Annotated in this window: 50 protein-coding genes and 1 tRNA gene (2 of these 51 cut by a window edge); 20 read left to right on the top strand and 31 right to left on the bottom strand. The window is 63.6% G+C overall.

Annotation, left to right across the window (positions count from 1 at the left end):
• Positions 1-739, top strand: partial view of a dihydrodipicolinate synthase family protein gene (locus LB516_RS22120; RefSeq protein ID WP_224720366.1) — the 3' portion only. It extends 416 nt beyond the left edge of the window; 739 of the gene's 1,155 nt are visible here — the last part of the coding sequence; its start codon lies beyond the left edge, outside the window; the stop codon is at positions 737-739.
• Positions 740-830: 91 nt separating this feature from the next.
• Here the strand turns inward: LB516_RS22120 and LB516_RS22115 are convergent.
• Together LB516_RS22115 and cpdR are read right to left on the bottom strand one after the other, a co-directional pair.
• A tRNA-Val gene (locus LB516_RS22115) sits at positions 831-905 on the bottom strand.
• A 115-nt stretch (positions 906-1,020) separates the two neighbouring features.
• Positions 1,021-1,383, bottom strand: a complete 363-nt coding sequence (gene cpdR, locus LB516_RS22110; RefSeq protein ID WP_006199474.1) for a cell cycle two-component system response regulator CpdR — start codon at positions 1,381-1,383, stop codon at positions 1,021-1,023.
• Between the two features lie 162 nt (positions 1,384-1,545).
• Here cpdR and LB516_RS22105 point away from each other — a divergent pair, with 162 nt between their 5' ends.
• Positions 1,546-2,487 carry an N-formylglutamate amidohydrolase gene (locus LB516_RS22105; RefSeq protein WP_140721345.1) on the top strand — a complete coding sequence of 314 codons (942 nt, stop codon included), beginning with the start codon at positions 1,546-1,548 and terminating at the stop codon, positions 2,485-2,487.
• A gap of 371 nt (positions 2,488-2,858) precedes the next feature.
• Complete coding sequence (gene hisN / locus LB516_RS22100; RefSeq protein WP_224720365.1) at positions 2,859-3,632, top strand: histidinol-phosphatase; 774 nt, start codon at positions 2,859-2,861, stop codon at positions 3,630-3,632.
• A 108-nt stretch (positions 3,633-3,740) separates the two neighbouring features.
• Here hisN and LB516_RS22095 read toward each other — a convergent pair whose 3' ends face one another.
• Positions 3,741-4,718 carry an alpha/beta fold hydrolase gene (locus LB516_RS22095; RefSeq protein WP_224720364.1) on the bottom strand — a complete coding sequence of 326 codons (978 nt, stop codon included), beginning with the start codon at positions 4,716-4,718 and terminating at the stop codon, positions 3,741-3,743.
• A 479-nt stretch (positions 4,719-5,197) separates the two neighbouring features.
• Here LB516_RS22095 and LB516_RS22090 point away from each other — a divergent pair, with 479 nt between their 5' ends.
• The gene (locus LB516_RS22090) at positions 5,198-5,665 is read left to right on the top strand and encodes an Hsp20 family protein (protein ID WP_013893124.1); all 468 of its coding nucleotides are present in this window, start codon (positions 5,198-5,200) and stop codon (positions 5,663-5,665) included.
• Positions 5,666-5,745: 80 nt separating this feature from the next.
• On the opposite strand, the gene LB516_RS22085 is transcribed toward LB516_RS22090, so the two are convergent.
• On the bottom strand, positions 5,746-6,798 hold the full coding sequence (locus tag LB516_RS22085; protein ID WP_224720363.1) for a threonine aldolase family protein: 1,053 nt from the start codon (positions 6,796-6,798) through the stop codon (positions 5,746-5,748).
• Between the two features lie 473 nt (positions 6,799-7,271).
• On the opposite strand from LB516_RS22085, the gene gltB reads away from it, so the two are divergent.
• Entirely contained in the window at positions 7,272-12,005 is a 4,734-nt protein-coding gene (gltB, locus tag LB516_RS22080; RefSeq protein ID WP_224720362.1) for a glutamate synthase large subunit, read from the top strand.
• A 139-nt stretch (positions 12,006-12,144) separates the two neighbouring features.
• Positions 12,145-13,599, top strand: a complete 1,455-nt coding sequence (locus LB516_RS22075) for a glutamate synthase subunit beta (RefSeq protein WP_015315836.1) — start codon at positions 12,145-12,147, stop codon at positions 13,597-13,599.
• Here LB516_RS22075 and LB516_RS22070 read toward each other — a convergent pair.
• Together LB516_RS22070 and LB516_RS22065 are read right to left on the bottom strand one after the other, a co-directional pair.
• The gene (locus tag LB516_RS22070) at positions 13,596-14,786 is read right to left on the bottom strand and encodes a DUF459 domain-containing protein (RefSeq protein WP_083882972.1); all 1,191 of its coding nucleotides are present in this window, start codon (positions 14,784-14,786) and stop codon (positions 13,596-13,598) included. The two genes, LB516_RS22075 and LB516_RS22070, sit on opposite strands and share 4 nt — an antisense overlap.
• Positions 14,787-14,856: 70 nt before the next feature.
• The gene (locus LB516_RS22065; RefSeq protein ID WP_015315838.1) at positions 14,857-16,080 is read right to left on the bottom strand and encodes a lytic murein transglycosylase; all 1,224 of its coding nucleotides are present in this window, start codon (positions 16,078-16,080) and stop codon (positions 14,857-14,859) included.
• Positions 16,081-16,291: 211 nt separating this feature from the next.
• Here LB516_RS22065 and galU point away from each other — a divergent pair, with 211 nt between their 5' ends.
• Entirely contained in the window at positions 16,292-17,197 is a 906-nt protein-coding gene (gene galU, locus LB516_RS22060) for a UTP--glucose-1-phosphate uridylyltransferase GalU (protein WP_015315839.1), read from the top strand.
• A 181-nt stretch (positions 17,198-17,378) separates the two neighbouring features.
• On the opposite strand, the gene LB516_RS22055 is transcribed toward galU, so the two are convergent.
• Positions 17,379-19,154: an outer membrane beta-barrel protein gene (locus LB516_RS22055; protein ID WP_181172900.1), complete on the bottom strand. Its 1,776-nt coding sequence runs from the start codon at positions 19,152-19,154 to the stop codon at positions 17,379-17,381.
• Between the two features lie 249 nt (positions 19,155-19,403).
• On the opposite strand from LB516_RS22055, the gene LB516_RS22050 reads away from it, so the two are divergent.
• Entirely contained in the window at positions 19,404-20,405 is a 1,002-nt protein-coding gene (locus LB516_RS22050; RefSeq protein WP_140619376.1) for an SIS domain-containing protein, read from the top strand.
• 180 nt (positions 20,406-20,585) lie between these two features.
• Here LB516_RS22050 and LB516_RS22045 read toward each other — a convergent pair whose 3' ends face one another.
• From LB516_RS22045 to LB516_RS21990, 12 genes are all read right to left on the bottom strand, one after another.
• A complete protein-coding gene (locus LB516_RS22045) occupies positions 20,586-21,050 on the bottom strand; it encodes an NfeD family protein (RefSeq protein WP_015315842.1) in 465 nt (154 codons plus the stop codon).
• A gap of 14 nt (positions 21,051-21,064) precedes the next feature.
• Positions 21,065-22,015, bottom strand: a complete 951-nt coding sequence (locus LB516_RS22040; RefSeq protein ID WP_015315843.1) for an SPFH domain-containing protein — start codon at positions 22,013-22,015, stop codon at positions 21,065-21,067.
• A gap of 121 nt (positions 22,016-22,136) precedes the next feature.
• Complete coding sequence (locus LB516_RS22035; protein WP_224720361.1) at positions 22,137-23,345, bottom strand: NAD(P)/FAD-dependent oxidoreductase; 1,209 nt, start codon at positions 23,343-23,345, stop codon at positions 22,137-22,139.
• Positions 23,346-23,397: 52 nt separating this feature from the next.
• Positions 23,398-24,462: a ferrochelatase gene (gene hemH, locus LB516_RS22030; RefSeq protein WP_140661787.1), complete on the bottom strand. Its 1,065-nt coding sequence runs from the start codon at positions 24,460-24,462 to the stop codon at positions 23,398-23,400.
• Positions 24,463-24,673: 211 nt separating this feature from the next.
• Positions 24,674-26,743, bottom strand: a complete 2,070-nt coding sequence (locus LB516_RS22025; protein ID WP_140619384.1) for a bifunctional metallophosphatase/5'-nucleotidase — start codon at positions 26,741-26,743, stop codon at positions 24,674-24,676.
• Between the two features lie 211 nt (positions 26,744-26,954).
• Entirely contained in the window at positions 26,955-27,332 is a 378-nt protein-coding gene (locus LB516_RS22020; protein WP_224720360.1) for a hypothetical protein, read from the bottom strand.
• A gap of 174 nt (positions 27,333-27,506) precedes the next feature.
• The gene (locus LB516_RS22015) at positions 27,507-28,952 is read right to left on the bottom strand and encodes a homospermidine synthase (RefSeq protein ID WP_015315848.1); all 1,446 of its coding nucleotides are present in this window, start codon (positions 28,950-28,952) and stop codon (positions 27,507-27,509) included.
• Positions 28,953-29,104: 152 nt separating this feature from the next.
• A complete protein-coding gene (locus tag LB516_RS22010) occupies positions 29,105-30,034 on the bottom strand; it encodes a heme-dependent oxidative N-demethylase family protein (RefSeq protein WP_224720359.1) in 930 nt (309 codons plus the stop codon).
• Between the two features lie 19 nt (positions 30,035-30,053).
• On the bottom strand, positions 30,054-30,716 hold the full coding sequence (locus LB516_RS22005; protein WP_140875213.1) for an aminotransferase class IV family protein: 663 nt from the start codon (positions 30,714-30,716) through the stop codon (positions 30,054-30,056).
• Positions 30,665-31,819 (bottom strand): aminodeoxychorismate synthase component I, encoded by a 1,155-nt coding sequence (locus LB516_RS22000; RefSeq protein WP_411961379.1) that lies wholly within the window; start codon positions 31,817-31,819, stop codon positions 30,665-30,667. Before LB516_RS22000 ends, LB516_RS22005 begins: the two co-directional genes overlap by 52 nt.
• Positions 31,820-31,981: 162 nt before the next feature.
• Positions 31,982-32,761, bottom strand: a complete 780-nt coding sequence (locus LB516_RS21995) for a proton-conducting membrane transporter (RefSeq protein ID WP_140789040.1) — start codon at positions 32,759-32,761, stop codon at positions 31,982-31,984.
• 357 nt (positions 32,762-33,118) lie between these two features.
• A complete protein-coding gene (locus LB516_RS21990; RefSeq protein ID WP_224720358.1) occupies positions 33,119-34,957 on the bottom strand; it encodes a M3 family oligoendopeptidase in 1,839 nt (612 codons plus the stop codon).
• 191 nt (positions 34,958-35,148) lie between these two features.
• Here LB516_RS21990 and LB516_RS21985 point away from each other — a divergent pair, with 191 nt between their 5' ends.
• From LB516_RS21985 to LB516_RS21975, 3 genes are all read left to right on the top strand, one after another.
• Positions 35,149-36,690 carry a sigma-54-dependent transcriptional regulator gene (locus LB516_RS21985; RefSeq protein WP_140661793.1) on the top strand — a complete coding sequence of 514 codons (1,542 nt, stop codon included), beginning with the start codon at positions 35,149-35,151 and terminating at the stop codon, positions 36,688-36,690.
• Positions 36,691-37,056: 366 nt separating this feature from the next.
• Complete coding sequence (locus tag LB516_RS21980; protein ID WP_263485724.1) at positions 37,057-38,892, top strand: DUF882 domain-containing protein; 1,836 nt, start codon at positions 37,057-37,059, stop codon at positions 38,890-38,892.
• Between the two features lie 180 nt (positions 38,893-39,072).
• Positions 39,073-39,267, top strand: coding sequence for a hypothetical protein (locus LB516_RS21975; protein ID WP_140721389.1), 195 nt, complete (start codon positions 39,073-39,075; stop codon positions 39,265-39,267).
• Between the two features lie 77 nt (positions 39,268-39,344).
• Here the strand turns inward: LB516_RS21975 and LB516_RS21970 are convergent, their stop codons facing one another.
• Positions 39,345-39,983: a 2-dehydro-3-deoxy-phosphogluconate aldolase gene (locus LB516_RS21970; protein WP_140661795.1), complete on the bottom strand. Its 639-nt coding sequence runs from the start codon at positions 39,981-39,983 to the stop codon at positions 39,345-39,347.
• Between the two features lie 200 nt (positions 39,984-40,183).
• Between LB516_RS21970 and LB516_RS21965 the strand changes: the two genes are divergently transcribed.
• From LB516_RS21965 to LB516_RS21955, 3 genes are all read left to right on the top strand, one after another.
• Complete coding sequence (locus LB516_RS21965) at positions 40,184-41,116, top strand: rhodanese-related sulfurtransferase (protein WP_015315859.1); 933 nt, start codon at positions 40,184-40,186, stop codon at positions 41,114-41,116.
• A gap of 117 nt (positions 41,117-41,233) precedes the next feature.
• Entirely contained in the window at positions 41,234-41,971 is a 738-nt protein-coding gene (locus LB516_RS21960) for a tellurite resistance TerB family protein (RefSeq protein ID WP_140619403.1), read from the top strand.
• Positions 41,972-42,271: 300 nt separating this feature from the next.
• Positions 42,272-43,027 carry an SDR family oxidoreductase gene (locus tag LB516_RS21955; RefSeq protein WP_224720357.1) on the top strand — a complete coding sequence of 252 codons (756 nt, stop codon included), beginning with the start codon at positions 42,272-42,274 and terminating at the stop codon, positions 43,025-43,027.
• A 33-nt stretch (positions 43,028-43,060) separates the two neighbouring features.
• On the opposite strand, the gene LB516_RS21950 is transcribed toward LB516_RS21955, so the two are convergent.
• Together LB516_RS21950 and LB516_RS21945 are read right to left on the bottom strand one after the other, a co-directional pair.
• Positions 43,061-43,435, bottom strand: coding sequence for a YciI family protein (locus LB516_RS21950; protein WP_224720356.1), 375 nt, complete (start codon positions 43,433-43,435; stop codon positions 43,061-43,063).
• Positions 43,436-43,582: 147 nt separating this feature from the next.
• Positions 43,583-44,767 carry a pyridoxal phosphate-dependent aminotransferase gene (locus LB516_RS21945; protein ID WP_140661796.1) on the bottom strand — a complete coding sequence of 395 codons (1,185 nt, stop codon included), beginning with the start codon at positions 44,765-44,767 and terminating at the stop codon, positions 43,583-43,585.
• Between the two features lie 83 nt (positions 44,768-44,850).
• On the opposite strand from LB516_RS21945, the gene LB516_RS21940 reads away from it, so the two are divergent.
• The 4 genes from LB516_RS21940 (at position 44,851) to denD (ending at position 47,812) form a co-directional block, all read left to right on the top strand.
• A complete protein-coding gene (locus LB516_RS21940) occupies positions 44,851-45,537 on the top strand; it encodes a GNAT family N-acetyltransferase (protein ID WP_224720355.1) in 687 nt (228 codons plus the stop codon).
• Between the two features lie 14 nt (positions 45,538-45,551).
• The gene (locus tag LB516_RS21935; protein WP_140823131.1) at positions 45,552-46,520 is read left to right on the top strand and encodes a cation diffusion facilitator family transporter; all 969 of its coding nucleotides are present in this window, start codon (positions 45,552-45,554) and stop codon (positions 46,518-46,520) included.
• Positions 46,521-46,609: 89 nt separating this feature from the next.
• Entirely contained in the window at positions 46,610-46,819 is a 210-nt protein-coding gene (locus LB516_RS21930) for a hypothetical protein (RefSeq protein WP_140661799.1), read from the top strand.
• Positions 46,820-46,831: 12 nt separating this feature from the next.
• Positions 46,832-47,812, top strand: coding sequence for a D-erythronate dehydrogenase (gene denD / locus LB516_RS21925; protein WP_015315871.1), 981 nt, complete (start codon positions 46,832-46,834; stop codon positions 47,810-47,812).
• Positions 47,813-47,850: 38 nt separating this feature from the next.
• On the opposite strand, the gene LB516_RS21920 is transcribed toward denD, so the two are convergent.
• The 4 genes from LB516_RS21920 to LB516_RS21905 form a co-directional block, all read right to left on the bottom strand.
• Positions 47,851-48,945 carry a nickel/cobalt transporter gene (locus tag LB516_RS21920; protein ID WP_224720443.1) on the bottom strand — a complete coding sequence of 365 codons (1,095 nt, stop codon included), beginning with the start codon at positions 48,943-48,945 and terminating at the stop codon, positions 47,851-47,853.
• A gap of 77 nt (positions 48,946-49,022) precedes the next feature.
• Positions 49,023-49,691 (bottom strand): DUF1007 family protein, encoded by a 669-nt coding sequence (locus LB516_RS21915; protein ID WP_140619413.1) that lies wholly within the window; start codon positions 49,689-49,691, stop codon positions 49,023-49,025.
• A 167-nt stretch (positions 49,692-49,858) separates the two neighbouring features.
• Positions 49,859-50,758, bottom strand: coding sequence for a LysR family transcriptional regulator (locus tag LB516_RS21910; protein WP_127275856.1), 900 nt, complete (start codon positions 50,756-50,758; stop codon positions 49,859-49,861).
• A gap of 3 nt (positions 50,759-50,761) precedes the next feature.
• On the bottom strand, positions 50,762-51,958 hold the full coding sequence (locus LB516_RS21905; RefSeq protein ID WP_224720354.1) for an amidase: 1,197 nt from the start codon (positions 51,956-51,958) through the stop codon (positions 50,762-50,764).
• A gap of 541 nt (positions 51,959-52,499) precedes the next feature.
• Between LB516_RS21905 and odc2 the strand changes: the two genes are divergently transcribed.
• Positions 52,500-53,633, top strand: a complete 1,134-nt coding sequence (odc2, locus tag LB516_RS21900; protein WP_015315876.1) for an ornithine/lysine decarboxylase — start codon at positions 52,500-52,502, stop codon at positions 53,631-53,633.
• A gap of 98 nt (positions 53,634-53,731) precedes the next feature.
• The gene (locus tag LB516_RS21895) at positions 53,732-54,301 is read left to right on the top strand and encodes a GNAT family N-acetyltransferase (RefSeq protein WP_224583333.1); all 570 of its coding nucleotides are present in this window, start codon (positions 53,732-53,734) and stop codon (positions 54,299-54,301) included.
• 90 nt (positions 54,302-54,391) lie between these two features.
• On the opposite strand, the gene LB516_RS21890 is transcribed toward LB516_RS21895, so the two are convergent.
• From LB516_RS21890 to LB516_RS21870, 5 genes are all read right to left on the bottom strand, one after another.
• Positions 54,392-54,676, bottom strand: coding sequence for an SCP2 sterol-binding domain-containing protein (locus LB516_RS21890; protein ID WP_140661803.1), 285 nt, complete (start codon positions 54,674-54,676; stop codon positions 54,392-54,394).
• A gap of 174 nt (positions 54,677-54,850) precedes the next feature.
• Entirely contained in the window at positions 54,851-55,372 is a 522-nt protein-coding gene (locus tag LB516_RS21885; RefSeq protein WP_140789067.1) for a hypothetical protein, read from the bottom strand.
• 29 nt (positions 55,373-55,401) lie between these two features.
• On the bottom strand, positions 55,402-55,827 hold the full coding sequence (locus tag LB516_RS21880; protein WP_015315880.1) for a hypothetical protein: 426 nt from the start codon (positions 55,825-55,827) through the stop codon (positions 55,402-55,404).
• A gap of 13 nt (positions 55,828-55,840) precedes the next feature.
• A complete protein-coding gene (locus LB516_RS21875) occupies positions 55,841-56,413 on the bottom strand; it encodes a rod-binding protein (protein WP_181171161.1) in 573 nt (190 codons plus the stop codon).
• Between the two features lie 120 nt (positions 56,414-56,533).
• Positions 56,534-57,056, bottom strand: partial view of a BTAD domain-containing putative transcriptional regulator gene (locus LB516_RS21870; protein ID WP_224720353.1) — the final stretch only. The gene runs 1,457 nt beyond the window's last position; only the last 523 of its 1,980 coding nucleotides appear in the window; the start codon falls outside the window, past its right edge — the gene reads right to left on this strand; its stop codon occupies positions 56,534-56,536.

Here is a 57,056-nt window from a genome sequence, read left to right as displayed (position 1 = left end):
GTTCGCTTTCATCGAAGGCCAGGGCGGCAAGGCGATCATGATGGCCAGCCGCGCGCTGGCGGCCGTGGCGAAGGGGCCGGACGATTACGCCCTGGTTTACGACCGCATATTGGGCCAGGCCTCCGGCAAGGTCGTCCTGCACTGGCTGGGCGACATGTTCGATCCGACCTTGAAAGGCTACTGGGGCAGTGACGATTTCGAGACCGCGCTCGATACGGTGATCGCCATCATAGAGCGCAATGCCGGCAAGGTCGAAGGCATCAAGATATCGCTGCTCGACGCCGGCAAGGAAGTGGCGCTCAGGAACCGGCTGCCGGACGGCGTGATGATGTTCACCGGCGACGACTTCAATTATCCCGAGCTGATCGCCGGAGACGGCAAGCGGCACTCGCATGCGCTGCTCGGCATTTTCGACGCGATCGCACCGGTCGCCAATGCCGCGCTGGCGAAGCTGGCTGCCGGCGATCGTGCCGGCTACGACGCGCTGATGGCGCCGACCGTGCCGCTGTCACGAAAAATCTTCGAGGCGCCGACTGAATATTACAAGGCCGGCATTGTCTTCATGGCCTGGCTCAACGGCCACCAGGACCATTTCTCGATGGTCGGCGGCATGCAGTCGGCGCGCGGCATCCGCCATTATGCCGACGTCTTTCGCCTCGCCGACCAGGCAGGATTGCTGGCCGACCCCGACCTTGCCCTTTCGCGGATGAAAAGCCTGTGTGCTGTCGCGGGGGCCTAAAACGCGTTTCGCGATCGGATCACCCGTCGTCCATTCCGGTGAGCGCCAAGACGCTCGCGTATTGATGCAAGGTCCGAATATCTGGGTTGGATGGTGGGCGTGACAGGGATTGAACCTGTGACCCCTGCAATGTCAATGCAGTGCTCTCCCGCTGAGCTACACGCCCATCCGAAGCCGCGCATACACCATTTTTGGTCAGGCGCGTCAATAGCAGGAAAAGAGGAAAAACACGTCGTCCCGCCGCGGCTGTGGACCGACGCCGGCGGCTTGCGAAAGGCGGTTCAAGCCGCCTGCAGCATCTTCTCGACCTCGTTGACCAGATCGCGCAGGTGGAAGGGCTTGGACAGCACCTTGGCGTCTTTCGGCGCCTTGGAATCCGGGTTCAGCGCGACGGCGGCAAAACCGGTGATGAACATGACCTTGAGGTCGGGATCGATTTCGGTGGCGCGACGCGCCAGTTCGATGCCGTCCATCTCCGGCATGACGATGTCGGTCAGAAGCAGCGAGAACGGTTCCTCGCGCAGCCGCTCATAGGCGCTGGCGCCGTTGTCGAAATCGCTGACCTGATAGCCGGCGCGCTCCAGCGCCTTGACGAGGAACCGACGCATATCGTCGTCGTCTTCCGCCAGAAGAATGCGTGCCATGTTATCCCGTCCGAATCACCCGCCGGAGACTGCCGTGGGGCAGGCCCGTTAACCATCCTGTATATGAGGAGGTGAGAGTAAACATCAAGTGAACGCGGACGCGCCTGACCCACATTTGCCCAGCCGCACGACCGCCGAAATGCTGGACATGCGGCCAGCAAGGTGGCAGTTTCATGCCATGATGCACTGGTGTTTTCGGGTTCGTTCAAATTGAAGACGGCAGCCGAGGATTTTTCGGTCTTTCCACCCTTCGAAATCCGGTCGGGCGCCGAGCAGCGCGTCCCCTTCCTTTTCAACTCGCCGCATAGCGGCCGCTACTATCCCGAACGCTTCCTTGCCATGGCAAGGCTCGATCGCAATGCCATCCGCCGCTCGGAGGATTGCTATGTCGACGAGTTGTTCGGCGGCGCCGTGGCGCTCGGCGCGCCGCTGCTGGCGGCGAATTTCCCGCGCGCCTATCTCGACGTCAACCGCGAGCCATGGGAACTCGACCCGCGCATGTTCGCCGAGCCGGTGCCGTCCTTCTGCAACATCCGCTCCGCGCGCGTGGCCGGCGGGCTCGGCACCGTGCCGAAGCTGGTGGGCGAGGGGCTCGACATCTATTCGGGCCGCTTGCCGCTCGCCGAGGCGGTTGCCCGCATCGAGGCCGTCTACAAGCCCTATCACGAAACGCTGAAGCGGCTTTTGACCAGGACCCACGCCCGGTTCGGCTTTGCCGTGCTGATCGATTGCCATTCGATGCCGGCGAGCATCCGTGTCGGCGACAACGGGCTGCGGCCGGATTTCATCATCGGCGACCGTTTCGGCATCTCGGCCACCGCGGCCCTGACCGAAACCGCGATCGGCCTGTTGACCGCGATGGGCTATACGGTTGCCCACAACAAGCCTTACGCCGGCGGGTTCATCACCGAGCATTACGGCCGTCCGGCGCGTCATTTGCATGCGCTGCAGATCGAGGTCAATCGCGGGCTCTACATGAATGAGCGGACATTCGAGAAAGCCGCCGGCTTCGACGCGCTGGCCGACGATCTGACGCGGTTTTCAGCGGACCTGATGGCGATGCCGGACCATCATTTCATCGATCTGCCGCTGGCCGCGGAGTGAAGACCACGCCTTGTCTCATGCGTGCCACCGCCCAAGATTTTTGTGTGCTTCTTTGGACGGCCCGCTCCAGGAGCGGCCGTGAAAAAAAGACCGCATCGTTTGCACGATACGGTCGAAGTCTAGGGAGGAAACGCCCAAGGAGGGCATGGACAGGAAACCCTGTCCGAGATTGAGGGTATTGTGCAGCGCACAAATGTCAAGCGACGTTTAGGCTTTTTTAATTCAGAGTGATGTGGAAATTGCGTTTCGATGACGTTGGAGTGACATTCCGGCAACAATTGTCGCGGCGGATAAATCGATAGACAAGCTTGTCTTGGCGGGGAAGTCGCGGCAAGCCCCGGCTCGGGCGCGCTGCAAAGCGGGAGAATCAGTTGGACATCAGCATCGATTTCATGCGCCGTATCGCGCAAGCGGCGGCGGCGGAGACCTTGCCGCGCTTTCGCGCCCAGGGCGCGGTCGCCAACAAGGAAAAAGGCAGTTTCGATCCGGTCACGGAGGCCGATCGCGAGGCCGAGCGCGCCATCCGGGCGCTGATATCGGCCGAGTATCCCGACCACGGCATCCTGGGCGAAGAGCACGGCAGCGAGAACATCTCCAGCCGGCATGTCTGGGTGATCGATCCGATCGATGGCACGCGCGCCTTCATCTCCGGCCTGCCGGTGTGGGGGACGCTGGTCGGGCTGACGGTCGATGGTGACGCGGTCGCCGGCATGATGGCGCAGCCCTTCACCGGCGAGCTGTTCTACGCCAACGCCTCCGGATCTCATTATGAGGGGCCGGGAGGGGCCCGCAAGCTGACGACCCGCAAGACGACGAAGCTGGCCGAGGCCACGTTGTTCACCACAACGCCGGCCCTGTTCAAAGGCGAGGCACGCACGCGCTATGACGCGTTCGAGCGGCAAATCCAGCTCGCCCGTTATGGCGCCGATTGCTATGCCTTCGCCATGATCGCCTCGGGGAGCGTCGACATCGTCGCCGATCCTGGATTGAAGCCCTACGACATCGTGGCGCTGATCCCGATCATCGAGAAGGCAGGCGGGGTCGTCACCACTTTCGACGGCGGGCCGGCGGAGAATGGCGGCGACGTTCTAGCGGCCGCGACACCGGAGCTTCATGCCGCCGCCATGGCTGCCCTGCGCGGCTGAGATCACTGGAATTCCGCCGGCGTACTCCGTAGACCTGCTTGAACGCCGCCAGCGTCTTCCTTCCTGACGGGGGCCAGCTATGCCGGCCTTGGAGGAGCCGCGGGCCTGTCAGGCTGTCGGGTCGTCTGAGCCGGGGACGAAGGCGTCGAAGGCAGCGAGGAATTGTTCGCGGTAGAGATCGGCTTCCTGCAGGATTTCGTGCTTGGCGCCGTCGATCATCAACAGCGACCCCAGCCTCAGATTTCTCGCATATGCCTCCACCGCCCTGGTCGAGACGACCTGGTCGGCGCCTGCGGCGATGATCAGTAGCGGCACCTGAATGCGGGCCATGAAGTCGGGGTCGCTGACGGCTGCCGACGCCTTCGCCGCCGCCTGCAGCCAGCGGATCGTCGGGCCGCCGAGCGCCATTTGCGGATATTCTTCATAGATACGCGTGTTACGGCGATAGCGTTGCGGATCCGAGGTCACCTTGTTGGCTTCGAATGGCAGCGTATGTCTCGGCCTTGGACCCCAGGCGGCATAGAGCCAGCCGAGCCCCAGGGCGCAGAAAACCGAACAGATCCGGCGCACCGTCCCTATCGAGACCGGCAGGTCGGGCAATGTCAGGAACGGCGCGATCAGCACCATGCGCCGCACGCGGTTTACCATCGACGGCGCGGCAAGCAGCGCGATCACAGCGCCGGCCGAATGGGCGAGGATATAGTACGGTCCGCGGCAGTCCGGCAGCACGATCTCTTCGAAGAACTGCTCCAGGTCAGCCGTATAGTCGCGGAACGACCTGACATAGCCACGCTGGCGATCGCGGATCAGCCTGTCCGAACCGCCCTGGCCGCGCCAGTCTAGGATGGCGACACCAAAGCCGCGCGCGGCGAGGTCACGGATGGTCTCGAAATATTTCTCAATGCACTCGTTGCGGCCGCCGAGCAGCACCACGGTGCCCCGCATCGGCCGCGCCACCGCCGCGAACAGGCCATAACGTATTTTCTTGCCGTCGCGCGTGGTGAAAAAGCCGCCCGTGGCGTTTTCCGGTCGCGGATTGCCCTCGGTTTCGTGGAAGAGCGGAGTGTCGTGGAAAAGATCCGTCATTCGGCGCTTTGTACTCGGCGTCCTTGCGCGCCAGCCGGTCGCGGCTGGCCTCGTCACGGTGATAGACGCCAACACATCAAAAGCAAAGCAAATCCGGGTTATGGAGGACTGCGACGGGTAAGGCCGGAAGCGGCTTTGAGCGCGCTTCCGGCCCCTGTCGATCCGGGAGGAAGGGACGTTAACACCCGGTTCGGCCTCGTTGCGGCACCTTCGCAGATCCGGCGCCGCCAATCCTTGATCTTGAAAGCTACTTTAGCGCTGGCTGTCTGAACGGGCGCCGAAGCACCGGTTCATCTGCCGTTCATCAAAGGTTGGCTGCCTCGTTCTTTTTTGCCGTCAAACGAAACTTGAAATGCTTTCGAGCGCTCCCCAGATGTGGGTTGCGGTCGCCAATCGGGGCCGCTGGTCCTCCCGAAACGCCGCTCGCGGGTTTCGCACCGACCATACGCAAACCATGTTGCTCAACAGGAGAACACCTCATGCGCCACGTTGATTTTTCCCCGCTTTACCGTTCGACCGTCGGCTTCGACCGTCTCTTCACCATGTTGGATTCGCTTGCGCAGCCCGACGGCGCGCAGACCTACCCGCCCTATAACATCGAGCGCACCGGCGAGGATTCCTACCGGATTTCGATGGCCGTCGCCGGCTTCTCGGACGAGGAAATCTCGATCGAAGCTCACCGTAACGTGCTGACCGTGAAGGGCGAGCGCAAGGACGAGGGCACCGGCGAGGGTTCCGAACTGCTCTATCGCGGCATTGCCTCCAGGGCCTTCGAGCGCCGCTTCCAGCTTGCCGATCATGTTGAAGTCGTCGGCGCCGCGCTGAAGAACGGCCTGCTCTTCGTCGACCTCAAGCGCAACATTCCCGAAGAGCTGAAGCCGCGCAAGATCGCGATCACCTCGGCTCCGGCCAAGGCCAAGCAGATCGAGGCCAAGACGGCAGCCTGACGACCGCATAAAATCTAAAGTCTCCTCCCGAGACGGAAGCGGCGCCGCGCGGCCCCGCTTCTTTGTCCGAAGATTGACTGTTATCCGGCGATCAGCTGGCCAAAGCGGTCGACTTCCTCAGTCGTCGTGGCAAAGCTGGTGACGAAGCGATAGAGCAGTTCGTCCTCGCCGATATGGCCGTCAAAACCATGCGGCCTGTGCCAGTCATAGAAGGCCGCGCCTGCAGCCTGCAGCCTGTCGGCTTCGGTTTTCTTGATCACCGCGAACACCTCATTAGCCTGCGGCAGCCAAGCGAGCTTTGCCGTGGCCGAATCCTCGATCGCCGCCGCCAGGCGCGCGGCCATGGCATTGGCATGCCTGGCGGTGTCGAGCCAAAGCCCGTCCTTGAAATAGGCTTCGAACTGCGCAGCGACGAAACGCGACTTCGAAAGCAGCTGTGCGGCACGCTTGCGCAGGAAGGCCAATTCCTTGGCACGGTCGAGGTCGAACAGCACGATCGCCTCCGCGCACCAGCAACCGTTCTTGGTACCGCCGAAGGACAGGACATCGACCCCGCGTTTCCAGGTCATTTCGGCCGGCGTGGTGTCGAGCGCGGCCAGCGCATTGGCAAAGCGGGCGCCATCCATGTGCAGTGGCACGGAATGCTGTTTGGCTATGGCCGAGATCGCATCGATGTCGTCCAGACCATAGACGGTGCCGACCTCGGTCGACTGGGTGATCGAGACCGCCATCGGCCGGCCCCAATGGACGACCTCGCTTGCGAAACGGCCGATCGCCCTGTCCAGATTGGGCGGGTCGATCTTGCCCAGCGGACCGTCGACGGCGTGCAGCCGCGAGCCGCCGGAAAAATACTCCGGCGCGCCACATTCATCCTCGATGACATGCGATTCTCGGTGAGCGAAGGAAATGCCGCCCGGCTTGTTGAAAGCGGTCAACGACAGCGAATTGGCGGCGGTGCCGGTTGCCACGAAGAACACCGCGACCTCGCGTTCGAATATTTCACTGAAGCGCCGATAAACCGCCTCGTCGAGGGCGCTGTCACCATAAGCGGTGGCAAAGCCGCCGGCTGCGGCCGACAGGCCGGCAACGATATTGGGATGGGCGCCTGCCCAATTGTCGGAAGCGAAGAACATGCATCTGCCTGTGTTGGGGAAATCAGCCGGAGTTGACCGGTTTAACGCGCCGACCGCAAGGGCCAGGCGCCGGAAAACCGTTAAAGCCAGCCAACGTGGCGGCAAGCGTGGGCGACTTAAGCTTACGTTTTTCCTCAACTCCGCGTAATTTTATGTCGCCAAAGCTCCAAGTTTTTTGTGAATCGGTCTTGTGCGCGTTTAGGAATTCTGCCATAAAAATTTAGGACAGTAGTGCTGTCTTATTTTGTCGCACAAAACAGGCCGGATTGGCGTAACATATTGGCCTCTCCGGCTGTTGCCGCGAGCGACAGGTGGACGGCCGGACGCTGGCCTGTACGATACCAGATGCGAAGCATGCGAAAAGCCGCATGGTTCGAAAAAGGATTTCGCAAGACGTGCCGCAAGGATCAGGGTGAGCCAAGCGCTTGCCGAGGCAAACCAGCGCCTGAAGGGCTGGAATGGAGGACAGGACAATGACGGAATTGACGCTCTCTGCGACGAACGGCCAGGCCGCGCAGACGAAAGCGGCCGCCGTCAAAAATACCTCCACCAAAAATCGCGCGTCTGCCGGCGGCTTGACCGCCCAGGGCCTCTACGATCCGCGCAACGAGCATGACGCCTGCGGCGTCGGCTTCATCGTCAACATGAAGGGCGTGAAGTCGCATCAGATCGTCAAGGACGGGCTTGCCGTGCTCGAGAACCTGACGCATCGCGGCGCCGTCGGCGCCGATCCGCTGGTCGGCGATGGCGCCGGCGTGCTGGTACAGCTTCCGGATCTTTTCTTCCGTGAGGAGATGGCGGCCCAAGGTATCGAACTGCCACCGGTAGGCCAGTACGGCGTCGGACACTGGTTCATGCCGCAGGATGCTGCCCTTCGTGCACATATCGAAGAGATCATCGCCGAATCGGCGCAGTCCGAGGGGCTGCCACTGCTCGGTTTCCGTGACGTGCCGGTCGACAATTCGTCGCTATCGAAGGCGCCTGACATCGTCGCGTCCGAGCCGTTCCACCGCCAGGTCTTCATCGGCCGCACGGCCGACATTACCGACGACGAGGAATACGAGGCCAGGCTCTACCTGCTGCGCAAGGTCATATCGGGCCGCATCTACGCCGAGAACGACAACAAGGACATCGGCGCCTACTGTGTGTCGCTGTCGGCGCGCACCATCGTCTACAAGGGCATGTTCCTGGCTTATCAGGTCGGGGCCTACTACAAGGACCTCAAGGACCCGCGTTTTGAGACCGCGCTGATCCTCGTCCACCAGCGCTTCTCGACCAACACCTTCCCGTCGTGGAAGCTGGCGCATCCCTACCGCATGGTCGCGCATAATGGCGAGATCAACACGGTGCGCGGCAACAACAACTGGATGGCGGCGCGCCAGGCGTCGGTCGATTCCGAACTGTTCGGCAACAACATCTCGAAGCTCTGGCCGATCTCCTATGACGGCCAGTCCGATACCGCCTGTTTCGACAATGCGCTCGAGTTTCTGTTCCAGGGCGGCTACAGCCTCAGCCACGCCATGATGATGCTGATCCCGGAAGCCTGGGCCGGCAACAAGCTCATGGATGCCGATCGCAAGGCCTTCTACGAATACCACGCCGCGTTGATGGAGCCTTGGGACGGGCCGGCGGCGGTCGCCTTTACCGACGGACGCCAGATCGGCGCCACGCTGGACCGCAACGGCTTGCGCCCGGCACGCTACATCGTCACTGACGACGACCGCGTCATCATGGCTTCCGAGGCCGGCGTGCTGCCAGTGCCGGAGGAGAAGATCGTCCAGAAGTGGCGGCTGCAGCCCGGCCGCATGCTTCTGATCGACCTTGCCAAGGGCCGCATCGTCCCCGACGAGGAAATCAAGTCGGAGATCGCCACCAAACACCCCTACAAGACCTGGCTTGCCAATACGCAGCTCATCCTGGAAGATTTAAAGCCGGTCGAGCCGCGCGCGCTGCGCAAGGATGTCAGCCTGCTCGATCGCCAGCAGGCGTTCGGCTACACCCAGGAAGACACCAAGCTATTGATGTCGCCGATGGCGACCACCGGCCAGGAAGCCGTGGGCTCGATGGGCACCGACACGCCGATCTCGGCGATGTCGGACAGGTCGAAGCTGCTTTACACCTACTTCAAGCAGAATTTTGCCCAGGTCACCAACCCGCCGATCGACCCGATCCGCGAGGAACTGGTGATGAGCCTGGTGTCGTTCATCGGACCGCGGCCGAACATCTTCGACCTGGTCGGCAATTCGCGCCGCAAGCGGCTCGAAGTGCGCCAGCCGATCCTGACCAATGGCGATCTCGAGAAGATCCGCTCGATTGGCCATACCGAGGACCGTTTCGACACCAAGACGATCGACATCACCTATGGGTCGAGCGAGGGTGCTGCCGGCATGCAGGGGGCCATCGACCGGCTGTGCGAGCGGGCGGAGGCGGCAGTCGCCGGCGGCTACAACATCATCATCCTGTCCGATCGCCAGCTCGGACCGGACCGCATCGCCATTCCGGCGTTGCTGGCCACGGCCGCCGTGCACCACCATCTGATCCGCAAGGGGCTGCGCACCGCGGTCGGCCTGGTCGTCGAATCGGGCGAGCCGCGCGAGGTGCATCATTTCTGCTGCCTTGCAGGCTACGGCGCGGAAGCGATCAATCCCTATCTCGCCTTCGACACGTTGCTCGACATGCACAAGCGCGGCGAACTGCCCGAGGAGGTCGACGCCTACGAAGTGGTGTCGCGCTACATCAAGTCGATCGGCAAGGGCATCCTCAAGGTGATGTCCAAAATGGGCATCTCGACCTATCAGTCCTATTGCGGCGCGCAGATCTTCGATGCCATCGGGCTGAAGACCGATTTCGTGCAGCAATACTTCACCGGCACCGCGACACTGATCGAAGGCGTCGGACTGGATGAGGTCGCGGGCGAAACCGTCAGCCGCCACACGGACGGTTTCGGCAGCGATCCGGTGCTGCGCAACAGCCTGGAGGTCGGTGGCGAATACCTGTTCCGCATGCGCGGCGAGGCGCATATGTGGTCGCCCGACGCGGTCGCCACCTTGCAGCACGCCGTGCGCCAGGGATCGTGGGAGACGTTCAAGGACTATTCGGCGCAGATCGACAGCGAGACGGCCCGCGCCCAGACCATACGCGGCCTGTTCAAGATCAAGCTGGCGGATGAGACCGGCCGCACGAAGGTCGCACTCGACGACGTCATGCCGGCGGCCGACATCGTCAAGCGCTTCTCGACCGGGGCGATGTCGTTCGGCTCGATTTCCAGGGAAGCGCACACCACGCTGGCGCGTGCCATGAACCAGATCGGCGGCAAGTCGAACACCGGCGAGGGTGGCGAAGAGGCCGATCGCTATCTGCCGCTGCCAGGTGGCGGCAAGAACCCCGAACGTTCGGCGATCAAGCAGGTCGCGTCGGGGCGTTTCGGCGTGACGGCGGAATATCTCGTCAACTCCGACATGATGCAGATCAAGGTGGCGCAGGGCGCCAAGCCCGGCGAGGGCGGCCAGTTGCCCGGCCATAAGGTCGACGCAACCATCGCCAAGGTTCGGCATTCGACGCCGGGCGTCGGCCTGATCTCGCCGCCGCCGCACCACGACATCTATTCAATCGAGGATCTGGCGCAGCTGATCTACGATCTGAAGAACGTCAATCCGGCGGCCGACGTCTCGGTCAAGCTGGTGTCGGAGGTTGGTGTAGGCACGGTCGCGGCCGGCGTTGCAAAGGCGCGCGCCGACCACATCACCATCTCTGGCTATGATGGCGGCACCGGTGCGTCGCCGCTGACCTCGCTCAAGCATGCCGGCAGCCCGTGGGAAATGGGTCTTGCCGAAACGCACCAGACGCTGGTGCTGAACGGCCTGCGCTCGCGCGTGGCGCTGCAGGTCGATGGCGGCCTGCGCACCGGGCGCGACGTCATCATCGGCGCGCTACTCGGCGCCGACGAGTTCGGCTTCTCGACCGCGCCTTTGATCGCGGCCGGCTGCATCATGATGCGCAAATGCCATCTCAACACCTGCCCGGTCGGCGTCGCGACGCAGGATCCGGTGCTGCGCAAGCGCTTCAAGGGTACGCCCGAGCACGTCATCAACTTCTTCTTCTACGTGGCGGAAGAGGTTCGGGCGCTGCTCGCCGAAATGGGCTTCACCCATATCGACCAGATCATCGGTGACGCCGACCTTCTGGAAAAGCGTGACGTGATCCAGCACTGGAAGGCGCGCGGGCTCGATTTCTCGAAGATGTTCTACAAGCCCGATGCGCCGCATGAAGCGGTGCACTGGACCGAGCGGCAGAAGCATCCGATCGACGATGTGCTCGACCGCAAGCTGATCGAACTGGCCAAACCCGCGCTGGAGGCCAAGCAACCGGTCAAGATCGAGGTCGACATCCGCAATGTCGACCGTTCGACGGGCGCCATGCTGTCGGGCGAGGTCGCCAAGCGCTTCAAGCACAAGGGCCTGCGCGAGGACACGATCCAGGTAAAACTCACCGGCACGGCCGGCCAGTCCTTCGCCGCCTTCCTGGCACGTGGCATCTCGTTCGAGCTCGTCGGCGCCGCCAATGACTATGTCGGCAAGGGCCTGTCGGGCGGGCGCATCGTCATCCGGCCACCGGAAGAGGCAAGGATCGTCGCGGCCGACTCCATCATCGTCGGCAATACGGTGCTCTATGGCGCGACCGAGGGCGAGGCCTATTTCGCCGGCGTCGCCGGCGAGCGCTTCGGGGTGCGCAATTCGGGCGTCGCCGCGGTCGTCGAGGGCGTCGGCGACCATGGCTGCGAATACATGACCGGCGGCGTCGTCGTCGTCATCGGCAAAACCGGCCGCAACTTTGCCGCCGGCATGTCGGGCGGTGTCGCCTATGTGCTGGACGAAGCAGGTGATTTCGCCGAGCGCTGCAACATGGCCATGGTCGAGCTGGAGCCGGTCCCAGAAGAAGACGATCTGATGGAAAAGCTGCTGCACCATGGCGGCGACCTCGACCACAAGGGCCGCGTCGACGTGTCTGGCGACATGACCAGTCATGACGAAGAACGGCTTTACCAGCTGATCTCGAACCACGTGCACTATACGGGTTCGGTGCGCGGCCGCGAGATACTCGACGACTGGGCTATTTTCCGGCCGAAATTCCGCAAGATCATGCCGGTCGAATACCGCCGCGCGCTGATCGAGATGGAACGCATGCGCATGGGCGTCGCGGCCGAATAGATTTGAGAATTGCCGGGGGGCCCAGGCTTCCCGGCCCCTTCATCGACAGTTTGACCTCGGGCTCAAGGTTGCCACGGCTGCCTCAAGAGGTTAACGGGTGCGGCGAAAACCGCACCATCTGGACAGCAGGAACTGGACTATGGGCAAGGTAACAGGCTTTCTCGAAATCGACCGGCAGGTGCACAAGTACCAGCCGGCCTCCGACCGCATCCGGCATTTCCGCGAATTCACGCTGCCGATGTCAGACAAGGAAGTCGAGAAACAGGCCGCGCGCTGCATGGATTGCGGCATTCCGTTCTGCCATGGGCCAACGGGCTGTCCGATCCACAACCAGATCCCCGACTGGAACGACCTCGTCTACAACAGGGACTGGGACAACGCGATCCGCAACCTGCACTCGACCAACAATTTCCCGGAGTTCACCGGCCGCATCTGCCCCGCGCCTTGCGAGGAAGCCTGCACGCTGAACCTCGAGGACATTCCGGTCGCCATCAAGACGGTGGAGCAGGCGATCGCGGACAAGGCTTACGAGACCGGCCACATCAGGCCCTATCCGCCGGAGAAGAAGACCGGCAAGCGGGTCGCCATCATCGGCTCCGGCCCAGCCGGCATGGCGGCCGCCCAGCAGCTTGGCCGCGCCGGTCACGACGTGCATGTCTATGAGCGCGAGAGCCGCCCCGGCGGGCTGATGCGCTACGGCATCCCCGACTTCAAGATCGAGAAGCATTATATCGACCGGCGCATCGAACAGATGCAGGGCGAGGGCGTCACTTTCCATTGCGGCGTCAATGTTGGCATCGACAAGCCGGTGGCTGAACTCCTCGCCGAACATGACGCCGTGCTCTATTGCGGTGGTTCGGAAACGCCGCGCGCTGCCGGCATTCCCGGCGACGATCTCGGCGGCGTGCATGACGCGATGCCCTATCTGGTGCAGCAGAACCGCCGCGTCGGCGGCGAACCGATCCAGTCGGTGGCATGGCCGTCGCATCCAATCATCGCCGGTGGCCAGCACGTCGTCGTCGTCGGCGGCGGCGACACCGCGTCCGACTGCGTCGGCACCGCCTTCCGCCAGGGTGCGGTGCGCGTCACCCAGCTCGACATCCGTCCGCAGCCGCCCGAGAAGGAAGACAAGCTCTCCGTCTGGCCCTACTGGGCGACCAAGATGCGCACCTCGTCCTCGCAGGCCGAGGGCGCCGAACGCGAATTCCAGGTGGCGACGCTCGAATTCATCGGCGAGGAAGGCCAGCTTACAGGCGTGAAGTGCTGCGAGGTCGACGACAAGCGCAAGCCGATCGCCGGCACCGAATTTGTCATCCGCGCCGATCTCGCCTTCATCGCCATCGGCTTTGCTGGCCCGGCGATGGCGGGCGTTGCGGCGGAACTCGAGGGGGAGATGAAGATCACCACCGACAGCCGCCGTTCCAGGAATGTCGAGGCCAATGACCGCGATTACAGGACGAGCGTCGACCGGCTCTACGCGGCGGGCGACGTACGCCGTGGCCAGTCGCTGGTCGTCTGGGCGATCCGCGAAGGCCGCCAGGCGGCACGCTCGATCGACGAGGCGCTGATGGGGACGACCGTCCTGCCGCGTTAAGGGCTGATCGCCGTGGTGGTGTCGGACGCTGCCGCTGTCGCCGGACTTGCCTTCGGCGGCCGGGAAAAGTCGTCGGCGCGGCCTGGGGAAGCCTCCGGCGCCTTGCCCTCGATCACCAGCCTTTCGCCAGGAAGAGCCGGATTGGCCTTCGGCGGTGGGGCGGCGCCGAGCAATTCTGTGCCGCCGTCGAGCGCGGGATCGCTGAGCAGCATGGGTTGGGTGCGATCGATGACGATAGGCGCGGCCGCCGGAGCGGGGGTCTCGACCGGTGCGCCCGCCGGCGCCGTCGTCGGTGCCACGCTTCCCGGCGCGGCCAGTCCAAGGATCTTAAGCAGCGGCTTTTCGGTGTAGAAGGCGAGCTTGCGCTTGCCGGCTTTGGACACGTTGATGCCGTCATCGGCGCGCAGTCGCACCGGCTGACCGTTCATGTCGGGGCCAGAGGTGACGAAGGCGCCGTTCTCGTCGACGAAGCCGTCCCAGACATCGACGAATTCGCCGCCGTGGCTTTCGGCGGCCTTGTGGTAGATGTCGTTGAAGGCCAGCATGTCGGAGGTCATCTTCGGCACCCGGAAGGCAGGCATGCCGACCCACAGGAAAGGCACCTTGGCGGTGGCGATTGCCTTGCCGAGCTCATCGGTGCGGCGCTCGTATTCCTTCGTCCAGTTTTCGGAGCGGGGCTGTTCGCGTACGTCGCCGACCTTCATCTGCTGGCGGTCGTTCGACCCGAGCATGACGACCACCGCGGCGGGTTTTTCGGTGTCGATCAGCGATTTGATCTGTTCGGGCCAGTTGTAGAAATCATCGCGCACGAAGCCTGACGAGCCATTGCTGCGGACCACGATCCTGACGCCGGTATTCTCGGCGAAGGCTTCGTCCAGACCCTCGGCGAGGCCGGCCGCCATGAAGTCGCCGACCACCAGGACGGTGCGGGCGTCCGGCGCTTTTTCGACCACGGGCGTTGCCGGCTCCTCTGGTGGGCGAGGCGCACGCGGTTTCTTCTTCGGCTTAGGTCTCGCCTTCTGGATGTCCTGCGGCGGCTCGACCCGCTCGCTGCGGCGCGGAAACAGAAGGTCGCGCAATGACCAGCCCCGGCTTTGCTGCGGCTGTTCCTGCGCCATGGCTGGGGCATGGACAGCTCCGGCCACGGCAATGGCGAGCACGGCGAAGGCCAGGATCAGCACCGGCATGCGACGGACGAACGTCCCGATGCGCGTAGGCCAAACCAATCGCTCCCTCCCTACTCAACTTCGTCAGGCTCTATTTCTGCCTGAGCCATTTCAGCACTTCCAAGCTCGGATAGCCATCCTGGGTCAAGCCAACCTTGGCCTGATAAGCCATGATGGCCGTCTTCGAGCCGTCGCCGATCTTGCCGTCGAATTTGCCGTCGTAAAGGCCGTGCTGGGAAAGTCGCTTCTGCAACTCCTGCCGTTCCTCGAAGCTGAGCTTGGTAAAAGGCCGGTTCCAATCCTGGACCAGGCCGCTGCCACCCGCGATCTCATCGGCAAGCAGACCGACGGCGAGCGCGTATTTGTCGGCATTGTTGTAGGCCTTGATGACCGAAAAATTCCTGACCATCAGGAAGGCCGGCCCGCCACGGCCGTCCGGCACTTTCAGCGTTGCCTTGTCGGTGAGGTTCTTGAACGGCTTGCCGCTGGCGCGGCCCACGCCGAGCGCCTGCCATTGCGCCAGGGTCTTCGACCCGGCGGGAAGTTTGCCGGCCGGCAACGCGACCTCGTAGCCCCAGGTCTTGCCGGCCTGCCAGCCATTCTTCTTGAGCAAATTGGCTGATGTCGCCAGCGCATCGGGAATGGAATTCCAGATGTCGCGCTTGCCATTGCCGTCCATGTCGACGGCATAGTGCTGGTAGCTGGTCGGGATGAACTGGGTCTGGCCCATGGCGCCCGCCCAGGAGCCCATCAGGTGGCTTTCGTCGATATCGCCGGTCTGCAGGATCTTCAGCGCCGCTACCAGCTGGGTGCGGGCGTATTTCGACCGTTTCGCGTCGCCATAACCCAAAGTCGCCAGCGAACGGATGACGTTGCGCATGATGTCGTCGCGCTTGAGAATTTCGCCATAGTTCGATTCCATCGACCAGATGGCCAGGAGAACGTAGCGGTCGACGCCGAATCTCGCCTCGATCCTGTCCAGCCAAGGCTTCCATTTCTTCGCCATCTGCTGCCCGACGGCGACGGACTGGTCATGGACGCGGTTGTCGAAATAATCCCAGGCGGGCGCGGTGAATTCGGGCTGGGTGCGGGCCTTTTCCAGCACCACCGGATCGGGCTCGTTGATGCCCCGGAAAGCCTGGTCGTAAACGGCGCCGGAAACGCCACCCGCCACGGCGGTGGCGCGGAAGCCGGCGACCCATTGCCGGAAACCGGCGTCGGCGAAGGCCGGCCCGGTGGGGACAAGCAAAGCGAGCGACAGGCTGGCCGCCGTCATGACGCTGGCGAAACGTTTTGCGGCATTGCGAACGGACATTTTTTCCTCCTTCTCTGTCCCAGGAAAGACCATTCTTCGCCGAACCGGGTTAGGAATTAGTTTACCATAGGCGTCGCCTGGAACGAAAAGACACCTCGATGCTTTAACCGGCGGGAGTTTCCCTCAGCCGCCCCACTAATCTTCAATTCCGGCGCGAAAATGTCGTGGGACGGGGATTGCGGAGCTGGCCAGCAAACGGATAATTTAAACTATGAAGAGAGTTCGCAAGGCAGTTTTCCCGGTCGCCGGTCTCGGCACGCGGTTTCTCCCGGCCACCAAGGCTGTTCCCAAGGAGATGCTGACCGTCGTCGACAGGCCAGTCATCCAGTATGTCGTCGATGAGGCGCGCGAGGCGGGCATCGAGCATTTCATCTTCGTCACAGGCCGCAACAAGGCGGTCATCGAGGACCATTTCGATATCCAGTTCGAACTCTATGATACGCTGGCACAACGCGGCAAGGACGAGCAGCTTGCCCGCCTGCAGCGGCTGCAGCCGGCACCGGGGCAGACCAGCTTCACCCGCCAGCAGGTGCCGATGGGTCTTGGCCATGCCGTCTGGTGCGCGCGCGAACTGGTCGGCGATGAGCCGTTCGCCCTGTTGTTGCCCGACATGATCATGCAGTCGGAAAAGAGCTGCACGAAGGCGATGGTCGAGCTCTACGAGGAGACCGGCAACAACATCATCGCGGTGCAGGAATGCGACCCGGCGGAGGCTCATAAATACGGCATCGTCGGGCGCGGCGAAGACACGCATCACGGCTTCCGCATCACCGAGATGGTCGAGAAGCCGAAGTCGGGCACCGCGCCGTCCAACCTCTACATCAACGGCCGCTACATCCTGCAGCCCGAGATCTTTAGGATTCTGGAAGGCCAGGAAAAGGGCGCCGGGAACGAGATCCAGCTGACCGACGCGATGCTGAAGCTGGAGAAGCAGCAGGCCTTCTACGGCTACCATTATAAGGGCCGCACCTTCGATTGCGGCTCGCCGGAAGGTTTCGTCGAGGCCAATGTCGCTTTCGCGCTGTGGCGCAACGACATGAACCAGAGCATGGCCGGCGTCATCCGCACGCTGCTCGACGAGATGAAGCCATCAGAACGGCGCGGGGCAGCCTTCTAGGGTATGCCTGATATTCAGGTGATGCCGGCCTGCGAATGGCCGCTCCTACGCTTCCCAGTTCTACTGCGTCGCAGTAGAACTGTGCTCACGTACATAAAGTACGCTCCGCTGCGGTTCTCGGTATCAGCCATTCTCGACTCGGCCCGACCCTGACTCTCGCCATACCTTGGCGCACACGCCTTCAGCGCTGCACCTTCACGCCGACGAAGATGCTGTTGGCGGTGTAGTCGCGGCCGGGCAGGTTACTGGTCAGCTTTTCGGTCCTTACCCTGCTGGTGAGGCCCGCATAGCGGTTCAGCCACCAGGTCAGCCCGGCCTCGGCGCTCAAGATCCTGTCATGGCCGTCAATGCCGACATAATCGCGCCAATCCAGGCCCAAGGCCGCATTCGCGGTAAGATTGGATCGGATCACGCGCTCGCCCGTCAGGCGTCCGGAATAGAGGATATCGCCGCTTTCGCCCGATGTGGTCGTGGTCTCGACGGTGGTCTTGCCGGTCAAGCCGATGGTGGTGCCGCGCTGCGGCGACCATTTGAGGTCGGCATTGAGGGTGGCCCCCGAAATCGCTTCCAGGCTGTTGTCGTCGATCGCCTCCCTGAGCCAACCGGCCGAGAATTCGCCCGACAGCTTCTCGCCCATGTCGAGTTGCAAGCCGGCGCGGGCGCCAAGCCGCGTCGAGGAGCGCTCGAAGCCTTCATTGTCGATGCGCTGGTCGTAGGCCCGGCGGCCGACCTCGATCTCGGTGAAGGGCGTGAGCGCCGGCGAAATCTCGTAGCCGGTGCGCAAGGTTGCAGTGTAGAGCGTGTTGTCTTGATCTTTCTGCGACAGCGAGGTGCCGTCCGAGAGCTTGGCGTCACCATAGAAATCGTGCGAGACCGCCCCGGTCAACGTGTACTGCATCTTGCCGACGGTCTTCTCGACGCCGATGCTGCCGTCGATGGTCTGCCGCAGCGGCTGGGTGCTGACGCCGGCGATGGCATCGGGCGAGGACGCGGATTCCGGCACGGCTTCGTAGCCGAGCTTGGCGATGGCGCGCAATTCATTGTCGAGGTCGACATTGAGCTGGCCTTCGATGCGCCCCTGCGCATCGTGAACCGGGTAGCCCGACACGGTTTCACGGAAAATTCCGTAGCCGTCGATGGTCGCGGCGTTTTCACGCCAGTCGGAAGCGGCGGTAAAGCGCAGCGCCGTCTCGGACAGCAGCGCGGATGTGCCGGCACTGCTCGAATCGCCGTTCGTCGTCGCCGTCAGCCCCTGTTCGATGGTCGGCCGGATGATGAAGGAGCCCCATTTGACGCCGGTGGCGGCGAACGGATCGTCCTCGGCTTTCTTGTTCTGGCCCTCGATTGCAGCGGTGCGCTCGGCGCCAGGGTCGAGTTTCTGCCTGTCCACACTGTCGATGGTGAGTGCACGGCGATTGGCCGCTTCCTGATCCGCCGCGATATCGGCGGTGTCGTCGGTCGCGGCCGTCGTGGCGGTGGTGGTTGGATCCGTAGCCGCCATGGTGTTCTTTTTCTTCTTCTTTTTGTCGGCGACCTTGTCCTTTGCCTTATCGGCCGCATTCTGCCTGGCGGTCGAAGCGCGGCGTGGCTTGGGGGGCGTGGGCGCGTCGGCGGAGGCATCGTCGCCGGCCTGGGGCGGGTCGAAGACGCTGGTGGTCGAGTTCGCGGCGTCCGCGTCGTCAGGCACGGCGCCGGCGCTGGCCGGCAGATAGGTTCGCGCCGGCGCATTGTCCTGCGCGGCCGCATTGGCCGCCGCTTGCTGTGCAAGAACCAGGTTTCTCGCCTTGCGCTGCTGGTCGGACAGAATCGCCGATTCCGACACTTCTCCGCGCAGTTCCGTTTCCTGGGCATGGAGTGGCGTGGAACGCAGCAAGGCAAGGATGCTGGTCGCCAGCAGCAAGGCGCAGATCGCCTTGCCCTGTCGTCCTCTCAATTTTTCTGGCTGGACCCCGGACATCGCCACCACTGCTTGCGCGGCGCACGCGCGCCATACTTACCGAACCGTAAATGGGGATGGTTAACGGAGGGTTGAGGGCGCGCGCAGGACTGGCTCCAAACGCGGATTTCCGCGGGCGCCAATGCGGGTCCGCCTCGTGCCTTCTATTTTGATCCTTGTCGTCGTCCCCAACGACCGCACACATCCGGCCGTCATGCAGAGGCCATTTCTGTTGGACAGGCGGGCGGCAAAGCGCTAATCGCATCACCCATGCATGCGAGATCTCTCGATAAGAAGCCTCTGGACAGGCAAGCGTCGATCGAATCGGCGCTGAGAACGGTAACAACCGAACAGGCGGGAATCGCGGCCCTTGCCGAGGCGCTTGAGAACGGACTGGCGGCACCCTTTGCCCAGGCCGTCGAGACGATCTCGAAGATCGAGGGCCGGCTCATCGTCACCGGTGTCGGCAAAAGCGGCCATATCGGTTCGAAGATCGCCGCGACGCTGGCCTCGACCGGCACGCCGGCCTTCTTCGTCCATCCCGTCGAGGCCAATCATGGCGATCTAGGCATGATCGCCAGGGACGACGCCATCATCGCGATCTCATGGTCTGGCGAGAGCAAGGAGATGATGGGCATCGTCGCCTATTCCAGGCGCTTCTCCATTCCACTCATCGCCATCACCTCCGGAGAAACCTCGGCGCTGGCGCGCGCGGCCGACGTCGTGCTGCTTTTGCCGCGCACCCCGGAAGCCTGCCCGCACGGCCTGGCGCCGACGACGTCGACGCTGCTGCAACTGGTCATCGGCGATGCACTTGCGATCGCGCTGCTCGAGGCGCGCGGCTTCACGCCGGACCATTTCCGCACCTTCCATCCCGGCGGCCAGCTCGGCGCCAACCTGACCATGGTCTCCGAGATCATGCGGGTCGGCGAGCAGATGCCGCTGGCTTCGCTCGGCACCAAGATGCCGGAAGCGGTGATGACGCTGTCGCAGAAGAAGGTCGGCTGCGTGCTGATCGTCGACGCCAATGGCGAGTTGGCCGGGATCATCACCGATGGCGATGTCGCGCGCAACCTGCACCGCAACCTGGCCGACGTCATCGTCGACGAGGTGATGACCCGCACACCCAAGACGGTCGACCCGCAGACGCTTGCAGGCACTGCGATCGCGCTGCTCAACGAGCACAATGTCGGTGCGCTGGTGGTGACCAGGAACAACATGCCGCTGGGCGTGGTGCATTTCCACGACCTGCTGCGCATCGGCGCCGCCTAAGATATTGATCTTTCAGGTGAGGCCGGCCTGCGAGCGAAGGCTTCCTGCGCTTCCGGCGTAGGCCGGAGCGCACGGACTTAATGTCCGCCCTGCTCGTCGCAAGAGCGACCCGAAACCCATCGTTCACGACTTGGCCTGACCTGAATCTCAATACTTTAGCGCGTTGGCACTCGCTGGAATTCAGACCCGCTCCACCGTCAGTTCCAGATCCGTGTCCGCGGCGCTTGTCACACGAACCTGAGTGCCGGCGGGCAGATCGGGGCCGGAGACACGCCACAGCGTGTCGCCGAGCTTGATGCGGCCACGGCCGTCGCGGATCGGTTCGGCGAGCGTCGCCATCCTGCCGACCATCTGGGCGCCACGGCGATTGAGCAGCGGCTGATCGGTTGGCTGGTCGTGTCCGCCCATGAGTTTCTTGCCGACAAAGGCTGAAACCAGCGACAGCACGAGGAATAGCAGCACCTGGACCTGCCATGTCCAGATGGCGACATCCCAGATCAGCAGCGACACCGCGCCGACGATCAGAGCGGCGATGCCGATCCAAAGCATGAAGAAACCCGGTGCGATGACCTCTACCACCAGCAGCACGAAGCCCAGAACCATCCAGTTCCACGGCCCGAGTTCAGAAACGATGCGGTCGATCATGAGAGTGGCCTATCTCAGTTGTCGGAGGGCCTGACGACAGGCGGACGTGCCGCCTGCCTTTGCGCGCCGGTCGTGCCTTCGCTGCGAAAGACTTCCTTGGCGATTTCGCCGATACCCCCGAGCGAGCCGATCAGCGACGATGCCTCGAAAGGCATCAGCACGATCTTGCTGTTGGTGGCGGTGCCGATCTTGCCCAGCGCCTCGGTGTATTTCTGGGCGACGAAGTAGTTCAGTGCCTGGACGTCGCCCTTGGAGATCGCTTCCGACACAACCTGGGTGGCGCGGGCTTCCGCTTCGGCGGAGCGTTCGCGCGCCTCGGCGTCGCGGAAGGCGGCTTCCTTGCGGCCCTCCGCTTCGAGGATCTGCGACTGCTTGAGGCCCTCGGCGGCCAGGATCTGCGCGCGCTTGTTGCGCTCGGCGGTCATCTGGCGGCCCATCGATTCGATCAGGTTGGCGGGCGGGTTGATATCCTTGATCTCGACGCGGGTGATCTTGATGCCCCAAGGATGCGCGGCCTCGTCGACGACGCGCAGCAGGCGCTCGTTGATGGCGTCGCGGTTCGACAACAGCTCATCGAGGTCCATCGAACCCATAACGGTACGGATGTTGGTCATCGTCAGGTTGAGGATGGCGTTCTGCAGGCCGGCAACCTGATAGGCGGCCTGTGCCGCATTGAGGATCTGGTAGAAAGCGATGCCGTCGACACCGACAATGGCATTGTCGCGGGTGATGATCTCCTGGCTCGGAACGTCGAGCACCTGTTCCATCATATTCATCTTGGCGCCGATGCGATCGACGAACGGAAAGATGAGGTTCAGGCCGGGGCTCAGTGTCTTGGTGTAACGACCAAAGCGTTCGACGGTATAGTTGTATCCTTGTGGGATTGTCTTGATGCCCTTGAACAGCACCAGTACGACAAGCGCCACCAGAACAACGACCGCAATATCGAAACCACTGAAATCCATTTGGCCCTCCCTCATGGGCAGGCCGCGCGAGCCATTCCCGCGCAACCGGCTTCACCAAAGACTTAAGTGTGTTTCAGGAACGTTACAATCAGGTGATGAGGGATTGTTTGTGGGTATGCACTCAGCGGTTGAAGGCAAACAGGTTTGCATCCGTGTCTTCAAGCCCGCCGATCGAAGCAGAGATGATCTCGGCGGCGATGCGCGAGAAGGTAATGCCGTTGCCGCCATAACCCATCACGGCATGGATGCGCGGGTGCCTGGGAATGGCGCCGATGTAGGGGAGGCCAGTGGTCGTGGTGCCGAAGGAGCCGGTCCAGGCAAAGTCGGGCCGGGTGTCGAGGTGCGGAAACATCAGGTCGAGTTTTGCGGCAATGCGGGCGCTTTTGTCGGCTATCAGCTTATCGCGCCGCGTCTCGTCAAGGAATTCCTCGTCCTCGCCGCCGCAGATGACCCGGCCATCGGCGGTTGCCCTGACATAGAGGTAGGGATCCGACGCCTCCCAGATGAACGCCGCGCCCGGCCAGAGCTTCCGTTGCGGACATGTCGCAATCGCCCATGTCGAGATGACCCGGTGAGCGGCCGCCGGCACGATGTCGATCAGCTCGTAACCGGTGGCCAGGACAACATGCCGTGCCGTGATGGTGGGGCCGTCCGTGGTTGCCACCCCCACCTCATCGGCGCTGTCCTCGATCGCCGTCGCTTCGACGGGAGCGTATAAACGTGCCTTGCGCTCCAGCGCCTTGAGCAGCAGCCCTGCCGTCAGCTTGCGAGGGTCGAGCGCGATGTTGCCATGGCTCAGGATGGCGCCACCCCGATCGATGCCGAATGCTCCCGCCAATGGCGCCGATGTAAGATAGGTCGCGCCGATGCCGGCCATCTGCCGCGCCTCGGCTTCGTCCCGGAGTTCCGATGGGCCGAGCACGGTGCCAGCCAGATAAAGCGATTGGGTGCGGCCTATGCCGCAGTTGATGCCGAGTTCGGCGATGCGGGCGGCAAGGTTGGAAACGGCTAGCCGGGAGCGTCGCCAGGCCTGCCGTGCCTGGCCCTTGCCGATCATCCTCGAGAGCGTTGAAAGCGGCTGGTCGATCTCGAATTGCACAAGCGCGGTTGTTGCCGCCGTCGATCCTTTCAGCGGCCCACGCCGGTCGATGCAGATCACGGCGTGAGCGCCGGCTGTCAGCGCCTCGGCCATCATGGCGCCGCTGATGCCCATGCCGACGATAAGCACATCGGTCTTGACGTCCCGGGTCAGACTGCCAGTCGGTACCGCGGGCGCCCGATAGGCAGACCACACGGGCCGGCCAGTGCTGAGGTCAAGTTTGCGGAGCATTGAGTTCTCCGGAGGCGCTGCTCAACGCTCCGGAGCTGGTGTTGTTCCGGCATCAAGCCCAGCCTGACAGCTCGCGCCGTACCATCGCTTCGATCACCGCCATGCCTTCAGGGCTGTCATTCAGGCATGGTATGTGGGCGAAGTTCTTGCCGCCGGCATGGTGGAAGGTCTCGGCCGCTTCGCGGCCAATCTCATCCAGCGTCTCGATGCAGTCGACTGAAAACCCCGGATTGACGATGGCGATCGACTTGACGCCGTCCTTGGCCAGTTTCTCCACAGTCTTGTCGGTGTAGGGCTGCAGCCATTCTTGCGCCCCGAAGCGTGATTGGAAGGTGGTGATCAGTTTTCTTTCGTCCCAGCCGAGCCTGTCGCGCAGCAGCCGCGTCGTCTTCAGGCAATGGCAATGATAGGGATCGCCCTTCTCAAAATAGGGTTTTGGAATGCCGTGATAGGAGGCGATGACCACCTCGGGCTGGAAATCCAGGGTCGCCAGATGCCGTTCGATCGAACTGGCCAGCGCCTCGATGTAGACTGGCTCATCATAATAGGGCGGCACGCTGCGGACGGCAGGTGCCGCCCGCATCTTCATCAAGGCGCGAAACAGCTGGTCGTTTGCGGTGGCGGTCGTCGTCGCCGAATATTGCGGATAGAGTGGAAAACTCAGGATGCGATCGCAGCCTTGTGCGACCAGCCTTTCGGCGACGCTCGACGTCGAAGGGTTGCCGTAGCGCATCGCCCAGTCGACGACCACGTTGGGCAGATCGCGTAGCGCCTCGGCCAGTTTTTCACCTTGTGCGCGGGTATAGGTGCGCAAGGGCGACTCGTTCTTCTCCCGGTTCCAGATCCTGGCATAGTTGGCCCCCGACTTCTTCGGTCGCGTGGTCAGCACCAGTCCATAGAGGATGGGATACCAGATCGCCTTGTTGAGTTCGATAACGCGTGGATCAGACAGGAACTCCCTGAGATAACGCCACATCGGCCTGAACTCGGTGCCGTCGGGTGTTCCAAGGTTGACCAGCATGACCCCTATCTTGCCGGTCTTGACGGGCGGATGCCCGACCGGTCGTGGGCCAGGGGCTTTCGCGGCTTTGGGATCGACAATAGTGGAAAGCGGCATATGGGTCTCCGAGACGTGAACCTAACCATCCTGCAGGAGCTTTCAATGCCGCGTCTGGCCGCACCTTGCAGCATGTCGCGGCGGATAGGATTCGCCCGACCTGCCGTAAGCTTCTGATAACCGAGGACACCTCCGGGCGACATGTATCAGGCCATGGAAATATAAACCCGCCCGGTTCCCCGGGCGGGCGATGTGGCGGAGCTGGACGAAATTACTTCGCCGGGATGGTCAGTGTCGCGCCCGGCATAAGCCGATGCGGCCTTTGGCCCTTGTTCGCCTCATAGATGAGCTTCCACTTGGTCGCATCGCCATAGGCCTTCTTCGCCAGATCCCAGTAGGTATCGCCGGTCACGACGACATGATTGCCGGTGGCTGGTGTGGCTTCAGCGGGCTTTGCCGGCTCGGCGGGCGCGGGCGTCGCAGGCGCAGGAGTGGCCGGCGCGGGAGTGGTCTCGGCAGGCTTCGCCGGTTCGGCAGGTGCCGGCGGGGCCGGTGGTGCAGGCGCGTTTTCCGTCGATATGGCTGGCGGCGTGTTGGCGATATCGCCTGAGTTGGCAGGCAATTCCGGCATTGCCGGTGCAGCCGGTTTGGCAGCCTCGGCCGGTGCCGGCGCTGCCGGTGCGGTCTCCGCCGGCTTTGCTGGTTCGGCGGCGGGAGCTGCCGCTGTCGTCGCGGCGATCTCGGTGATGCGGCCGTCGAGCTTCGGCGTATAGGGCCGGTGCGCGCCGAGATAGTCGGCCACGACCTGTTCGAGGCCAGGGCCGTAGTCATAAGCGTTCTTGGCCTTTTCGGCGAAGACCTTGTAGCCGTCGCCGCCCTGACGGACATAGTTGTTGGTGGCGACCAAATAGTCCTTGGTCGGATTTATCGGCGTCCAGGCGCCATTTTCCATCACCTCCACCGACTTGACGCGGCCGGCATTGGGTGCGACCGATCTGTCGAAGGAATATTTGAGGCCCGCCACCTGCGGGAAGCGGCCGGCGCCGTCCTCGATCTGGCTGAGCCCGCCTTCGAGGCCGGCGACCAGGTCCTTGCCGGAAATCTGGAAAGTCGCCAGCGTGTTTTGAAACGGCAGCACGGTCAGCACCTCGCCCATGGTGACGGTGCCCTTATCGATGGAGGCGCGCAGGCCGCCACCGTTGGAAATGACGATCTCGACGCCCTGTCCCTTGACCCGATCGAGGATGGCGTCGGAGACGAGATTGCCCATCGCGCATTCCTTGGCGCGGCAGCTTTCGCGGCTGCCGTCGATGACGTCGGTGGTCTCGGCCACTTCCTTGTTCTTCAAGGCCTCGATCGGCGCGCCAAGCTCCTTGATGCGGGCGAGCACGGCCGGGTCCGGCGTGATCGATTTGTCGAGATAGATCGGGTCGCCGCTTGCCGATTTGACGACGCCGTTGTCGTCGAACACCACCTTGAACTCGCCGAGATATTTCGAATAGGACGCCGCCTGCACCACCGGCACCCTGTAGCCGCCGGGGTTGTCGACCATGGTCGGGTAGGGGCCAGCCGCCTTCGGATCGGTATTGGACAGAAGCGTGTGGCTGTGGCCGCCGACCACGATGTCGATGCCAGGGATCTTGGCGATAACGTCGCGCTCCCTGTTGTAGCCGATATGGGTCACGGCGATGATCTTGTCGACGCCTTCTCCCTTGAGTTTCTCGACCTCGGCCGTGATCGACTTGACGTCGTCCTCGATTTTGATGTTGGGGCCGGGGGAGGCGAGTTCGGGCGTGTCGTTGGTGACGGCGCCGATGATGCCGATCTTCTGTCCACCGACCTCGACGACAACAGACGGCTTGACGCGGTCGCCGAGCTTGGACTGCGCGTTGGCCTTGACGTTGGCGCCGAGCACCGGGAACTTGATCATGTCGAGGAACGGCGCCAGCGCCGCCTCGCCGTCGTCGAATTCATGGTTGCCGAGTGCCATGGCGTCGAACTTCATGTCATTGAGGAACTCGCCTTCGACCTTGCCCTTGTATGTCGTGTAGAACAGCGAACCCTGGAAATTGTCGCCGGCGCTGAGCAGCAACACGTTCTGGCCTTCCAGCTTCTTGCGTTCCTGGGCAATGGCGGTGATCAGCCGGCCGGCGCCGCCGATGCATTCGCCCTTGGTCTCCTCCTCGGCCGAGCAGGTCGATTCGTATTTGTTGTTGCCTTCGATGCGGCTGTGCCAGTCATTGATGTGCAGGATGTTCAGTGTGTAGTCGGCAAAGGATGCGCCGGCCGACAGGCCAAGCGTCGAAGCGGAAAGGGCGGCAATGGCGGCAAGCTTCTTCATCTTCGTCTCCCGGTAGGCTGATCAGAGGCGTCTGGCGCCCTTGCTTGACTGGGTATTACAGCCAGCCTTTCGATCATGTTCCCATCGCGTTCGGGCCGACGCAAGCGGAAATGCGGCGGTATCTCCAGGCGCGAAACCCGGGATATGCCGGTACAAAAAAGAACGGCGGCCGAGGGGCCGCCGTTCTTTGTGACTGGAATGTTCGCCGAGTTCAGGTGCGCCGCGTCAGCACGAAATTCTGGCCGGCGGAGCTGGTGCAGTTGAGCTGGCTGGTCGACACCATCAGGCAATTGAAGCTTACCGGGGTTTGGCGGATCAGCGAGGTGCCGCTGATCTGTACCGACGTGGCGCCGGTCATCGTGTAGCTGCCATCGGCAAGCTTCTGTCCCGTGTCGGTGGCGACGGTCGTGAAGGTGCCGCCGGTGAAGGTCGACAGGCCGGTGCCCTTGGCATCGATCCAGGAACCTTCGACCCCTTTCGGGCCGGCGGCCATGGGCGGCGTATCTGGGCCGCTGGTGGCACAGGCAGCAAGCATCGAGGCAAGGGCGCCCGCCAGGCCCGTCGAAAGAACTTTGCGCGCAATCGTCATATGAAATCCTCTCCAAACGCGTCGTCCCAGAAATCGGGCCGATTTCTGGGAATTGACGCGAACGTCCAAAGTGCCGGGGTATTCAACGGACGCACATCGCCACCCCAGGCCGCCTCCCTTCAATCGCCCGATTTCCGGGCGATTGCAAGGCAAGGGCGCATGGTCCGGGTGCTGCTATCGGACGAGGATGTTGCGGAATTGCCACGGGTCGCTGCGGTCGAGGTCCTCCGGGAAGAGACCCGGGCGTCTGTCGAGCGGCGTCCAGTCGGTATAATAGCCCTTGACCGGTCCGAGATAGGGCGACTGCACGTCCAGGCAGCGTTTGTAATCCATCTCGTCGGCCTCGACGATGCCGGCGGCGGGATTCTCCAGTGCCCAGACCATGCCGGCCAGGACAGCCGAGGTGACCTGCATGCCGGTGGCGTTCTGGTAGGGGGCCAGCTTGCGCGCTTCGGCGAGTGACAGCTGCGAACCGTACCAGTAGGCATTCTTGTCATGGCCGTAGAGCAGGACGCCGAGCTCGTCGACACCGTCGACCAGTTCGTTCTCGTCGAGCACGTGGTGCACCGGCTGCGGCTTGCCGGCGGCACCGAACATCTCGTCCAGCGATAGCATCGCATCGTTGCAGGGATGGTAGGCGTAGTGGCAGGTCGGGCGGTATTGAACCTTGCCCTTCTTGGAGCGCACTGTGAAGAAATCGGCGATCGAGATCGCCTCGTTGTGGGTTACCAGCAGGCCATATTGCGGTCCCGGCGTCGGGCACCAGGAGCGCACGCGGGTGTTGGCGCCGGGCTGCTCCAGGTAGATCGCGGCCTTTGAACCATGCTTGTGCTTCTTGCCGTTCTTGGGCATCCAGGTCTCATGCGTGCCCCAGCCGAGCTCGGCTGGCTGCAACCCCTCGGAGATGAAGCCCTCGACCGACCAGGTGTTCCAGAACACATCCATCGGCTTGGGCTTCTTGGTCCGCTGGGTGTCGCGCTCGGCGATGTGGATGCCCTTGACGCCGGCCTTCTTCATCAGCTTGGCCCAGCCCTCGCGGTCGTCCTGCGATGGCTCGGAGAATTCCATGCCAAGATCGGTGGCGAGGTTGACCAGCGCCTGCTTGACGAACCACGACACCATGCCGGGATTGGCACCGCAGGTGGATATCGCAGTGGCGCCGCCCGGCTTGTCGTGCTTTTCCTTGATCAGCGCCTCGCGCAACGCATAGTTGGTGCGGCTGGCGTTGTCGGCCTTGGCGTCGAAATAGAAGCCAAGCCAAGGCTCGACGACGGTGTCGATATAGAGCACGCCGAGCTTGCGGCAGAGCCGCATCAGGTCCACCGAGCCGGTATCGACCGACAGGTTGACGCAGAAGCCCTGGCCACCGCCATTGGTCAGAAGCGGCGCCAAAAGCTTCTTGTAGTTCTTCTCGGTCACCGCTTCCTGGACGAAGGCGATGCCGCGCTCGTCGAGCAGCTTGCGATCGGTATCGCGCGGGTCGAGGACTGTCATGCGCGACTTGTCGAACTTGAAATGGCGCTCGATGAGCGGCAACGTTCCGCGTCCGATCGAGCCGAAGCCGATCATCACAACCGGGCCGGTGATCTCACCGTAAACGGGCCAGTTTTCGTTCGCCATTTTATCGAGCACTCCTTCAACTACGTCCAAAAGCCGGGCAACTGCGTTCAAAAGCTGGGCAACTGCGTGCAAAAGCCCGGCATTTTCGCCCAACGGCCATGCGCTACATCACAGATCATTGTCACAAACCAGCGAAAAGCGCCAACCAGCGACTACGCGTCCTTGGCCATTTGGTTAAGGACGGCGATCAGCCGATCGCGATCCGATGTCACGCCCTTGTAGTCGAGCTGGGCGACATCGAGCGCTTCGAGCTGCGCGGCAAAGGACGCTGCCAGCGTCGCCCGGTCCGGGTGCCGCGCCAGGACGGCGAGCGGGTCGAGATGGATGCGGATGGTGAACAGGATGTCACGTGAGGCGGGCAGTTTGCGCAGCGTCTGGCGCTCGACCCGGATGAAGGCGTGCGTCTTCACGTCACCGTCGGGGAAACGCGTCGGCCGGCTGGTGGCGCGGTCGATGCGCTCGATATTGGACAGCGGATGGTAGAGTGCATCGCCTGATTGGATCGACCAATTGTAACGTTCGACGGCCTGGCCCTGCAGGCCATCGAACATCCGGTTGATCAGATCGGCCGGCCTTGTGCCTGGGCCGAAGCCCGGCACCGGCTCGTGGATCCGCTGAAGCGGCTTGCCGAATTTTTCGACAAGCGACCAGGACGAGGGAAAGCACAGCGAACCCGCGGCGAGCCGCCAGCCGTCTTCGCCCCGCCGCATGAGGATCAGGTCCTCCTGGACCAGCAGCGAGGCCGCGACGAGGGGGGCGCCGGCGAGGCTGGAGGGGATCGTGGGACGGCTCGTCGCACCCACGACCGCAACGCCCGCATCGCTGCGCCGGTGGGTGTCGGGAAATCTTTCCGGCAGGTAAGCGCCGAGCAGTTCGAGCACTTCCTGCTGGGCGTCAAGCGTACCGTCCTGCTCGACGAAGACGCGTTCAGGGATTTCGGCATAGAGCCGGCGCTTTTCGGCGAGGTAGGGCAGCAAATGGCCGTCTACCTCGATCCAGTCCGCGGGGTCGAGCGGCTTCAGCCCGATGGTGAAGAGTTTCGACGAGCCGTCATAGGGCGTGTGGGCGGGTAGGGACGTCATGCCTCAGATCAGTTTGACTTCAGATTAGTTTGGCCGGGATCAGCCCGCGCAGCGAATTGCCGACGAACAGCGCCTTGGCGGATTTCAGGTCATTCAAGCTGTAGATCGCTTCACTGGCGCGGCCTTCATCCAGAAGCGCGCCGCGCAGTACGCCAGGCAGCAGGCCGCAATCGAGCCGGGGCGTTGCCAGCACGCCGTCGCCGAAATCGGCGAAGACATTGGTGATCGTGCCTTCGCAGATCTCGCCGCGCTCATTGGCCAGCAGCACCTCATCGGCCTGGGTGACGAGGTATTCGGAGCGGGCATGGGTGTAGGGCTGCCGCCGGCTGGTCTTGTGGCGCAGCAGCATGTTGCTCGAATCGAGCCTCGTCCGCGCCAGCCGCAGCGCCCATACCTTGTCGGCGGCAAGCGGTTCATAGGGCTGCGCCGAGGCATTGGCCTGGCCATTGCGCGACAGGGCGAGCCGCGTGCGCATGGCGACGGGCGATCGATCGACCGCGTCGCTCAGGGCCTCGCCAACCCTTTGCGGATCATAGCTGAAGCCCAGTTCCGCCGCCGAGCCGTAAAGGCGGGCAAGATGGCGATCGAGGCGCAGGAAGCCCGAGGCGGGCTCCCAGCGCATGGTCTCGATCAGCTCGAAACCGGCGGTGTCCCCGTCGCGAAACGGGCTTTGAGCAGACACTCCTGGTACTCCTCTTCCGCGACCGAATCGAAGACGATGCCGCCGCCGACATTGTAGACGGCCTCGCCGCTGGCAAAGAGCGAGATGGTGCGGATCGCCACGGAAAAGCGCATCGTGCCGCCGGGCGCGATCCAGCCAATGGCGCCGCAATAGACGTCGCGCGGCGTGGCCTCCAGATCGTGCAGGATCTCCATGGCGCGGATCTTCGGCGCGCCGGTGATCGAGCCGCAGGGAAACAGCGCCGCGAACACCTGTCGTATCGAGAGGCCGGGCAGCAGCTTGGCCCTGACGTCGCTCACCATCTGGTGCACGGTCGGGTAGGTCTCGATGCGGAACAGTTCCGGCACCTCCAGCGTGCCGACCTCGCTGATCAGCGATATGTCGTTGCGCAGGAGGTCGACGATCATCCGGTTCTCGGCCTGGTTCTTCTCGTCATTGCGCAGGAAATTCTTCTGCCGCTCGTCCTCGTCCCCGGTTGCGCCGCGCGGTGCGGTACCCTTCATCGGATGCGTCTCGATCATCCCCGCCGCATCAATCTCGAAGAACAGTTCGGGCGAGCGCGACAGGACGATCGGGTCGCCCAGCGCGATCAGGGCGCCATATTTCACGGGCTGGCGTTCGGTCAGCGCGTCGAAGGCGGCGAGCGGATCGCCGGACCATTGCGCGTGCACCGGAAAGGTCAGGTTGCCCTGGTAGCAATCGCCTTGCCTGATGTGCCGATGCAACCGCGAGAACCGCTTCTCGTAGTCCTCGAACGACCACGTTGCCCTTGCGTCGAAGATCGGGCCGTTGGTCGGCGTGCCTGGCGGCGGCACCGCCTCTTGATCAGGAGCATCGAAGACCCCGAGGCAGACCAGCGGGGCCCGGCGCCGGCCCGGCAGCAAGGGAACGAGTTTCGGTTCGAGCAGGTAACCGGCCTCGTAGGAGAAATAGCCGGCCAGCCATTTGCCGGCATCGTGCGCGGCCTGCGCCGCTTGCAACGCCGCCGGGAAGTCTTTGGGCTCATGCGCAACGATGACATCGGCCGGCCGCTTGAAAACGAGCTGGCGTGCGCTTTCGTCGTTGCGGAAAATTGCTGCGGGCAGGGACATGGGAACCGGGATCGATGGAGCTGACGATCGCTCTATATAGGGGGCCGGGCTCGCGCAATCGAGGGAACGGCCCCCTGTCCCTCAAAGCCGACCTTTGCCGGATCGAACCTTGCCGACAAAAGAAAGCGGCGGCGCCCTTGGCGCCCCCGGTCGCATGGCCTCTGTATCCGTCGTTCAGGTATTGCTGGCGGTTCCGGCCGTCGGAAACTGCTTGGCGAATTCGGCCTCGTTGCCAGCGGCGAGCAGCTTGGCCTGCTCGATCCAGCGTTCGCGCGCGATGCGGCCGTCGAAGTTCATCACCTCCTCGATCCGCTTGATGTCGGCTGGTGTCCAGCCGGCGATCTGGGCGTATGTGGTGACGCCTTGCGCCTTGAGCAGCTTTTCGTTGACTGGGCCGATGCCGATCAACCGGCGCAGATTGTCGGGCTTGCCCGACGCCGGCTTGGCCGCTGCCGGTGCGGTCTTCTTTGCAGCGGGTGCTGCCTTGGGCACGGTCGAAGTCTTCGCCGGAGCCTTGGTCGCCGGAGCCTTGCTCTGCGAAGCCATGGCTGCCGGTGCCGAAGCAGTTGCGAGTTTGGCGGCCGCGGGCTTCGGTGCTGCCTTTGCCGGGGCCGCCTTCGCGGCGGCTGGCTTGGCTGCCGCCGCACCGGATTTTGCAACGGCTGGCGTCGACATCAGGGCTGCCGGTGGCTGACTTGACGCCTTTGCTCCGCCGGTGCCCGACGAGGCCTGCGCCTCGCGCAGCTGACGCTCGAGGTCTGAGCGGCTCTTGCCGCATGCACTGAGTTCGCCGGTCAGGCGGTCGCTGTCGGCGCGCAGCTTGTCGCGCTCGCTGCGGGTGCGATCGAGGTCGCCGCGAAGACTGTCGAGCTCACCGCGCAGGCGCCCCCAGATGAACCAGCCGACCAACACGCCTACCAACAACGCCAGGACCACGTAGAAAAAAGTGCCCATTGTCTCTCTCCAGTCAGATCCGTCTGCCGTGGGTCATGGCCTTCGGCGCAGGACTACTCGATGATGGTTCCGCGGTTCGCGGAACAGCCGGCTTCGGTCAAGCTGTCGGCGATCGGCTTTGCCTGCCCATGGCCAACGGCCGTTGTCGCGTTCGCCTGATCGCCACGGCCGGCTGAGATTTCCCTCGCCGATCCGCATGCGCTCCGGCTGAGCTTAAACGGAAAGCTACCATAGAGCTTGCGGAAAGCTATGGGAAAACGTCGATGTAGAGTTCTTCAAGAACAAATATTTAGGGCAAGAAAAGCGCGGCCCGAACATGCATTCCGGCTAAACTGTTCTTGCCGGGCGAGAGGCGTCTCAATCGTCGAGCGTTTCCAGTTCGTCAATCAGGCCGCCGATGACGCCGAGCCCGATCTGCCAGAAGGCCGGATCGGTGGCGTCGAGGCCGAAGGGCGACAGAAGCTGCGAATGATGCTTGGTGCCGCCGGCACGCAGCATCTCGAAATATTTGTCCTGAAAGCCGCGTTCGGCATTCTGGTAGACGGCATAGAGCGAGTTCACCAGGCAGTCGCCGAACGCATAGGCATAGACGTAGAAGGGCGAGTGGATGAAGTGCGGAATGTAGGTCCAGAACACCTCGTAGCCCTCGCGCAACTTGATCGCCGGTCCGAGGCTTTCGGCCTGCACCTCCAGCCAGAACTCGCCCAGCCTGTCGGATGTCAATTCGCCGTTGCGACGCTCGGCATGCACCTTGCGCTCGAATTCATAGAAGGCGACCTGGCGCACCACGGTGTTGATCATGTCCTCGACCTTCTGGGCGAGCATGGCTTTGCGCTCGCGCCGGTCGGTGGTCCGCTCGAGCAGCGAGCGGAAGGTCAGCATCTCGCCGAAGACGGATGCCGTCTCGGCCAGCGTCAGCGGCGTCGAGGCCATCAGCGCGCCCTGGCCGGCGGCCAGCACCTGATGCACGCCGTGCCCAAGTTCATGCGCCAGCGTCATCACGTCGCGCGGCTTGCCCATGTAGTTGAGCAGCACATAGGGGTGAGCCGAGGGTACGGTCGGATGTGCGAAGGCGCCCGGCGACTTGCCCGGACGCACCGGCGCGTCGATCCAGTTGCGGTCGAAGAAGGTGCGCGCGATCTCGGCCATCTCGGGCGAGAAGCGGTGATAGGCCGACAGGACCGTGTTCCTGGCCTCATCCCAGCCGATCACCGCCTGCGGCGTCTCCGGCAAGGGCGCGTTGCGGTCCCAGTGGTTCATCACCTCCATGCCGAGCCAGCGCGCCTTCATCGCATAATAGCGGTGCGACAGGCGCGGATAGGCCTCGCGCACGGCGGTGGCGAGCGCATCGACCACGCCGCGTTCGACGCGGTTGGCGAGGTGGCGTGAATCGGCAATGTCCTCGAAGCCGCGCCAGCGGTCCGAAATTTCCTTGTCCTTGGCAAGCGTGTTGGTGATCAGCGTGAAGGTGCGCAGGTTCTTGCGGAAGGTCGTGGCCAACGCCTCCGAGGCGCGGCGGCGGACCTCGCCGTCGGCATCCTGCAAGCGATTGAGGGCCGGCTCCAGGGTCAGTTCCTCGCCGTCGATATCGAAGCGAAGATCGGTCATCGTCTCGTCGAACAGGCGGTTCCAGGCGCCGCGCCCGGTTATCGATTTCTCGTGGAAAAGCTGCTCGACGCGGTCCTCGAGCTGATAGGGCTTGTCCATTCTGAGATCGAGCACCCACGGGCGGTAATGCCCGAAGGCGGGATCGGCGGCCAGCGCGCCCTCGATCGCCGCATCGTCGATCAGGTTCAGCTCGAGCGCGAAGAACAACAGATGCGCGCTGGCGTCGGTCATCTTCTCCTGGATGTCGCCATAGAGCTTGGCGCGCTGCGGATCGGCGGTATTGCCGGCATAGACGAGGCCGGCATAGGAGACGATGCGGCCGATCAGTTCCTCGAGCGCCTCGTACGCGGCCAGTGCCTCGCCCAGCCTGCCGGTAGTTCCGCGCCCGGCCTCGGCGGCGAGCGTGCCTTTCCAGCGGGCCTCGAATGCGACGGTGTCGGCCGCCGCCTTGGCAATGTCACGCTTCAGTTCCGGCGCGTCCATGCCGGCATAAAGGTCGGCGAGGTTCCATTCCGGCAGATCGCCAAGCCCGGCAGCGCCCTGACCGGACGCTGGCGCTGCAATCCGCCGATCAAACATCATGCGCATCGAGATACCTTCTTTGAATCAAATGGCCTGGGTTGAATCACGTGGCCGCATTCACGGAGCCGGACTCAACGGGAATGGAGAAGCCGGTCAAATCCTAAGGAATTCGTTCACCGGGTTTTTTGAAACCTTATTTAGAACCCTGTGCCAAGATGATCCATGGGGTTTTCGGGCGCGGGCGAAGCAAGACAGTCATGACAGGTTCCATACTCATAGTCGATGACGATCCCGTGCAGCGCCGGCTGCTCGAGGCCGCGGTGACGCGGTTCGGCCATACCGCCATCGTTGTGGATGGCGGTACCGCCGGCCTCGAAGTTCTCGACGGGCCTGGCGCCCGCGATGTCTCGGTCGTGATCCTCGACCTTGTCATGCCCGGTCTCGACGGCATCGGCGTGCTGAAGGCGATGCGCGAGCGCGACATCAGCGTGCCGGTCATCGTGCAGACCGCGCAGGGCGGCATCGAAACCGTGGTTTCGGCGATGCGCCACGGCGCTTTCGATTTCGTCGTCAAGCCGGCTTCGCCCGACAGGCTGCAGGCCTCGATCTCCAATGCGCTCAAGGTCGAGGCGGTGGAGGGCGAGGTCAAGCGCACGTCGCGCAAACGCGGCGGGCTGCTGACCTTCAGGGACATGATCACCCATAGTCCGGCCATGGACCGGGTGATACGTCTCGGCCAGAAAGCGGCGGCCTCTCACATCCCGATCCTGATCGAGGGCGAGTCGGGCGTCGGCAAGGAACTGGTGGCGCGTGCCATCCAGGGCAGCGGCGACCGCCGCTCGAAACCCTTCGTCACCGTCAATTGCGGCGCCATTCCCGACAATCTGGTGGAATCCATCCTGTTCGGCCATGAGAAAGGCTCGTTCACCGGCGCCACCGACAAGCACACCGGCAAATTCGTCGAGGCGCATTCCGGCACGCTGTTCCTCGACGAGATCGGCGACCTGCCGCTCGACGTCCAGGTCAAGCTGCTGCGCGCCGTCCAGGAAGGCGAGGTCGATCCGGTCGGCGGCCGCTCGACCGTCAAGGTCGACATCCGGCTGATTTCGGCGACGCACCGCAACCTCCTGCAACAGGTCAAGGACGGCAAATTCCGCGAGGATCTGTTCTACCGGCTGAACGTCTACCCGATCTTCGTGCCGCCGCTGCGCGACCGCCGCGACGACATTCCCCATCTGGTCGCGCATTTCATGGAGAAGGTGGCGCCGGCCGACCCGCGCCATCGGCTAAAAGGCATTTCGGCGGCAGCACTTGCGGTGCTGCAGGCTTATGACTGGCCCGGCAACATCCGGCAGCTCGAAAACGCCGTCTTCCGCGCCTCGGTGCTGTGCGAAGGCGATGTGTTGACCGCCGATGACTTCCCGCAGATCCGCGCGCAGGTGGAAGGCACCCTCAATCTCGACGCGGACGACACGTTGGAGGCAAGCAGCGTTGCGCCGCCGCCGTCGCTGGAGCCGCGCGACGAGGACGTTGTGCCCGACGAGACCGCTCCGGCGGCTGTGCTGCCGGCCGGGGTCCAGGCCCGCTTCGGCACGCTGCGGGCGCTCGACGAGCGCGGCAATGTGCGTGCGCTGGCCGATGTCGAGCTCGAAATGATCAAGCTCGCCATCGATCACTACAATGGCCAGATGAGCGAGGTCGCCCGCCGGCTCGGCATCGGTCGCTCGACGCTTTACCGCAAGCTCAAGGAATATGGCATCGACCCGGAAACCGGCCGCGTCGACAGGCTTGCTTCCTGAGCCGCAAGGCAGGCACCAGTTTCCCTCGTCATTATATGGTTCGACAGAGCGCCGTCGCCGGATAATGGCGGCTCGACGGGGTATTGTTCACGCATTGAGGCCGACGGTAACAGATCGTGTTCGGCCCAAGCCGGAATCCTGATCTAAACCAGCGGTTTACCAAGAAACCTTGCGGACAATTTTTGACGGGATATCGCCATGGTCTTACCGCATTTTGGCTTCAATAAGCGATGATTAACCATTAGGATCGATATTCGGATGTGAAAACGACACGTCCGTTTGGGCAAATCCGGGGACAAACGGCAGCCTGCAAGGCCTTTTGATTTGAACAGAATCGAACGACTCACAAACGGGCGGCACTATCATTTGAGCGTCTGGCCGAGATGGTTGGCGGCGGTGATTGTCGCATTTGGTTTTGTTGCCGCGGCCGCCACGGGCGCCCAGGCCGAAGTTCGTTCGCTGAAGCTCTACCATCTTCACACGCATGAGAAGGCGGAGATCGTCTACAAGCGCAATGGCCGCTACGTTCCCGAAGGCCTGAGGAAGATCAACATCATTTTGCGCGACTGGCGTCGCAACGAGCCGACCAAAATGGACCCGCGTCTGCTGGATCTGGTCTGGGAGGCGTATCGGGAAAGTGGCGCCACCGATTATATCCAGGTCGTCTGCGGCTACCGTTCGCCGTCCACCAATTCGATGCTGCGCAGCCGCAGCCGCGGTGTCGCCGAGAAGAGCCAGCATATGCTTGGCAAGGCGATGGATTTCTACATTCCCGGCGTACCGCTGAAGAAGCTGCGCAACATCGGCCTCAAGATGCAGGGCGGTGGCGTCGGCTATTACCCGACCTCCGGTTCGCCATTCGTCCACATGGATGTCGGCAATGTGCGCCACTGGCCCGGCATCAGCCGCCAGGAACTGGTCAGCCTGTTCCCCAATGGCAAGACGCTGCATGTGCCGAGCGATGGCCGGCCGCTGCCCGGCTATGAACAGGCGCTGGCCTCCTACAAGTCGCGCAAGGGTTCGGGCACACCGAATATCGAAGTGGCCAGCGCCGGCGGCAGCGGCAAGAAATCCGGCGGGTTCCTCGCTGCCTTCTTCGGCGGCGGTGGCGATGACGAGGCCGACGACAGCGCAGACGTCGAGACCGCTTCGGCCGCACCCGCGCCCAAGGCTAGAAATCTGAAGCCGGCCGCGACAGCCAAGAGCGGCAACCTGCCTGGCATTGCCATCGTGGCCCCCGAGAATGCCCAGCGCGCCGACATTCCGCAGATTGCCGACGAGCAGGCTCCGGAACCGGAGAAGGACACGCCGGAGACAATCATCGCGGCGCTGCCGGCCAAGGAAATCCCGCTGCCCGATTTCGCGCCTCGGCCGAAGGCCGATGTCGGCGCACAGACGCCTGAAAACGTTCCCTTCGCCACGGCGGATGCGACGACCACCACGGAACAGGCCGTGGCGACCGCGCAGGCGCCGGCGAACATGCCTTTCGGCAAGGCCGATCCGGCGCTGGCAGCGGCAGCCGATCCGGCGCAGGTCGCGGTCAACAATATCCCCTTGCCGACATGGCGTCCCGAACGCACGCTGCCGGCGGATCTCGCGCCGCCGCCCAGCAAGGACGTGCTGATGGCGCTGGCCGAAACGGCTGACCAGGGCAAGACCGCGACGGATGCGTTCTCCGTGCTGCCGACGGCGCGTCCCGAGCCGGCCAAGCCGGATGCCGTCAAGGCCGTGCTCGACGAGGCCAATGCCAAGGCCGGCACGGCCGACGAATATCAGCTCGCCTCGCTGGCCGTGGAACCGCGTTCAGCCTTCAACGATCCGTCCGGCGTCGATGCGGCATCGCCGCGCCAGGCTGTTGCCGGCCGGCCGGCCGGTTCGGATCCGGCCGCCGCGATCGGCGCCGGTGTGAAGACGACCCGCAAGGAGGCCAGGGCCACCGCCCGCGATCAGAAGCCTGGCCCCAGGGCCGTAGTGGTTGCCGCAGCGCCGCAGGCCGCCCGCTGGGCACTGACCAGCGGCGAGAACGTCGCCACCGTTTCGAGTGCGACGACTGCGCCGGGTTACGCCTACAACATCGTGCATACGCCGCCGAGCGAGGTCTATACGGCCGGCTTCCAGCAGGACAATCAGGTGGCCGACGCCAATCGCTTTACCGGCAACGCCGTCAAGTTCCTGTCTGTCGCCCGCTTCCAGACGAAGTAACGAACAGGCCGCAGTATGCCGAGGCCGCGCCGGGCGATCCGCGCGGCTTCTTGCTGTCCCAGGGTGCGATGCATGCGGTCTCCGATCCCTGAGGATCACGCGCGGCTGAACTTCTCGTGAAGCGGGAACGGCCCACTCATTTCCGGTTTAGTGTGGGTACGCTCCAACCCGAGGATATTCATGAAAAAGATTCTACTGGCATCAGTTATGGCGCTGGCGGCAGCATCGGCCGCGATCGCGCCATCACAGGCGGAGACCGTTGTCGTCAAGACCGACAATCATATGCACATGATGAAGAAGCACTGCCGCACCAGGGTGGTGACGCACTGGCGGCACCATCACAAGGTGACGGAGACGGTCAAGGTCTGCAACTGATCGCAGTCTGGACTAGCCAGTCAAAAAGGCCCGGTCGACGCTCGTCGGCCGGGTTTTTCATGCCGTGCGGAAAGACGCTATTTCCCGAGTTCGCTGGCAGCGCGTGCGAGCGCTTCGATCTGATCCCACTTGCCGGCCTTGACCATGTCGTCGGGCGCCACCCATGAGCCGCCGACGCAGATGACATTGGACAGGCTGAGATAATCGGCCGCGTTCTTGCCGGTGATGCCGCCGGTCGGGCAGAACTTGACGTCCGCCAGCGGCGAGGCAAAAGCCTTGAGCGAAGCGATGCCGCCGGACTGTTCGGCCGGGAAGAATTTCAGGAAGCGCAGGCCGGCTTCGCGCGCGGCCATGATCTCGCCGGGCGTGATGGCGCCGGGCAGCAGCGGAACCTCGCTGTCGGAGGCGGCAGCCAGAAGCTCGCGGGTGATGCCGGGGCTGACGATGAAGCGCGAACCGGCCGCGGCCGCTTCGTCGAACTGGCTGGCATCCAGAATGGTGCCGGCGCCGACGATGGCTTCCTCGACTTCGCCCGCCACGCGACGGATCGCTTCGAGCGCATCCGCGGTCCTCAGCGTGATCTCGATCGCCGGCAAACCGCCACGCGCCAGGGCACGGGCCAGCGGCACCGCATCGGCAACGTTGGCGATCTTCAACACCGGAATGACCGGCTGGCCATTGAGGAGCGACAGGAGGTTCTCGGTCTTGCTGGGCATTCGGTCTCTCCTTGTCGGCGGCGTATCGAGGGGATTTCAACCGATTAGCAGACCGGTATTGCCCTGTCCACGGAACCCATCGCGGCGCGATGTCACGCGTGGCCACTCAGCTTAAAGGTTCTTTCCCGACAGAGCCATGACAGACGGATCGAACCCGTTTCACTTGAATCGGCTTCTACTAGCGTCTAGTTGCTCTGGCAATGACAACACTGCCCGCGCCATCCCAGCCAGCCCGCGTCGCCGCGCTCTACCGTTTTGCCCGGCTCGATGCTTTCGAGGCGTTGCGCGCGCCGCTTGCGGCCTTCTGCTGCGGGCGCGGCATCAAGGGCACGCTGCTCCTGGCGCATGAGGGCATCAACGGCACCGTCGCCGGCAGCGACGAAGCGATCGCCGCGCTGATCGAACACATCGAAGCGATCGACGGCCTGTCGGGTCTCGAGGTCAAGTACAGCAGTGCCGCGGCCATGCCCTTCCATCGCATGAAGGTGCGGCTGAAGCGCGAGATCGTCACCATGGGCGTCGAGACCATCGACCCGGCGGCAAGTGCGGGCACCTATGTGGAGGCGGGCGACTGGAATGCGCTGATCTCGCAAGCCGACACGATCGTCATCGATACGCGCAACGCCTATGAGGTCTCGATCGGCAGCTTCAAGGGCGCCGTCGACCCGGCGACGGCGAGCTTTCGCGAATTCCCGGCCTGGGTGGAAGCGCATCGGGCGGATCTCGAAGGACGCAAGGTGGCGATGTTCTGCACCGGCGGCATTCGCTGCGAAAAGGCGACCGCCTATGTGAAGTCACTCGGCTTCGAGGACGTGTTCCACCTCAAGGGGGGCATCCTCAAATACCTTGAGGAGGTTCCAGCGGAGCAGAGCCTGTGGCAAGGCGAGTGCTTCGTCTTCGACGAGCGGGTTTCGGTGTCGCACGGCCTCACCGAGGGTGATGCGGAGCTTTGCCGTGCCTGTCGCCATCCGCTGACGGCAAGCGAGCTGGCTTCGCCTCGATATGCCGCCGGCGTTTCTTGCCCGCATTGTTTTGACGCCCGCTCGGACGAAGACCGGAAGCGCTACGCGGAGCGGCAGCGACAGGTCGAGCTCGCGCAAGCGCGGGGCAGGGGACCGCACATCGGGTCCTGATCGAGGGCGCCGGGGCCGGGCAAACCGGGGCACTGTCATTGCAATGTCAAGCTTCGGGACCTACCTCTTCGGCGTTCGAAACCTGCCCGTTCGGCTGGGCAAATCCTGGAGGCATCGATGTTCGATCCCAAGAAGCTTCTTGACGATCTGCTCGGCTCGCAAGTTCCCGGTGCCAGCGGCACGGTCCGCGACAAGGCTGGCCAGGCGGTGCAGATGGCCAAGGACAATCCGCTGGCCGCCGGTGCGCTAGCCGCCGTGCTGCTTGGGACCGGCGCCGGCCGGCAGGTGACGGGTGCCGCGGTGAAGCTCGGCGGACTGGCCGCCATCGGTGGTCTCGCCTACAAGGCCTACCAGAACTACAAGGCCGGCAACGCACCGGAACAGGCGCCCGCGGCTGGCGAGCCGGAATTGCTGCCGCCGCCCAAGGACACCGCCTTCCACCCGTCGCAGGCGCCGCAAGGCGAGGATGAGTTCACGCTGACCCTGGTGCGGGCGATGATCTCGGCGGCCAAGGCCGACGGCCATGTCGACGACGAAGAGCGCCGGAAGATCGCCGGCAAGCTCAGCCTCGCCGGGATCGGCACCGATGCGGAAAAATTCCTGATGGCGGAGCTGGAGAGGCCGCTCGACCTCGACACGCTGGTGGCCGGCGCCAAGACCGACGCGCAGAAGCTCGAACTCTATACGGCGTCGCGCCTTACCATCGATCCCAACACGCGCGCCGAGCGCGGTTACCTCGACCTGCTTGCCGGGCGTCTCGGCCTGCCGGACTCGCTGATCGACCATGTCGAGGCGACGGTTTCGGCGGCGAAAGTGCCCACGGCCGAGGGTACGCCACCCAATCCGCAGTGGTAACCCGGATTGGCACACAGGCCGTGGAGGCGTTAACCTTTCGTTAACTCAGGAAGCGCATGATTCTACACAGTCGGATCGGCTTTTCCTCCTCCCAAGCCCGGTTCAGATCAGGGCGGTCGCCAATGACCGCCCTTTTTGTCCGTCCTCGCCGGCTGCCCTCCAAATAAATGGGTTCACTTTTCGAGGCCATGTCCCAGTGGCCGCGCTTGCCATCGCTGCCATCATTTGCGATGCCTTCTCCACCCGAACCAAATTTGTAGATCAGGCGAGCACGCACATCGCTGCCGGAGGACATCAGCCATGACCGAGCAAAAGACCGCCATCGTCACCGGGGCCGGCACCGGGATCGGCAAGAGCGTAGCCACGGCATTGCTCAAGGCCGGCTGGAATACGGTGTTCTGCGGGCGCCGCAAGCCGGTGCTGGATGCCGCGATCGCCGAGATCGGGCCGACCGAGGCCAAGGCATTGGCGGTTGCCTGCGACATCAGCAAAGCCGGTGAGGTCGACGATCTGTTCGAGACCGTGGCGGAGGCTTTCGGGCGGGTCGATCTGCTCTTCAACAATGCAGGCATGGGCTACAAGTCGACGCCGATCGACGAGATCCCGGTCGAGGTCTGGAACGATATCGTCGGCGTCAACCTCACCGGATCTTTCTTGTGCGCGCGCGCGGCCTTCGGCGCCATGCGCAAGCAGAAGCCGATGGGCGGCCGCATCATCAACAATGGTTCGGTGTCGGCCTATGCGCCGCGCCCGGGCTCGGTGCCCTATACGGCGACCAAGCACGCCATCACCGGGCTGACCAAGACGCTGGCGCTCGATGGCCGCCCCTATGACATCGCCTGCGGACAGATCGACATCGGCAATGCATTGACCGACATGGCGCAGCCGATGACCGTCGGCGTGCCGCAGGCCAATGGCTCGATATCAGCCGAAGCGGTGATGGATGTCCAACGCGTCGCCGACGCGGTCGTGCACATGGCCAGCCTGCCGCTCGGCGCCAACGTGCTGTTCATGACCGTGATGGCGACCAAGATGCCGTTCGTGGGGCGTGGGTGAGCAGCGCGTGCCGGCAGCGCTTTCGCCCGGGCCTCATTTTTCCGCCAGCGGCACGCCGGGCTTGAAGAGTAGAATGGGCCTGATCTCGTAAACGGCGGTCGGATTGACACGACGAAGATCGCGGGCGATCGCGATGGCGTCGTCCCTGGTGACGCAGTCGACGACATAGAGGCCGAGCAACTGTTCCTTGGTCTCGGCGAAGGGCCCATCGATGATCATACCGTCGCCCGGGCCGCGCAAGGTGCAGGCATCCCGTGTCGTTCCCAGACGCGCCGACGGCCCAAGCGTGCCTTCCGCATGAAGCCTGGTGTTGATCTTGAGCAACTCGGCCATCAGCGCCGCATCTTCCTGCGGCGTCAGCACCTCGATCGCATCTTCCACGTGATAGGCAAGGATTGCATAGAACATGCGAGATTCCCCCATTGGTCCTGATACGGGAATTCGTAGCCGTTTTCGGTATGCCCGCACAGCCTTGGCTACGCGCCTCCGGACGGCTCATGACACCGTCATGGAATGCGGTGGCAAGCTATCCGGCTCGCGCGGCGACGCTGATGCTCACTTGGCCAGGAACGTTCCGATCCTGTCCAGCGCGCGCAAAATGTTTTCCTCGGAATTGGCGTAGGAGAGCCTGACATAGCCTTCGCCGAGAATGCCGAAATCGGGGCCGCCGATCAGCGCCACACCAGCCTCGTCGAGCAGGGCCGAGGCGAGTTTCTTGGCCTTCCAGCCGGTCTTCGAGACATTGGGGAAGGCATAGAACGCGCCCTTGGGCGTGATGCAGGAGATGTTTGGCAGGGCATTCAGGCCCTCGACCACGATTTTCCGGCGGTTGTCGAAGGCGCGCATCATAGTGTCGACGTCATCCTGCGGGCCGTCGATCGCCGCGATGCCGGCGAACTGGCTTGGTGCGTTGACGCAGGACCAGCAATTGACCGCCAGCTTGCGCACCTTGTCGTAGAGGTGGGCGCCCTTGTCGCCGTTCGGCCAGATCGACCAGCCCATGCGCCAGCCGGTCATCGCCCAGGTCTTGGACCAGCCGTTGAGCACGATCAGCCGGTCACGGATCTCGGGAAAGCCAAGCAGCGAGCAATGCGTCTCGCCGTCATAAGTCATGACATCGTAGATTTCGTCGGAGAGAATGGCCACGTCTGGATGCTTCTCAAGCCCCTTGACCAGCTTCTCGATCTCGGCGCGCGGGGTGACGCCGCCGGTCGGGTTGGCCGGCGAGTTGAGGATCAAGAGCCTGGTCTTCGGCGTGATCAGCCCCAGCGTCTCTTCGGCCGAGAAGGCGAAGCCGTTCTCCTCGCGCATCGGCACGGGAATGGGGGTTGCACCGGTGAACTCGATCATCGAGCGGTAGATGGGAAAGCCGGGGTCGGGATAGAGGATCTCGGCGCCGGGCTCGCCGAACATCAGGATGGCGGCGAACATGGTCGGCTTGCCGCCGGGCAGGATCATCACCGCCTCCGGCGAGACCTCGACGCCGGTGGTCGTCAGCGTGCGCCGCACCACCGCCTCGCGGGTCGCCAGCAGGCCATTGGCCGGCGTGTAGCCATGGTGGCCGTCACGCAGCGCCTTGATCGCCGCCTCGACGATGTGCTGCGGCGTCTTGAAGTCGGGCTGGCCGATGCCGAGATTGACGATGTCGCGGCCCTGGCTCGCCAGCGCCGTTGCCCGGGCCAGCACGGCAAAAGCGTTTTCCTCGCCAAGACGGTCGAAGGCCGAAATCGTGTGGAGCATTTTTCCCGTCCCTGTGGTTCTTACTGTTGGCGAGCGTTTTTGTGAGCGTCCGCCCGCAAAAGTCAAACGGATTGGAGTTTTCGGTGTCGGAAAATCTCAAAGACTGGCAGCCGCGCCCGCGCCCGGAGCGCAAGGTTCTAGAGGGCCGCTATGTCAGGCTCGAGCCATTGAGTGCCGCAACACATGGCGACGGCCTCTATGAAGCGTCGTCCGTGGCCGACGTCGACGGCCGCTTCGCGTGGCTGCCCGACTATCCGCCGGAAACCCGCGCCGCCTTCCAGCCCTGGCTGGACAAGGTGGAGGCGAGCGAGGATCCACTATTCTTCGCCATTGTCGACAAGGCAAGCGGCAAGGTCGCCGGCCGCCAGACGCTGATGCGCATCGATCCGACCTATGGCGTCATCGAGATCGGCAACATCTACTGGGGACCGCTCATCTCGCGCAAGCCGGCGGCGACGGAAGCGCAGTTCCTGTTCATGAAATACATCTTCGACGAGCTCGGCTATCGCCGCTACGAATGGAAGTGCAACAACCGTAACGAGCCGTCGAAGCGCGCGGCGGAACGGTTCGGCTTCAAGTTCGAGGGTATTTTCCGCCAGCATCTCATCGTCAAGGGTGAAAACCGCGACACCGCGTGGTATTCGACCATCGACAAGGAATGGCCGGCTTTGCGCAAGGCTTATGGAGCCTGGCTCGATCCGGCCAACTTCGACGCCAATGGCCAGCAGAACCGCCGGCTCGAGGATTTTCGCGCGGAATTCGGCGCCTAACGGGAGTTTGCCATTTGGCGCATATCCACGATCACAGCGGGCACGATCACGGCGGTGGCCATGTGCACGGCTCGACGGACAAGAAGCGCGTGCTGATCGCGGCCTGCCTGACCGCCGGCTTCATGGTGGCCGAGGCGCTAGGCGGCCTGTTTACCGGGTCGCTGGCGCTGCTGGCCGATGCCGGCCACATGCTCGCCGACGCCATTGCGCTCGGCCTGGCTTGGTATGCCTTCCATCTGGCGGGCCGGCCGGCAACCGGCCAGCTCACCTACGGCTTCGGCCGCGTCAAGACGCTGGTGGCCTACACCAATGGCATCGCCATTTTCGTCATCGCGCTGTGGATCGTCTACGAAGCGTGGGATCGCCTGCTGACACCGGCGCCGGTGCTGGGCGGGCCGATGCTGGTGGTGGCGATCCTCGGCCTGCTGGTCAATATCGGCTCCTTCCTGGTGCTGCATGGCGGCGATCGAGACAACCTCAACATGCGCGGCGCCATCCTGCATGTGCTCGGCGACCTGCTCGGCTCGGCAGCCGCGATCGTCGCGGCGCTGGTCATCCTGGCGACCGGCTGGACGCCGATCGACCCGATCCTGTCCGTGCTGGTCTCGCTGCTGATCCTGTCCACCGCGTGGTCGCTGATGCGCGCCGCCGCCCACGTCCTGCTCGAAGGCGTGCCGCCGAGCCTCGATCGCGACCTGATCGCCGGGGACATTCAGGCAACGGTCCAGGGCGTGCGCGAGGTGCACCATATGCACATCTGGTCGCTCGACGGGTCGAGCAGCATGGCGACGCTGCATGCCTGCCTCAACGAGGGCGTCGATGCCCATCAGGCGGTCAGCGCCATCAAGAAGCGGCTTGCCAGCGAGCACGGCATCAGCCATGCCACCGTGGAACCGGAATTCGGCCGGTGCGCCGACGATGGCGACGACCATCATCACGAGCATGAGCACGATGCGGCCGCGCATCACGGCCACTATCACTAGGATCGATCGATGACCATTGATCGGACCTGCCTCAGGAGTCCTCCAGCTTTGCAACTCAGCTCGATGAACGACCGCCGTTCCGGTGCGGCATGATGGACCGTGACACGCGCAATGCGGCCATTGCGGCGGTCTGGATCATGCTTCTGTTCGGCATTACCGCTTTCTACCTGCCGACCGTGATGTTGGCACTCGGCAGTTATTCGACCGTGCTGGCGGGTATCTTCGGCACCGTCTTCGTGCTGGCGTTTTTCCTGGTGTTCTGGTTGCGCGCGCGCACCCAGCGCAAAAATCGGAAGTAAGGGATATCGGACATGCGCATTTTGATCACCGGCGCCGCGGGCATGGTCGGCCGCAAGCTCATCGCCCGGCTGGCCAAGGACGGCACGCTGCGCGGCGAGAAGATCACCGCGCTCGACCTGCACGACATCGTGCCGCCGCAGGCGCCAGCCATGGACGGCGTCAGCGTCGCGCTGCACACGGGGGACCTTGCCGAAGCAGGCGCCGCGGAAAGCCTGGTTGTGTCGCGCCCCGATGTCGTCTTCCACCTCGCCGGCATCGTGTCGGGTGAGGCGGAAGCGAATTTCGACCTCGGCTACCGCGTCAACCTCGACGGCACGCGTGCGCTGTTCGACGCCATCCGCCTGGCAGGGTTTGCGCCGCGCGTCGTCTTCACGTCGTCAATCGCCGTTTTCGGCGCGCCGTTCCCGGATGTCATACCGGACGAATTCCACCCGACGCCGCTGACCTCCTACGGCACGCAGAAGCAAATGAGCGAAGCGCTGCTGGCAGACTATTCCAGGCGCGGCTTCTTCGACGGCATCGGCATCCGGCTGCCGACGATCTGCGTGCGGCCCGGCAAGCCCAACAAGGCGGCGTCCGGCTTCTTCTCCGGTATCATTCGTGAACCCTTGAGCGGGCAGGAGGCGATCCTGCCGGTGCCGCGCTCGGTCGTGCACACCCATGCCAGCCCGCGCTCGGCGGTGAGTTTCCTGATCCATGGCGCGGAGATCGAGGGCGCAGCCGTGGGGCCGCGCCGCAACCTGACGATGCCGGGTGTCGCCGTCACCGTTGGCGAGCAGATCGAGGCGCTGGAACGGGTGGCTGGATCGCAGGCGACAAGCCTGATCCGCGAGGTGCCCGACGAGACGATCTGGGCAATCGTCAAGGGCTGGCCGACCCGCTTCGAGGCGCGGCGGTCAAGGGAACTTGGCTTCAGTGCCGAAAAGAGTTTTGACGAGATCATCCGCGCGCATATCGAGGATGAGCTGGGCGGCAAGATTCCCGGTCAGTAGCGCACGGTGCCTATCCCATTCCAACGGAATGGTAGGGTCTAAACGCTGCCCGTCAGGCTCGCGGACAGCAGCAGCAGTCCGAACAGGAAGACGAAGGCCGCGCCGCCGATCTCGACGATCGAGTGGATGCGGTTGCCCATGCGGCCGTCGCCGGCGAAATACACCGCCCAGTTCTTGGCGGTCACCGCCAGTGTGGCCAGGGCCGAGACGGTCATCGCGGTTCCGAACGACATTGCCAGCACCGACAGCAGGCCGCCGAGCCAGAGCCCGTTGAGCAGCGCGAAGCTGAGAACGATCAACGCACCGGAGCAAGGGCGGATGCCGACGGCGGCCACCGCCGACCAGGCGGTGCGCCAATCGAATCGGTCGCCCGACAGCAGCGCCGGATCGGGTGCATGCGAGTGGCCACAGGTGTCGCAGACCTCGCCGCTGGCGTGGTCGTGATGCGCATGATTATGCGCGCCATGGTCGTGATGATCGTGCGAATGGCCATGCCCATGGTCGTGATCGCCATGCCCGTGCAGTGCGTGGGAATGAGCGTGCGCCGCATGGTGGTGAGCGCCATGCGAATGGCCGGCATGGGAATGACCGGCGTGAGCCGCCGACAGGCTGTAGGCCGGGCCCTTGCCAAACAGGCGCAGGACGGCTGGGCCGAGCTTGCGCCACAAAAGCCAGGCGCCAAAGAGGGTGACCAGGGCAAAGCTCATGATCTCCATGAACCAGGCCGCATCGGTCATCGAGATGGTGGTGCCGCGCAGGACGAAATAGGCCAGCAGCATCACCAGGATCGCCGTCAGGCCCTGCAGCAGCGCCGAGACGAAGGACAATAGGATGCCGCGCTTCAGCGCCACTTCGTTGGCCACCATATAAGACGAGATCACCGCCTTGCCGTGGCCGGGGCCGGCGGCGTGGAAAATGCCATAGGCGAAGGACAGGCCGATGAGTATCCAGATCTTGCTGTTGTCCTGGCGCATTGCCTTCATGGCGGTCGCCAGCGCGCGGTAGAATTCCTGCTGCCTCAGATTGATCCACATCAGGATATGGGCGAACGGACCGGTGGTGGGTGCCATGCCGTCATTGACGCCGATGCCGAGCGAACTCTGGGCGTGCGCGGCATTGGCGAAATGCATCATGGCAAAGGCAAGGGCCAACAGGCCGACTGCCAAACGCAGGGACGGTTTCGAACAGTTCCCGATCGGGTTCACCGGATCTATCCTTCTGGCTGACAGGTCAGTTCGAGTTTGGTGGCAAAGATCTTGCTCATGTCGGTGCCTGTCGGATCGTTGAAGAAGGCATCCGTCAGGGTCTTCTGGTTTTCCTTGATCGCTTCGTCCGGGTCCGGCCGGACGACCTTGCTCGTGCAGTTCGACGGCAGGCCCTCGACGGTGATGTTGGAATCCTCGGTGAAGTCGATCGCCGTGTAGAAGGTCGGATCGTAGACGCCGATGTCGATCGTGCCGGACAGCTTGATCGGCGCCTTCGGTTCGGATTCAAACAGGATGATCAACTGGTCGTTGTCGAAATTGGCCATCAGATGCGGCGGCGGCGTCATCGCCACGTCCTTGCCGTCCTGCGTGACGAGCTGGAAATAATTGAACTCGGCCAGCGAGGCATGGACGGTGTCGGCGACCTCCTTCAGCTCCTTGTCGTCAAGCTTCAGGTCGGAGTTCTTGTCGAACTCCATCATCACCGTGCTCGAAAACAGATCGTCGAAGCGCCACAGATGACGCAACGCTTTCACACTTTGGTGATCCGGGGACAGGACCACGTCGAGGCGCGCCTCGGCGAAGACGTGCGGATGCACCTCGGCCGGTCCTGTCGCGGCAAAGATCGCCGCCAAGGCCGAGGCCAGCATGATTGCGTGCCGTTTCAGATGCATTCGCGGTCGCGATTCCCTTGGCTTTCGAGAGCGTGGTCGAAGGTTACCAGAAAGGGGGCGAAATTGGGACTGCGGGCGCATGTCACCCAAAAGTGCGCGAGGCTTTGGATAGAGCCACGCATGCAGGAGAGCTCAAAAGCGTGCGGTATCCGGGCTGCTGGGGCAGGTCAGGCGCTCTCGCGCGTCCTGAACCACTGCACCAGGAAATCGACGAAAACGCGCACCTTCGCCGGAAGGTAACGGCGATGCGGATAGACGGCGAAGATGCCTCCGCCCGACAGGATGCGGTCGTCGAGCACCGCCACCAATTGGCCGCTCTTGAGGTCTGGGGCGGCGATGAAATCCGGCAGGATGCAAAATCCAAGCCCCGACAAGGCCGCGGCGCGCGCCGCCATCGGGCTGTTGACCTCGATCGGGCCGGAGACGGCGATGCTCACCGGATCGCCATTGTCGCCCTTGAAGGGCCAGTTGTTCAGTCCGCGGCCATTGGTGTCGACGATGCAGGGCATGTGGCTGAGATCCTGCGGTCGCGTCGGCATGCCATGCTTGGCGATCAGTTCTGGAGAGCCGCAGAGCTTGATCGAAAACGGCGCCAGCCGCCTGGCGATCAGCGACGAGTTCTCCAGCCGCGAGATGCGCACGGCAAGGTCGAAGCCTTCCTCGACCAGATCGACAAAGCGGTCGTCGAGCTGGATGTCGAGCACGATGTCGGGATACTGCTTGGCGAAGTCGATCAGCGACTGGCCGATCGGCGCGTCGGCGAAGGTGCGCGGCGCCGACAGCTTGATGCGGCCGCGCACGTCGCCGGAGGACTCGCGCACGGCGTCGGCCAGGCTATCGACCTCGCGCACGATTTCCGAGGCGCGGCGGTAGTAGGTGTGGCCGGCCTCGGTCATCGAGAACTGGCGCGTGGTGCGGTTCAGCAGCAGAGCGCCGAGCTCGTCCTCCAGCTCGCGCACATATTTCGACAGCAGCGCCTTGGAGCGGCCGATCTTGCGCGCCGCCGCCGAAAAGCCTTCGGCCTCGACGACGTCGATGAAGGCGCGCATGCGGGTCAGTGTGTCCATTGTTCAGGCTCTTTGTGCTGCGTCGAGAAGTTTTCGGCCGAGCCGTATCAGGGCAATGTCGCTGCCGGAAGGGCCAAGCAGCGACAGGCCGAACGGAGCGCCGGCGACCGAGCCGATCGGCAAGGTGATCTGCGGAAAGCCGGAGAGCCCGGCCAGGCATAGAAGATGGAGCGCGCGTTCGCGGTAGGCCTGGAATTGCTCCGGTGTGCTGTCGACATAGGGTGCCGGACCCGGCACCGTCGGCAGGACAAGGAAGCCGTCCTTGCCAAGCAAGGCGCTGAGTTCGCCGCGAAAGGTCAGCCGGCGCACCTTCTCGGCCTGTGCTGTCCGGTCGTCGACCGCACGGCCAAAGCCGAACCGTTCCTCGACGCCGGGCCCGAGCTCGCGCTCGCCGCTGGTGATCCATTCGCCATGCACTGTCCAGGCCTCCTTGGCCTGCAGGCGGCGAAAGCACCAGTAGAGTTCGTCCGGGGACGAGCTGAAGCGCGTCGCTGGCGTCGCCGGCGTGCCGAACACCGTGCCCACCAGCGCCTCCATTCCGGCATATTCGGCGGCCGCCGGCCGGGCGACCATCTCGTCCAGCCAGCCGAGCGCCAGCGGGCGGTCCAGGGAATGCTGGTGCGGATCGCGGCCAAGCAACAGCTTGCCGACAGTCTCATAGGTTTCGATGTCGTCGGCGAACCAGCCGAACGTGTCGAGACTCGGCGCCAGTTGCATGGTGCCGTCGAGGGAAATGCGGCCATGCGTGGTGCGCAGCCCGATCAGCCCGCAGAAACTCGCCGGCGCGCGGATCGAACCCCCGGTGTCTGACCCCGTGGCGATGTCGGCCAACCTGCCCGCCACCGCCGCCGCCGACCCCGACGACGAGCCTCCGGTGACACGGTCGGGAGCCGCGGGGTTCACCGGAAACGGAAAATGCGCGTTCTGGCCGAACAGAGCGAAGGCGAGTTCGTCGGTCTGCGTCTTGCCGATGAAGCGCGCACCGGCGTCGAGAATTGCCTGCACGGCCGGCGCCGTGCGCGAAGCGGCGTGGCCATTGGCGAATTTCTGCAAATTGCCGCAACCGGTGCGGTAGCCGGCAACGTCGTAAATATCCTTGACCGCCAGCCGCAGGCCGGCCAGGGGTCCAAGTTCGGCATGCGCCACCGGCATCTGGCGAAGGTCGAGAAAGGCGTTGAAAGGGCCGTGCGTGCCTGTCATCGTTCGATATCCGTATACGGTTGGCCAACATTGTTCGATGGCAGAAATTTTACAACCTGCGATAAGATTTTTATTGATTGTGAAATGCTTCGCTCTTATATCGCGCTTGCCCAAAGTCGCACGTGCCTGTGGGTGTCCGCCGATCCTCGAATGGTGAGGGAAATCGGTAAGGTAACTGGAGCTAACCCCTCCAGTCGGTTTAGCGGCCAACCGCCAGACCGAGGACACCTTGAAGCAACGACGGTGCGGGCCTTTCTGGTTCTCTGCCGGTTGTCCAAAGACCGGGGTTACTGAAGAGGCACACCTTCATTGCCGGCAGTGCGGAACGGGGTTCTCCCAATCCAAGCCAAGGCAGACAAAGCGAACCGAAGCCGGGCAAGGCTAAGGTTCATCGCCGCGAGACGGCGTTTCATGGTTCCGGGGTCTCCACCGGCTGGTTCCATGGATTTTCCGTCCCGCCTTTGTTTGACCGCGTGTTCGCGAGGCCGACAGCCCGCGCCCGCACCCTTGTGCGCGCCGAAAGGCGCGATGGAGAAACCCGATGGCCACACAGCGCATCCTCGACTTCCTCGCCACCCGACGTCCGTCCGGCCCCTGCCTCGTCGTCGACCTCGACGTCGTGCGCGACAATTTCCGCGCCTTCGAGAAGGCTCTGCCCGATTCCAAGATCTATTATGCGGTGAAAGCAAACCCGGCGCCGGAAATCCTGCGCCTGCTTGCTGCGATGGGCTCGTCCTTCGACACCGCTTCCGTTGCCGAAGTCGAGATGGCGATGGACGCCGGTGCGCCGGCGGACCGCATCTCCTTCGGCAACACCATCAAGAAGGAGCGTGACATCGCACGCGCCTACCAGCTCGGCATCCGGCTGTTCGCGGTCGATTGCGTCGAGGAAGTCGAGAAGATCGCGCGCGCCGCTCCAGGCTCCCGCGTGTTCTGCCGCGTGCTGACCGATGGCGAGGGCGCCGAGTGGCCGCTGTCGCGCAAGTTCGGCTGCGTGCCCGACATGGCCGTCGACGTGCTGCGCCATGCCAGGGGCCTCGGCCTCGACGCCCATGGCGTGTCGTTCCATGTCGGCTCGCAGCAGACCGACCTGACCGCGTGGGACCGTGCTCTGGCCGACGCCAAGAAGGTGTTCGCGACGCTCGCGGAAGAAGGCATCGTGCTCAAGATGGTCAATATGGGCGGCGGCTTCCCGACGCGCTATTTGCGTGACGTGCCGGCGGCCCAGGCCTATGGCCAGGCGATCTTCTCGGCGCTGCGCAAGCACTTCGGCAACGCCATTCCCGAGACGATCATCGAGCCGGGCCGCGGCATGGTCGGCAATGCCGGCGTCATCAAGTCGGAAGTCGTGCTGATCTCGAAGAAGGCCGACAACGACAATGTGCGCTGGGTGTTCCTCGACATCGGCAAGTTCGGCGGTCTGGCCGAGACGATGGACGAGGCGATCCGCTATCCCCTCGTCACCCGCCATGACGGCAGCGAGACCGCGCCTTGCGTGCTCGCCGGCCCGACCTGCGATTCGGCCGACGTGATGTACGAGAAGACGCCCTATCCGCTGCCCTTGTCGCTGACCATCGGCGACGAGGTGCTGATTGAAGGCACCGGCGCCTACACGACCACCTACTCGGCGGTCGCCTTCAACGGCTTCGAGCCTCTCCGATCCTACGTGATCTGACGGCTCATTAGAGCTGTTCAGATCATCCCAGGTGGGCGCCCGTCGCCCACTTGGGCTCGCCTGTGGAACATATCTCCGCTCGTGAAGGGATCGCGGAAATGGAAATGTCAGTCGAATTCGTAGCTCATGCGCCGGCCTTCGCCATGGTCGCCGAAACCACTGCCGACGTGGCGGCGCGCGAAGCCTTGCTCGATCGCGCCATGGGGCCGAAGCGCAAGACCAAATCATCGGAGAAGCTGCGCCGCGGCCGCCGGCCCTCGGAGGGGCTTGCCTTCGTCGCACGCGATGCCTCGGGCGGCGTGGCCGGCACCGTGCGGCTATGGGATGTCACGCTGGGCGAGGGCGGTCCGCCAGCGCTGCTGCTTGGCCCGCTCGCCGTCGACCCATCGCTCAAGAGTGCCGGCATCGGCTCGGCGCTGATGCGGCATGCCATCGCGGAAGCCGCGCGCCTCGGCCACGCTGCGATCCTGCTGGTTGGAGACGAGCCTTACTATGGCCGCTTCGGCTTTTCGGCCGCCAGGACCGGGGCGCTCGCCATGCCGGGGCCTTACGAACGGCACCGTCTGCTGGCCTTGGAACTGGTGGAGGGCGTGCTTGACGGCGCCAGGGGCACGCTGAAGGCGTCCGGCCGCAAGCTCAAGGCACAGGCGCCGACCTTGGCCGCATGAGGCCTTAAGCGCGACTGCCCTTCAAACGAAACGCCGCCTGAAAAGGCGGCGTTTCGTTTACCTCGAAATCGCTTCTGGCGGCCGCGCCTGTCAACCGATCAACTGGCTCAGCGCCATGGCGACGGTCATGTCGCCTTCGACCTTTATCTTGCCGGTCATGAACGCCATGGTCGGGTTCAGGTCGCCCGCGATCAGCGAATCCAGATCGTCGAGCGACAGCTTGATGGTGCAGTCGGCGGGAGCGTCCGTGGTCGAGACGGCCGCGCCGTCGATGACGATGACGCCGTCGCTGCCGGTGTCGAACTTCACGGAACGGTCGAAGCCGCTGCTGGCCACGCGCGACTTGATCTTCTCGGCTATATCCTGAACGCTCACGCTGTTCTCCCTGTCTGGTTGCATCTGTCACGCTACGCACTTCGGTCCAGCCGAAGTTCATGCGGCATCACTGGCGATCATGATCGCTGCCGCATATAGCTTCGGATTGACGTTTACGTCAACGCGAATTGCAGGGATTGGCCGCTCTAGAGCCACCGGCACCGGGCCGATGGCTTAGTGCGCGCTGACCGGCTTGGGAGTTTCGGTCGCCGGGGTGCTGGCATCCTGCCGCCGGCGCAGCCAGTTGTCGCGGATCTCATCCTTGCTCAGGAAATTGACCTGGTCGATCAGGACCTCATGGACCAGGGTTGCGCCGACCCGGGTGTTGATCGTGTCGCGGATCGCGGCGCGAAAGGCATCGAGGTCGAGCGTCGCCTTCTTGGTGAAGTCGATCTGGGGGTTGGCGTAGAGATAGGTGTAGACCTGATCGGTGATGAGCGCCTCGGCCGGGATCGACAGCTTCTTTATCTGCTCCGGCTCGACGGTGTAGACGAGCTTGGCCAGAAAATAGCCGTCGATCTTGGAGTCGTGGATCAGCGGCACCGAAATGATGTCGGTCTTGACGTAGTCCAGCCCGCCCAGCATCGGCTTGGGTTTCTCACCGACGCCCTGTTCACCGGCGGCCTGGAACGAATAGAACACCGCGCCGAGCGTGGCGGCGCAGATCCAGACCGCTATGGCGATGACCTTGATCATTCTGAACCCGAGCCCGGCATTGCCGCGCTCTAACCTTTCATCCTGCCGAACTCGCCGGCGGAGTAGGTGCCGTCGGTCTCGGCGCGCTGGATGGCACTGCGCAGCAGGCTGGCGACCTCGTTGACGGCGCTCAGATGCGCCAGGATAGCGGCTTCGTTCTTCGCCAGCTTCTGGCGCAGCCGGGTCAGGCCCTCGCGGTGCTGCTCGAGGAATTCGGCTTCGCTGCCGCCCTTCATGGCCCGGGTCAGCTCGTAGAGATAGCGGCTCTTGCGGGCGTTCGACGCCTTGAGGTCATAGCTTGTATCGCTGCGGATGCCGGCGGTCTCTTCCTCGACCACCTCCTCGATGCGGCCGATGATGGCGGCAAGGTTTCCAGGCCGCGCGAAAGGAGTCGGTGCATCCGACGCGGTGGTGCGCGCGGGCAGCTTGGCGGTGAATTCCGAAGAGTCGGCCATGTGTTTCCCAGTCCTAGATCTTGATGTCTGTTTTTTTGGTTGTCTCGTCGCCGGTCATCGACTTGGCGGCTTTGCGCTGCAGCTCCTGGACGAGCGACGTGGACAGACGGGTCTGCTGATCGATCTGGGTTTTTTCCGGCCCATTCGAGACCGGGCCGATCGGAACCTTGCGCTTGCCGTCCATGTAGTGGTCGGCGAGCAGCGACTTGGCGATGCCGATGCCGCCGCGGTCAGCCATGACGTCGGCGACACGCTCGGCGAGCTGCGATTTCCACATGTCGCCTGCGAGACCCGTGCCATAGACGCCCTCGGTGTCCTTGGGCAGCATGTTCTGGATGAAGGTCTGCAGGACCATCGCCTCGAACTTCTTGAACTTCTTGGCCGGGTCGGCTGTCGCGGCGGCCTTGTCCGCCGTCGCGCGCGACAAGATCGAGCCGGCATCGACCGAAGCCGCGGTGTCGACCGAAAACGTGCCGGCGACGCTGCCGGCGCGCTTGGTCAGCGCGGCGCGGGCGGCCTCGATATCCATCGGATCGGCAGCTCGGGCGACATCCATCACGATGTCGCTGGGTGGAGAAATCGCCAAGAAGGTCCGCCTTTTGCCGGGTTTCCTTAGCCAGGACCATGCCTCAACAAGCTTGTGGCAGGCTTGCGGAGGCGGGCTTGATCTGGTTTCGCCGGGTCCAAGCCGTCTAGCCACCTTCCGTCAGGAAGCAGGAAGGCCAGCTCTCGACAGCATTTCGAGGAATCTCGCGTGATGATGATCCTTCACATAGCGAGGCACAAAGCCGGGGCAGACATTGCCCAGGTTGAGATGAGGAAGTTGTGACAGGCAATGGTGTATGGCCCTAGAGGCTTCTTCGTTGTTTCCGGTCGCCGACGCGGACGCGGCCCAGTAAAGGGCGCCGCGAACAAATCCCGGCTTTGTCCTGACCACCCTGCGGGCGACTTCGAGCGCCCGCCGATCGTCGCCGCCCGCAAACAGTGCGACAACCAAGCCATGATGACGCCAGAAATCGATGACGTCATGCGTTCCGAGCCGGATTGCCTCGTTCGCCTCACGCACTGCTTCGTTTACCTCTCCGCGCAATGCCAACAGCATCGAAATGTCGCCGTGGCCGGTCGGATAGCTTGGATTGAGACTGATCGCGTGCTGGCATTCGGCGATCGCTTCGTCGATGCGGCCACAGCTTTCGAGCGCGAATGACAGGATGCAGCGGGCGATTTCG

It is taken from the genome of Mesorhizobium sp. CO1-1-7 (assembly GCF_020164885.1).
Classification (GTDB): domain Bacteria; phylum Pseudomonadota; class Alphaproteobacteria; order Rhizobiales; family Rhizobiaceae; genus Mesorhizobium; species Mesorhizobium australicum.
This window is presented reverse-complemented; position numbering and strand designations above follow the sequence as displayed.

What these genes read in the sequence shown, in the direction of transcription:
- LB516_RS22055 (WP_181172900.1), bottom strand. Translation starts at nt 19,154, where the DNA reads ATGTCCGGGGTCCAGCCAGAAAAATTGAGAGGACGACAGGGCAAGGCG.
- LB516_RS21920 (WP_224720443.1), bottom strand. Translation starts at nt 48,945, where the DNA reads ATGATGCATTTCGCCAATGCCGCGCACGCCCAGAGTTCGCTCGGCATC.
- LB516_RS21990 (WP_224720358.1), bottom strand. Translation starts at nt 34,957, where the DNA reads ATGCGCATGATGTTTGATCGGCGGATTGCAGCGCCAGCGTCCGGTCAG.
- LB516_RS22065 (WP_015315838.1), bottom strand. Translation starts at nt 16,080, where the DNA reads ATGTCCGTTCGCAATGCCGCAAAACGTTTCGCCAGCGTCATGACGGCG.
- LB516_RS21930 (WP_140661799.1), top strand. Translation starts at nt 46,610, where the DNA reads ATGATGGACCGTGACACGCGCAATGCGGCCATTGCGGCGGTCTGGATC.
- galU (WP_015315839.1), top strand. Translation starts at nt 16,292, where the DNA reads ATGAAGAGAGTTCGCAAGGCAGTTTTCCCGGTCGCCGGTCTCGGCACG.
- LB516_RS21985 (WP_140661793.1), top strand. Translation starts at nt 35,149, where the DNA reads ATGACAGGTTCCATACTCATAGTCGATGACGATCCCGTGCAGCGCCGG.
- LB516_RS22070 (WP_083882972.1), bottom strand. Translation starts at nt 14,786, where the DNA reads ATGCCGGTGCTGATCCTGGCCTTCGCCGTGCTCGCCATTGCCGTGGCC.
- hemH (WP_140661787.1), bottom strand. Translation starts at nt 24,462, where the DNA reads ATGCCGCTTTCCACTATTGTCGATCCCAAAGCCGCGAAAGCCCCTGGC.
- LB516_RS22090 (WP_013893124.1), top strand. Translation starts at nt 5,198, where the DNA reads ATGCGCCACGTTGATTTTTCCCCGCTTTACCGTTCGACCGTCGGCTTC.
- LB516_RS21965 (WP_015315859.1), top strand. Translation starts at nt 40,184, where the DNA reads ATGACAACACTGCCCGCGCCATCCCAGCCAGCCCGCGTCGCCGCGCTC.
- LB516_RS22040 (WP_015315843.1), bottom strand. Translation starts at nt 22,015, where the DNA reads ATGGATTTCAGTGGTTTCGATATTGCGGTCGTTGTTCTGGTGGCGCTT.
- LB516_RS22045 (WP_015315842.1), bottom strand. Translation starts at nt 21,050, where the DNA reads ATGATCGACCGCATCGTTTCTGAACTCGGGCCGTGGAACTGGATGGTT.
- LB516_RS21910 (WP_127275856.1), bottom strand. Translation starts at nt 50,758, where the DNA reads ATGGACACACTGACCCGCATGCGCGCCTTCATCGACGTCGTCGAGGCC.
- LB516_RS21880 (WP_015315880.1), bottom strand. Translation starts at nt 55,827, where the DNA reads ATGGCCGACTCTTCGGAATTCACCGCCAAGCTGCCCGCGCGCACCACC.
- denD (WP_015315871.1), top strand. Translation starts at nt 46,832, where the DNA reads ATGCGCATTTTGATCACCGGCGCCGCGGGCATGGTCGGCCGCAAGCTC.
- LB516_RS21955 (WP_224720357.1), top strand. Translation starts at nt 42,272, where the DNA reads ATGACCGAGCAAAAGACCGCCATCGTCACCGGGGCCGGCACCGGGATC.
- LB516_RS22075 (WP_015315836.1), top strand. Translation starts at nt 12,145, where the DNA reads ATGGGCAAGGTAACAGGCTTTCTCGAAATCGACCGGCAGGTGCACAAG.
- LB516_RS21895 (WP_224583333.1), top strand. Translation starts at nt 53,732, where the DNA reads ATGGAAATGTCAGTCGAATTCGTAGCTCATGCGCCGGCCTTCGCCATG.
- LB516_RS21915 (WP_140619413.1), bottom strand. Translation starts at nt 49,691, where the DNA reads ATGCATCTGAAACGGCACGCAATCATGCTGGCCTCGGCCTTGGCGGCG.
- LB516_RS21975 (WP_140721389.1), top strand. Translation starts at nt 39,073, where the DNA reads ATGAAAAAGATTCTACTGGCATCAGTTATGGCGCTGGCGGCAGCATCG.
- LB516_RS22010 (WP_224720359.1), bottom strand. Translation starts at nt 30,034, where the DNA reads ATGACGTCCCTACCCGCCCACACGCCCTATGACGGCTCGTCGAAACTC.
- LB516_RS22085 (WP_224720363.1), bottom strand. Translation starts at nt 6,798, where the DNA reads ATGTTCTTCGCTTCCGACAATTGGGCAGGCGCCCATCCCAATATCGTT.
- odc2 (WP_015315876.1), top strand. Translation starts at nt 52,500, where the DNA reads ATGGCCACACAGCGCATCCTCGACTTCCTCGCCACCCGACGTCCGTCC.
- LB516_RS21885 (WP_140789067.1), bottom strand. Translation starts at nt 55,372, where the DNA reads ATGATCAAGGTCATCGCCATAGCGGTCTGGATCTGCGCCGCCACGCTC.
- LB516_RS21970 (WP_140661795.1), bottom strand. Translation starts at nt 39,983, where the DNA reads ATGCCCAGCAAGACCGAGAACCTCCTGTCGCTCCTCAATGGCCAGCCG.
- LB516_RS21995 (WP_140789040.1), bottom strand. Translation starts at nt 32,761, where the DNA reads ATGGGCACTTTTTTCTACGTGGTCCTGGCGTTGTTGGTAGGCGTGTTG.
- LB516_RS22020 (WP_224720360.1), bottom strand. Translation starts at nt 27,332, where the DNA reads ATGACGATTGCGCGCAAAGTTCTTTCGACGGGCCTGGCGGGCGCCCTT.
- LB516_RS22025 (WP_140619384.1), bottom strand. Translation starts at nt 26,743, where the DNA reads ATGAAGAAGCTTGCCGCCATTGCCGCCCTTTCCGCTTCGACGCTTGGC.
- LB516_RS22095 (WP_224720364.1), bottom strand. Translation starts at nt 4,718, where the DNA reads ATGACGGATCTTTTCCACGACACTCCGCTCTTCCACGAAACCGAGGGC.
- LB516_RS21960 (WP_140619403.1), top strand. Translation starts at nt 41,234, where the DNA reads ATGTTCGATCCCAAGAAGCTTCTTGACGATCTGCTCGGCTCGCAAGTT.
- gltB (WP_224720362.1), top strand. Translation starts at nt 7,272, where the DNA reads ATGACGGAATTGACGCTCTCTGCGACGAACGGCCAGGCCGCGCAGACG.
- cpdR (WP_006199474.1), bottom strand. Translation starts at nt 1,383, where the DNA reads ATGGCACGCATTCTTCTGGCGGAAGACGACGACGATATGCGTCGGTTC.
- LB516_RS21950 (WP_224720356.1), bottom strand. Translation starts at nt 43,435, where the DNA reads ATGTTCTATGCAATCCTTGCCTATCACGTGGAAGATGCGATCGAGGTG.
- LB516_RS21945 (WP_140661796.1), bottom strand. Translation starts at nt 44,767, where the DNA reads ATGCTCCACACGATTTCGGCCTTCGACCGTCTTGGCGAGGAAAACGCT.
- LB516_RS22035 (WP_224720361.1), bottom strand. Translation starts at nt 23,345, where the DNA reads ATGCTCCGCAAACTTGACCTCAGCACTGGCCGGCCCGTGTGGTCTGCC.
- LB516_RS22015 (WP_015315848.1), bottom strand. Translation starts at nt 28,952, where the DNA reads ATGGCGAACGAAAACTGGCCCGTTTACGGTGAGATCACCGGCCCGGTT.
- LB516_RS22050 (WP_140619376.1), top strand. Translation starts at nt 19,404, where the DNA reads ATGCATGCGAGATCTCTCGATAAGAAGCCTCTGGACAGGCAAGCGTCG.
- LB516_RS21905 (WP_224720354.1), bottom strand. Translation starts at nt 51,958, where the DNA reads ATGACAGGCACGCACGGCCCTTTCAACGCCTTTCTCGACCTTCGCCAG.